General features: G+C 43.1%; 51 protein-coding genes and 1 tRNA gene. 28 read left to right on the forward strand and 24 right to left on the reverse strand.

Annotated features, from left to right (window positions below; genetic code table 11):
* Positions 1–503: 503 nt before the first annotated feature.
* Complete coding sequence (locus tag NBH01_RS13920) at positions 504–1,397, reverse strand: HEPN domain-containing protein (protein ID WP_250700157.1); 894 nt, start codon at positions 1,395–1,397, stop codon at positions 504–506.
* Positions 1,398–1,571: 174 nt separating this feature from the next.
* Entirely contained in the window at positions 1,572–2,798 is a 1,227-nt protein-coding gene (locus NBH01_RS13925; RefSeq protein ID WP_250700158.1) for a YecA family protein, read from the reverse strand.
* A gap of 150 nt (positions 2,799–2,948) precedes the next feature.
* On the opposite strand from NBH01_RS13925, the gene bla reads away from it, so the two are divergent.
* From bla to NBH01_RS13940, 3 genes are read left to right on the forward strand one after another with little or no spacing between them, the layout of a single operon-like run.
* Positions 2,949–3,830 carry a class A beta-lactamase, subclass A2 gene (gene bla / locus NBH01_RS13930; protein WP_250700159.1) on the forward strand — a complete coding sequence of 294 codons (882 nt, stop codon included), beginning with the start codon at positions 2,949–2,951 and terminating at the stop codon, positions 3,828–3,830.
* Between the two features lie 27 nt (positions 3,831–3,857).
* The gene (locus NBH01_RS13935; RefSeq protein ID WP_250700160.1) at positions 3,858–5,234 is read left to right on the forward strand and encodes a GNAT family N-acetyltransferase; all 1,377 of its coding nucleotides are present in this window, start codon (positions 3,858–3,860) and stop codon (positions 5,232–5,234) included.
* 21 nt (positions 5,235–5,255) lie between these two features.
* Complete coding sequence (locus NBH01_RS13940) at positions 5,256–5,798, forward strand: HEAT-like fold family protein (protein WP_055217094.1); 543 nt, start codon at positions 5,256–5,258, stop codon at positions 5,796–5,798.
* On the opposite strand, the gene NBH01_RS13945 is transcribed toward NBH01_RS13940, so the two are convergent.
* The 3 genes from NBH01_RS13945 to NBH01_RS13955 all read right to left on the reverse strand — a co-directional run bounded on the left by NBH01_RS13945 (position 5,793) and on the right by NBH01_RS13955 (position 7,784).
* Positions 5,793–6,467: a MarC family protein gene (locus NBH01_RS13945; RefSeq protein WP_008760156.1), complete on the reverse strand. Its 675-nt coding sequence runs from the start codon at positions 6,465–6,467 to the stop codon at positions 5,793–5,795. The genes NBH01_RS13940 and NBH01_RS13945 overlap by 6 nt on opposite strands.
* Before the next feature lie 215 nt (positions 6,468–6,682).
* The gene (locus tag NBH01_RS13950) at positions 6,683–7,147 is read right to left on the reverse strand and encodes a MaoC family dehydratase (protein ID WP_004308264.1); all 465 of its coding nucleotides are present in this window, start codon (positions 7,145–7,147) and stop codon (positions 6,683–6,685) included.
* Positions 7,148–7,253: 106 nt separating this feature from the next.
* The gene (locus NBH01_RS13955; protein WP_048694918.1) at positions 7,254–7,784 is read right to left on the reverse strand and encodes an SGNH/GDSL hydrolase family protein; all 531 of its coding nucleotides are present in this window, start codon (positions 7,782–7,784) and stop codon (positions 7,254–7,256) included.
* 110 nt (positions 7,785–7,894) lie between these two features.
* Between NBH01_RS13955 and NBH01_RS13960 the strand changes: the two genes are divergently transcribed.
* Entirely contained in the window at positions 7,895–9,541 is a 1,647-nt protein-coding gene (locus NBH01_RS13960) for a pseudouridine synthase (RefSeq protein WP_196044863.1), read from the forward strand.
* An 81-nt stretch (positions 9,542–9,622) separates the two neighbouring features.
* Complete coding sequence (locus NBH01_RS13965; RefSeq protein ID WP_196044864.1) at positions 9,623–10,600, forward strand: fimbrillin family protein; 978 nt, start codon at positions 9,623–9,625, stop codon at positions 10,598–10,600.
* Between the two features lie 73 nt (positions 10,601–10,673).
* Here the strand turns inward: NBH01_RS13965 and NBH01_RS13970 are convergent, their stop codons facing one another.
* Positions 10,674–12,032 (reverse strand): MATE family efflux transporter, encoded by a 1,359-nt coding sequence (locus tag NBH01_RS13970; RefSeq protein WP_062695515.1) that lies wholly within the window; start codon positions 12,030–12,032, stop codon positions 10,674–10,676.
* A 118-nt stretch (positions 12,033–12,150) separates the two neighbouring features.
* Positions 12,151–12,396 (reverse strand): hypothetical protein, encoded by a 246-nt coding sequence (locus tag NBH01_RS13975; RefSeq protein ID WP_008760151.1) that lies wholly within the window; start codon positions 12,394–12,396, stop codon positions 12,151–12,153.
* Between the two features lie 85 nt (positions 12,397–12,481).
* Between NBH01_RS13975 and NBH01_RS13980 the strand changes: the two genes are divergently transcribed.
* The 3 genes from NBH01_RS13980 (at position 12,482) to NBH01_RS13990 (ending at position 13,960) form a co-directional block, all read left to right on the forward strand.
* Complete coding sequence (locus NBH01_RS13980) at positions 12,482–12,787, forward strand: nitrous oxide-stimulated promoter family protein (RefSeq protein WP_196044865.1); 306 nt, start codon at positions 12,482–12,484, stop codon at positions 12,785–12,787.
* Between the two features lie 71 nt (positions 12,788–12,858).
* The gene (locus NBH01_RS13985; protein WP_196044866.1) at positions 12,859–13,590 is read left to right on the forward strand and encodes an SDR family NAD(P)-dependent oxidoreductase; all 732 of its coding nucleotides are present in this window, start codon (positions 12,859–12,861) and stop codon (positions 13,588–13,590) included.
* A 100-nt stretch (positions 13,591–13,690) separates the two neighbouring features.
* Complete coding sequence (locus NBH01_RS13990) at positions 13,691–13,960, forward strand: zinc ribbon domain-containing protein (RefSeq protein ID WP_008760147.1); 270 nt, start codon at positions 13,691–13,693, stop codon at positions 13,958–13,960.
* 131 nt (positions 13,961–14,091) lie between these two features.
* On the opposite strand, the gene NBH01_RS13995 is transcribed toward NBH01_RS13990, so the two are convergent.
* The gene (locus NBH01_RS13995) at positions 14,092–14,364 is read right to left on the reverse strand and encodes a GNAT family N-acetyltransferase (RefSeq protein ID WP_048697787.1); all 273 of its coding nucleotides are present in this window, start codon (positions 14,362–14,364) and stop codon (positions 14,092–14,094) included.
* Between the two features lie 10 nt (positions 14,365–14,374).
* The gene (locus NBH01_RS14000) at positions 14,375–15,688 is read right to left on the reverse strand and encodes a TIGR01777 family oxidoreductase (RefSeq protein WP_070750144.1); all 1,314 of its coding nucleotides are present in this window, start codon (positions 15,686–15,688) and stop codon (positions 14,375–14,377) included.
* 93 nt (positions 15,689–15,781) lie between these two features.
* On the opposite strand from NBH01_RS14000, the gene NBH01_RS14005 reads away from it, so the two are divergent.
* From NBH01_RS14005 to NBH01_RS14035, 7 genes are all read left to right on the forward strand, one after another.
* A complete protein-coding gene (locus NBH01_RS14005) occupies positions 15,782–17,518 on the forward strand; it encodes a hypothetical protein (RefSeq protein WP_117979864.1) in 1,737 nt (578 codons plus the stop codon).
* 129 nt (positions 17,519–17,647) lie between these two features.
* Positions 17,648–18,034, forward strand: coding sequence for a DUF3244 domain-containing protein (locus tag NBH01_RS14010; protein WP_011109285.1), 387 nt, complete (start codon positions 17,648–17,650; stop codon positions 18,032–18,034).
* 15 nt (positions 18,035–18,049) lie between these two features.
* On the forward strand, positions 18,050–18,622 hold the full coding sequence (locus NBH01_RS14015; RefSeq protein ID WP_117979862.1) for a DUF5025 domain-containing protein: 573 nt from the start codon (positions 18,050–18,052) through the stop codon (positions 18,620–18,622).
* A gap of 37 nt (positions 18,623–18,659) precedes the next feature.
* Complete coding sequence (locus tag NBH01_RS14020; RefSeq protein ID WP_117979861.1) at positions 18,660–20,258, forward strand: hypothetical protein; 1,599 nt, start codon at positions 18,660–18,662, stop codon at positions 20,256–20,258.
* A 385-nt stretch (positions 20,259–20,643) separates the two neighbouring features.
* On the forward strand, positions 20,644–21,483 hold the full coding sequence (locus tag NBH01_RS14025; protein WP_196045695.1) for a DNA-formamidopyrimidine glycosylase family protein: 840 nt from the start codon (positions 20,644–20,646) through the stop codon (positions 21,481–21,483).
* Positions 21,484–21,515: 32 nt separating this feature from the next.
* Complete coding sequence (locus NBH01_RS14030; RefSeq protein WP_055217507.1) at positions 21,516–22,496, forward strand: lytic transglycosylase domain-containing protein; 981 nt, start codon at positions 21,516–21,518, stop codon at positions 22,494–22,496.
* Positions 22,497–22,579: 83 nt separating this feature from the next.
* Complete coding sequence (locus NBH01_RS14035; RefSeq protein ID WP_008760142.1) at positions 22,580–23,458, forward strand: ion transporter; 879 nt, start codon at positions 22,580–22,582, stop codon at positions 23,456–23,458.
* Positions 23,459–23,491: 33 nt separating this feature from the next.
* Here the strand turns inward: NBH01_RS14035 and NBH01_RS14040 are convergent, their stop codons facing one another.
* Positions 23,492–23,857 (reverse strand): ribosomal maturation YjgA family protein, encoded by a 366-nt coding sequence (locus NBH01_RS14040; RefSeq protein WP_016268270.1) that lies wholly within the window; start codon positions 23,855–23,857, stop codon positions 23,492–23,494.
* Positions 23,858–24,044: 187 nt separating this feature from the next.
* Between NBH01_RS14040 and NBH01_RS14045 the strand changes: the two genes are divergently transcribed.
* Positions 24,045–24,713, forward strand: coding sequence for an MgtC/SapB family protein (locus NBH01_RS14045; RefSeq protein ID WP_055217087.1), 669 nt, complete (start codon positions 24,045–24,047; stop codon positions 24,711–24,713).
* 2 nt (positions 24,714–24,715) lie between these two features.
* Here NBH01_RS14045 and NBH01_RS14050 read toward each other — a convergent pair whose 3' ends face one another.
* The 6 genes from NBH01_RS14050 to NBH01_RS14075 all read right to left on the reverse strand — a co-directional run bounded on the left by NBH01_RS14050 (position 24,716) and on the right by NBH01_RS14075 (position 34,477).
* The gene (locus NBH01_RS14050; RefSeq protein WP_070750147.1) at positions 24,716–25,489 is read right to left on the reverse strand and encodes a TIGR03915 family putative DNA repair protein; all 774 of its coding nucleotides are present in this window, start codon (positions 25,487–25,489) and stop codon (positions 24,716–24,718) included.
* A 32-nt stretch (positions 25,490–25,521) separates the two neighbouring features.
* On the reverse strand, positions 25,522–26,790 hold the full coding sequence (locus tag NBH01_RS14055; protein ID WP_008764634.1) for a putative DNA modification/repair radical SAM protein: 1,269 nt from the start codon (positions 26,788–26,790) through the stop codon (positions 25,522–25,524).
* Between the two features lie 394 nt (positions 26,791–27,184).
* The gene (locus tag NBH01_RS14060) at positions 27,185–28,276 is read right to left on the reverse strand and encodes an OmpA family protein (RefSeq protein ID WP_234141633.1); all 1,092 of its coding nucleotides are present in this window, start codon (positions 28,274–28,276) and stop codon (positions 27,185–27,187) included.
* Positions 28,277–28,406: 130 nt separating this feature from the next.
* Positions 28,407–32,027 carry a cell surface protein gene (locus NBH01_RS14065; RefSeq protein ID WP_234141632.1) on the reverse strand — a complete coding sequence of 1,207 codons (3,621 nt, stop codon included), beginning with the start codon at positions 32,025–32,027 and terminating at the stop codon, positions 28,407–28,409.
* Positions 32,028–32,520: 493 nt separating this feature from the next.
* On the reverse strand, positions 32,521–33,459 hold the full coding sequence (locus NBH01_RS14070; RefSeq protein ID WP_016268274.1) for a tyrosine-type recombinase/integrase: 939 nt from the start codon (positions 33,457–33,459) through the stop codon (positions 32,521–32,523).
* An 841-nt stretch (positions 33,460–34,300) separates the two neighbouring features.
* A complete protein-coding gene (locus NBH01_RS14075; protein ID WP_008760134.1) occupies positions 34,301–34,477 on the reverse strand; it encodes a BF3379 family histone-like protein in 177 nt (58 codons plus the stop codon).
* 147 nt (positions 34,478–34,624) lie between these two features.
* On the opposite strand from NBH01_RS14075, the gene NBH01_RS14080 reads away from it, so the two are divergent.
* From NBH01_RS14080 to NBH01_RS14095, 4 genes are all read left to right on the forward strand, one after another.
* Positions 34,625–35,272 (forward strand): AlbA family DNA-binding domain-containing protein, encoded by a 648-nt coding sequence (locus NBH01_RS14080; RefSeq protein WP_008760133.1) that lies wholly within the window; start codon positions 34,625–34,627, stop codon positions 35,270–35,272.
* Positions 35,273–35,306: 34 nt separating this feature from the next.
* Positions 35,307–36,695 (forward strand): alanine/glycine:cation symporter family protein, encoded by a 1,389-nt coding sequence (locus NBH01_RS14085; RefSeq protein ID WP_225694062.1) that lies wholly within the window; start codon positions 35,307–35,309, stop codon positions 36,693–36,695.
* A gap of 88 nt (positions 36,696–36,783) precedes the next feature.
* Entirely contained in the window at positions 36,784–37,416 is a 633-nt protein-coding gene (locus NBH01_RS14090) for a DUF8491 family protein (RefSeq protein ID WP_008760131.1), read from the forward strand.
* Positions 37,417–37,750: 334 nt separating this feature from the next.
* Positions 37,751–39,907 (forward strand): KamA family radical SAM protein, encoded by a 2,157-nt coding sequence (locus NBH01_RS14095; RefSeq protein WP_070750166.1) that lies wholly within the window; start codon positions 37,751–37,753, stop codon positions 39,905–39,907.
* 76 nt (positions 39,908–39,983) lie between these two features.
* Here the strand turns inward: NBH01_RS14095 and NBH01_RS14100 are convergent, their stop codons facing one another.
* The 4 genes from NBH01_RS14100 to NBH01_RS14115 all read right to left on the reverse strand — a co-directional run bounded on the left by NBH01_RS14100 (position 39,984) and on the right by NBH01_RS14115 (position 46,853).
* Complete coding sequence (locus NBH01_RS14100; RefSeq protein WP_234141630.1) at positions 39,984–41,294, reverse strand: nucleobase:cation symporter-2 family protein; 1,311 nt, start codon at positions 41,292–41,294, stop codon at positions 39,984–39,986.
* Between the two features lie 58 nt (positions 41,295–41,352).
* Positions 41,353–42,060 carry a nucleoside-specific channel-forming Tsx family protein gene (locus NBH01_RS14105; protein WP_011109270.1) on the reverse strand — a complete coding sequence of 236 codons (708 nt, stop codon included), beginning with the start codon at positions 42,058–42,060 and terminating at the stop codon, positions 41,353–41,355.
* 72 nt (positions 42,061–42,132) lie between these two features.
* The gene (locus tag NBH01_RS14110; RefSeq protein ID WP_195380710.1) at positions 42,133–43,728 is read right to left on the reverse strand and encodes a SusD/RagB family nutrient-binding outer membrane lipoprotein; all 1,596 of its coding nucleotides are present in this window, start codon (positions 43,726–43,728) and stop codon (positions 42,133–42,135) included.
* A gap of 17 nt (positions 43,729–43,745) precedes the next feature.
* Entirely contained in the window at positions 43,746–46,853 is a 3,108-nt protein-coding gene (locus NBH01_RS14115; RefSeq protein WP_195380709.1) for a SusC/RagA family TonB-linked outer membrane protein, read from the reverse strand.
* A gap of 124 nt (positions 46,854–46,977) precedes the next feature.
* Here NBH01_RS14115 and NBH01_RS14120 point away from each other — a divergent pair, with 124 nt between their 5' ends.
* The 3 genes from NBH01_RS14120 to NBH01_RS14130 all read left to right on the forward strand — a co-directional run bounded on the left by NBH01_RS14120 (position 46,978) and on the right by NBH01_RS14130 (position 48,097).
* Positions 46,978–47,562, forward strand: a complete 585-nt coding sequence (locus tag NBH01_RS14120; protein WP_195380708.1) for a uracil-DNA glycosylase family protein — start codon at positions 46,978–46,980, stop codon at positions 47,560–47,562.
* 43 nt (positions 47,563–47,605) lie between these two features.
* Complete coding sequence (locus NBH01_RS14125) at positions 47,606–47,959, forward strand: arsenate reductase family protein (RefSeq protein ID WP_008760124.1); 354 nt, start codon at positions 47,606–47,608, stop codon at positions 47,957–47,959.
* Positions 47,960–48,024: 65 nt separating this feature from the next.
* Positions 48,025–48,097 (forward strand) — tRNA-Trp (locus NBH01_RS14130).
* Positions 48,098–48,199: 102 nt separating this feature from the next.
* Here the strand turns inward: NBH01_RS14130 and NBH01_RS14135 are convergent.
* Together NBH01_RS14135 and NBH01_RS14140 are read right to left on the reverse strand one after the other, a co-directional pair.
* The gene (locus tag NBH01_RS14135; RefSeq protein ID WP_008760122.1) at positions 48,200–48,634 is read right to left on the reverse strand and encodes a DUF5053 domain-containing protein; all 435 of its coding nucleotides are present in this window, start codon (positions 48,632–48,634) and stop codon (positions 48,200–48,202) included.
* Positions 48,635–49,016: 382 nt separating this feature from the next.
* Positions 49,017–50,882, reverse strand: a complete 1,866-nt coding sequence (locus NBH01_RS14140) for a vWA domain-containing protein (protein ID WP_250700161.1) — start codon at positions 50,880–50,882, stop codon at positions 49,017–49,019.
* Between the two features lie 191 nt (positions 50,883–51,073).
* On the opposite strand from NBH01_RS14140, the gene NBH01_RS14145 reads away from it, so the two are divergent.
* From NBH01_RS14145 to NBH01_RS14165, 5 genes are read left to right on the forward strand one after another with little or no spacing between them, the layout of a single operon-like run.
* Positions 51,074–51,727 carry a CDP-alcohol phosphatidyltransferase family protein gene (locus tag NBH01_RS14145; RefSeq protein WP_008760121.1) on the forward strand — a complete coding sequence of 218 codons (654 nt, stop codon included), beginning with the start codon at positions 51,074–51,076 and terminating at the stop codon, positions 51,725–51,727.
* Positions 51,724–52,680 carry a phosphatidate cytidylyltransferase gene (locus NBH01_RS14150; RefSeq protein WP_011109264.1) on the forward strand — a complete coding sequence of 319 codons (957 nt, stop codon included), beginning with the start codon at positions 51,724–51,726 and terminating at the stop codon, positions 52,678–52,680. The genes NBH01_RS14145 and NBH01_RS14150 overlap by 4 nt, the downstream gene beginning before the upstream one ends.
* Before the next feature lie 25 nt (positions 52,681–52,705).
* Entirely contained in the window at positions 52,706–53,359 is a 654-nt protein-coding gene (locus NBH01_RS14155) for a lysophospholipid acyltransferase family protein (protein ID WP_234120573.1), read from the forward strand.
* A 5-nt stretch (positions 53,360–53,364) separates the two neighbouring features.
* The gene (locus NBH01_RS14160) at positions 53,365–53,937 is read left to right on the forward strand and encodes an RNA polymerase sigma factor (RefSeq protein WP_234141628.1); all 573 of its coding nucleotides are present in this window, start codon (positions 53,365–53,367) and stop codon (positions 53,935–53,937) included.
* Positions 53,934–55,283, forward strand: coding sequence for an energy transducer TonB (locus NBH01_RS14165; RefSeq protein WP_250700162.1), 1,350 nt, complete (start codon positions 53,934–53,936; stop codon positions 55,281–55,283). The genes NBH01_RS14160 and NBH01_RS14165 overlap by 4 nt, the downstream gene beginning before the upstream one ends.
* A gap of 247 nt (positions 55,284–55,530) precedes the next feature.
* Here the strand turns inward: NBH01_RS14165 and NBH01_RS14170 are convergent, their stop codons facing one another.
* Both NBH01_RS14170 and NBH01_RS14175 read right to left on the reverse strand, forming a co-directional pair.
* Complete coding sequence (locus NBH01_RS14170) at positions 55,531–56,703, reverse strand: DUF418 domain-containing protein (protein ID WP_234141626.1); 1,173 nt, start codon at positions 56,701–56,703, stop codon at positions 55,531–55,533.
* A gap of 80 nt (positions 56,704–56,783) precedes the next feature.
* Positions 56,784–57,656, reverse strand: coding sequence for a pyridoxamine kinase (locus tag NBH01_RS14175; RefSeq protein ID WP_130041226.1), 873 nt, complete (start codon positions 57,654–57,656; stop codon positions 56,784–56,786).
* Positions 57,657–57,671: the final 15 nt, after the last annotated feature.

The raw sequence follows: 57,671 nt of genomic DNA on the forward strand, positions 1-57,671 counted from the left end.
AAGTAAACCGGAGGCAGGAATAATAAATAATAAAGTAAACAGCTGCCAGGGTTAGTAATATTTCTAGTCAACACATAGCAGCTATTAGAGATAAACAAGTCAACCATTATTAGGGAAGTACAAGAAACCATAGTTTCAAAGGCTTGAAACTTTAGTTCCAACAGCTTGGAATCATTAGTTTCAAGCGTTTGGAACTATGGTTTCAAGCATTTGGAACTTTAGTTTCAAACTGCAAAACAAACTGTTTCAAGGTTTAGAAAAGATAGTTACATACCGTGATGAAATCAAAGACTTCAAAACATATCCCGAATCACAAATACAAGGGTGACAGCATAATTGCCATCACAGTGCTGTCACCTACTGCTGTCACATCATTAACTATTTATAATCTGATAGTTAGAATGAAATCGGTGACAGATGACAGATATATTCTTCTTTTTAATTTATAGGGAGTGACAGCTAAACGGATGCAAAGTTATAAGACTTTAAAATATTTCGTGTGTTCAACCATTTTCCGCCATCGCATTATATTCTGCAATTTTCTCTTTGCAAAGACGTTCAGTCATTTCCTTTAGAATCTCTAAACGTGAAATTAAGTATTCCAGCTGTTCGCTTGTAATTTTGTAATCTTTGTTATAGCGGGCCTCGATATAGGCTCGGCATAATAGATTAAAACACTCTTTTTCGCCATCCGTATTTTGAGGAAAAACCGTTACCAATTCCATCGAAAAGCGCTTTACCATTCCACCAAGGTCCTGAAGTCTGTGACTTTTCGGACGGTAATTCGTAAAAACCATCAATATAGTATTATAAAGTTTCTCACATGCTTGATGAAGCAGAAAAGCAAAAATCTTATTCCGCTGATCATTATGCAATGATAGTTTCACTAAATCAAGAAAACCACAAGCATAAGGATAAAGCTCACTAAATTCATTTTGTGCAATATCCCGAATCTCCCTAAAGCTCAATTTCCGTGGTTTAGCCAATTGACATTTGCCACTATCGTAAAGCAAAACTCCTTCCTTCACAATATCTGTAAAGAAATACTGGCTAACCTCTAGATTATTGTTAACCGTATTTATATGTTCGACAATGAATTGCGGAAAAGCGTGACGACGGTATTCAAACAAATCATGATATTTGTTAGTGATACGCTCCAGCTTTCTTTCTGCCCGCTTGACTGCTCCGTTGGTGATGACAAGAATATCATAATCACTCTGATACGAGGTACGGACACCGAACTCTATTTTAGTATCCCATAAAACATAATTACCCCTGGCATAACTCCCGAACAGGATAATCATCTGACAGTTATCGACGCTTTTGCAGACTAAGTCCAGCAGAACTGTCAGTTCTTCCTGCGTTCGCTTGGGCAAATGTTTTATAGACTTCTTCATGAACACTTATTTTGATGACCTTACAAAGGTAAGAACTTTACCATATCAAGCCAACAAGGATACCAAAAATCTTATATGAATGATCCATTTCAGACTGTTCATTTATTCGATGACGGAAAGTATCAAAGAACAGTCCGCCTATACCGACATAGCATCTCTACGAACAGTCCCTTTTCAGTTATCCCTACCGCAACATTTCTTATATTTCTTTCCGCTCCCACAAGGGCAAGGATCATTCCGTCCGATTTTCGTTCCGGAGAATGTATCATAAAACATACCATCAACCATTTTTTGCATTTCAGGAGTGATATCCATGCCTGCTGCTTTCATCGTTGGTCCGGCAACGATACGAGGAGGAGTTTTCACCGATTCACCCCTACCAAGTAAAGCAGATGCTTCGGTGGACGAGTGACCTTTCAAGAACCAACGGGGACAATCATTACAATAGTTTACAGCTATTCCAACCACTTCCTGAAGTTCTTGCATAGAAAGAACCTTCGTGTCTATTGCCGAAACAATAGCAGACATCGGATTTTCGTTCATCTGTATCGCATACCACAGCCACTGTATCTTAGCCTCAGCCAGTTCTTCATTATAACCTAATTTCCTCATCATAAACCCTTTCAGTTCATCCGAATGCGGATTGGAAATATAGAACACAGGCATCGTTCCAGCCGACAAAACCTCTTCGACGGTAAACTTCTTCAAACTTTTTATAGCACGATGTGCATATAATCTTTCCTCCAAGTCCTCAACTTCCAATAATAAGGGAGATCGAACATACATAACAGAATTATATATATCTTCCATATCAAACGTCAGTTGTCTCATCAACATTGAGTTTGATAAACCTTCAGCAATTTCGTCCTTTGTCATTGAGCCCTTCAAGTATCCGGTCAGTTGCTTCAAAAATTCCGTATAAGGTAAGAGACCATAAAGATTTAAAATTCCTAAAGCATACTGCTCCAGCAAAAAACGGCTGTTCTCTTCCGTCGATGTCAAAAACTTATCAATATGGGGAGCAACCGCTTCACGCAACTCATCACAAATCATATAACGAATCTTGTCTCCGTTCAAACTACACTCGACCGCAACAAAAGAAAGCAATTCTAATGTACTCGTCATTATCATGTTAGGTTCTTCCACATAGGTATTGGCTCCTGCTTTCACCAGTTTTTGAAGGAGCAACCATTCATAATGTGTCAACTGCGAAATCCATATATCCGGACAAGTAAGAACAGCTTCTGCAAGACAGGATACATACTCTTCTTTTCGCAATTTTGAAGGAACAGAAAGAAGAAGCAACTGTGCTATATCTTTCAATTCTTCTTTTGTACTCAATCTTAAACCATCCGCCAACTTCACCGACGATTTAAACAACTCTGAATGACATTTTAACATATAGAAGGCTTATTATTTTGTTTACCGACAAAAATAGATAATTCTTATGTAGGATTACTATTTCCAGATAAGTATTTGCTGATAAAATTAGTATTTATATCTTTGTGACTCTTAAGACCCAAATACAAACCAATTAATGAAAAAATTAGTATGCGCTCATTCATCCTGCTTCTCTGTCTGATCCCCACTATTATCTGTGCACAGAATCTTTCTCTTGAGAATCAACTCAAGCAAGCCATCCAAGGAAAGAAAGCTGAAATAGGTATTGCCGTCATTATCGACGGAAAAGATACGGTAACTGTCAACAATGACATTCATTATCCATTGATGAGTGTATTCAAATTTCATCAGGCGCTGGCATTGGCAGATTATATGGGAAAGCAGCAACAGTCATTGAACTTTGAACTGACCATAAAGAAAGAGGATTTAAAGCCCGATACTTATAGTCCGCTGCGGGATAGTTTTCCACAGGGAGGATTCAATATAGACATTGCGGATTTATTAAAATACACCCTGCAACAAAGCGACAATAATGCTTGTGATATTTTGTTCCAATATCAGGGAGGGGTAGATACGGTGAACCAGTACATCCATTCCCTGGGCGTTACGGATTGTGCCATTATCTGCACGGAAAACGATATGCACCAAGACGAAAGTCTGTGTTATCAAAACTGGACTACTCCGCTGGCCACCGCGAGACTTCTGGAGATATTCCGCAAAGAAGCACTGTTCCCGCAGGAATACAAAGACTTCATCTATCAGACAATGACAGAGTGCCAGACCGGACAAGACCGACTGGTTGCCCCATTGCTCGGCAAAGATGTAACGATCGGGCACAAGACAGGGACGGGTGACCGCAATGCCAAAGGACAACAGGTAGCCTGCAACGATATCGGCTTCGTCCTCCTGCCCGACGGACGTGCTTACAGTATAGCCGTTTTCGTCAAAGATTCCGAAGAGAATAATCAGGAGAACAGTAAAATCATTGCGGACATCTCACGTATCGTTTACGAATATGTGACACATCAATAAAGTATAAAAACGTTAAGTACGATTTATATGAAACTACATCATATCGCCATCTGGACTTTTCGTCTGGAAGAATTAAAAGATTTCTATGTCCGCTTTCTGGGCGGGACAAGTAATGAGAAATATATCAATCCCAAGAAGGGATTCGAGTCATACTTTATCTCTTTTGATGAAGGCCCCACTCTGGAGTTGATGAGTCGGGTAGATGTGCAGAATACCCCGATAGAAGAAAACAGGCGGGGACTGACACACCTTGCGTTCACATTTCCCAGCAAGGAGGAGATTCTTCGCTTTACGGAAGAAATGCGTTCCGAGGGATATACCATAGCAGGTGAACCACGCACTTCGGGCGACGGATACTTTGAGAGCGTTGTACTCGACCCCGACGGAAATCGTTTGGAATGTGTTTACAAGAAAGAACCGGAAACAGAAAGAGCCGAAACAGCCTTATCCCCGAATATCGAAACGAGGCGTCTGCTGTTGCGCCCTTTTCAGGAGAATGATGCAGAAGCATTCTTTGCCTGTTGCCAGAACCCCAATTTGGGAAATAATGCCGGATGGGCTCCCCACAAGACGCTGAATGAATCCCGTGAAATCCTTCACAGCGCATTTATAGGACAGGAAGGTATATGGGCTGTCACATTGAAAGATACACAGCAATTGATAGCTTCCATCGGCATCGTACCCGATCCGAAACGGGAAAATCCTCAAGTACGTATGCTGGGGTATTGGCTGGACGAACCGTATTGGGGAAAAGGATACATGTCGGAAGCAGTGCAAGCCGTGCTCAACTATGGCTTCAACGAACTACAGCTCAGCCTCATCACTGCCAACTGTTATCCGCACAACAAACGTTCGCAACAAGTGCTGAAGCGAAACGGATTTATCTACGAAGGAATACTTCATCAGGCAGAACTTACCTATAACGGGAATATATATGATCATGAATGTTATTACATTCCCAATATAGCACGCCCCACCGAACAGGATTACGACGAACTGATACGGCTGTGGGAGAAATCTGTCCGCTCCACGCACCACTTCCTGACAGAAGAGAGTATCCAGTTCTATAAGCCACTGATACGCAACCACTATCTGCCGGCAGTAGCGCTCTTTATCATCCGCAACTCTCACGGAAAGATTGCCGCATTCATGGGATTGAGTGATGAACTGATCGAGATGCTGTTTGTACACCCCGACGAACAGAGAAAGGGATACGGAAAGCGATTGATAGAGTTTGCCATCCGCCAGAAACAGATCGACAAGGTGGATGTGAACGAAGACAACGACCAGGCTCTCCGGTTCTATCAGCATCTGGGATTCGAGATCATCGGACGGGATGAAACGGACAGTATGGGCAAGCCGTATCCAATCTTGCACTTACAACTGACCGACGATAAAAAATAAGATACTGAACCCAAAATAGAAATGGACTTACGCACACAGCTAGCTACACGCTTCCATATAGAAAATATACGGGAACTGCTTCATTATATAAAAGAAGACGAACGGCTCAGAGAAGAAATTTACCGGCTGATCTTTGATGAGGATGACGTTGTCTCTTATCAGGCGTTGTGGGTCTGTACCCACTTCTCAAAACCTGAAGTAGAATGGCTGACTCTGAAACAAGACGAACTGATAGACGCGGCACTTACCTGCCCGCATTCGGGAAAACGAAGGATGTTGCTGAACCTGCTATGCCAACAACAGCTAGCCGACCCTCCACGAGTAGACTTACTGGATTTCTGTATGGAACGAATGGTATCAAAGCAAGAACCGGCAGGAGTGCAGTCTCTTTGCATCAAACTTGCCTATCAACTGACCTGCTCCATCCCCGAACTACAACAAGAATTGCGTACCATGCTGGAAATTATGGAACCGGAACTACTGGTTCCCGCTATTCGTTCAGTGAGAAGAAATACATTGAAAGCTATCCAAGCAAAGAAAAAGAAAGAACATCCGAACTCATAATATATTCAGATGGAATATCTGGGAAATACCTGTGACGGAAATCTGTATACCGATGCAAAAGGTAAAAAAGGCAACGAGCTTATTAATGATCTGATTTCCTACAGGTCCCAGCTTCTGAATGATCCTCTGTCCCTGTGAAAGAAACACATAGAGTATCCCCGCCATACAAATAATGACCAGCGCAATGACCAGATAATTGATTCCGGTATGCAACAGTTTGCCTTTCACACTGGCAGATGCCATCAAAGTAAAGATCACGGATATACTGCCCGGACCGATACTGATAGGAAACGTGATAGGATAAAATATCTTCTGTTCGATGCTCTTCCACTTGAAGCTGTCCACATTCTGGCTGGTCCCTTCTTTATCGGAAGAATTGGAATCACCCAGCAATTCTATCGCTGTCTTGCAAATGAGTATTCCACCACCCAGTTGAATCACGGGAATCGCCAGACCGAAAATCAATAAGAATAAATGACCTATCAGCAAAGTGCCTACACCGATCATTATAAAGTTAATGGTTAGTTTCTGAATAGCCGTTTTTCGTTGTGAAGGATCAAGGTTTGCAAAGAATCCATTGACGACAAAACCGTTTCCTAAAGGATTGATTACCGGAAACAATGCCATAAAAGAAGATGAAAATATGATTAAAAGACTACTTAAAGACATAACGCTCACTTTTTAATTGCTTCATGATTATTTGAATACATATATAATACGTAAAACACTCAGCGGCGCTTATGGATGCCACAATGAGGACAAACCTCTTATTATTTTGATATTTTAACCGATTTCCGTGTATTTACATATTTTGCATCCAATAAATAAAACAAAAGGCCGCTTCCTTTGCAGGAAACAGCCTTATCTTATCTTTTCGTCGTTACTCAATTAAAATAATACAGGAACACAGCAATCCCTTCAAGGGCTTTCTTCGGTTGATCCTTAATCTCAATTGCAAACTTGATTTCAGCTTTTGCCACACCGCGCAGATTGGTCAGTGAGTGTAGAGTAGTTACCAGACGAATGCTCTGTCCGGACAAAACAGCCTGACCGAATTTCATCTTATCCATCCCGTAGTTGATCATCATTTTCAGATTGTTCACCTGAATAATCTGATTCCACAGGTAAGGAAGCATGGAAAGCGTCAGATAACCGTGAGCAATCGTGCTATGATACGGACTGTCTACTTTTGCCCGTTCTGTGTCTACGTGAATCCACTGATGGTCCAGTGTCGCGTCTGCAAAAAGGTTAATACGTTCCTGAGAGAGTTCCACATAATCGGAAACACCTATTTGTTGCCCTACCAGCTTTTCAAATTCTTCGTACGAGTTGATAATAACTTTTTCCATCGTCTCATCGTTTTATGGGGGTTATACATATTGATTAATGGGGCAAAAATAGGAAAAATAAATGATATGCCACCTATTTACATGACAAAAGCGTTAACATAAAATTTCATAGATGCTCCTGTCCGTTGAATGCCTGCTTCAGCGCCGTACTTAATATCCGATACCCTTTTCCATTCAAATGCAGATCGTCAATAGTCAGCTCCGGATTTAATCTGCCGTTCATCAGTAATTGATCAAAAACATCCAGATAAATGACGCCTGTCCCTGTCAGTTTTGCAACTATCTTCTCATTCAGCATACGGATGAACTTGTTCACAGCCGTACTATAATCATCGTAATCATTACGGGGAAAAATACAAAAGAGATAAGTTTTAACCTTTGGAACCGCAAGAACAGCTTTCACATACCGCTCTACATAATCGTCCGTATTTTCTTCATTCAACTGATAAATGTCATTGCTCCCGAACTGAATCACTACCTGGCAGTCGGATGTATCTTCATGGAAAGACTCGACATACGCCAGCCCTTCTCCGGGAGCGCCGTAGTTCAGACATTCCCATTGAGGGAAATATACATTCAGTGCCCAGAATGCCATGTGGCTGTTACCTACAAAAGCGAATTTTGGTTTGTCTTCCATTTTATTCCTCTTATTGTTCTATATTCATTCCAACTACAGAACAAATATAGAACAAAATTCGCGGATTTGCCTTACTTTTGCAATCAATAACGATATTCAGATAAGAGTCAATGATACATTTTTTCGACCAGCCGGTTTCACATATTGCACTACCGGAAAGGTTTACATATCCTTTCAACTATACTCCTCATCCGCTATGTGTATTAGCGGCCGAAGAAGTCAAAGCCTATATTTCGACAAAGAAGGAGTGGCTAGAGGAACTGACTCTCGGAAAAATGTTCGGAGTACTGATTGTACAAACCCAAGAAGAATCTTCCCCTATCGGTTATCTTGCTGCTTTTTCCGGCAATCTGGCAGGAAAGAATCTGCATCCGTATTTTGTCCCACCTGTTTACGATTTGCTGCAACCACAGGGATTCTTTAAAATAGAAGAAGAACAAATTTCGGCTATCAATATCCGTATCAGTGAATTGGAAGTTAATCCTCATTATCTGCACTTAAAAGAAAAACTGGACAGGGAAACGGAACAAACAAGGCTGGCTCTTATTCAAGCCAAAGAGGAACTAAAGACAGCAAAGAAAGAGAGGGAACTTCGCCGCAAGTCATCCCCTGCCCTGTCCGAAGAAGAACAGGACGCACTTATTCGTGAAAGCCAATATCAGAAAGCGGAATTCAAGCGATTGGAACGGGGATGGAAAGAACGAATCAAAACGCTGGAAGAAGAGGTTATCACCTTTGAGACGGAAATAGAAAAACTAAAAAACGAACGGAAGCAACGTTCGGCAGCCTTGCAGCAAAAGTTATTCGAACAGTTCCGTATGCTGAATGCGAAAGGAGAAATAAAAGACTTATGTACTATCTTTGAGCAAACCGTACACAAAATTCCCCCTGCCGGAGCAGGCGAATGTGCCTTGCCCAAATTGCTGCAATATGCCTACCTTCACCAACTGAAACCATTGGCTATGGCCGAGTTCTGGTGGGGAGACTCTCCGAAGACGGAGGTACGGCATCACGGTTATTATTACCCCTCGTGCAAAGGAAAATGCGAACCGATTCTGCAACATATGCTGCAAGGACTGGAAGTAGACGAGAATCCACTTTCGCCCCATGCACACAGAAAGGAAGAATTGGAAATTGTTTTTGAGGACGAATGGCTGGTGGTAGTCAATAAACCATCCGGTATGTTATCCGTTCCCGGAAAGGAAGAGGAGACGGATTCCGTTTACCATCGTGTAAAAGCTAAATATCCGGAAGCTACCGGTCCGATGATTGTACACCGGCTGGATATGGCTACTTCGGGGTTGTTACTTGTCGCCAAAACTAAGGAAGTTCATCAACACTTACAGGAACAGTTCATCAACCGTAGCATCAAGAAGCGGTATGTAGCCTTGCTGGACGGAAATAAGCAAAATGTGCAACTCGAAGAAACAGGAACCATCAATCTTCCTCTTTGCCTCAATCCGCTAGACCGCCCCCGGCAAATGGTCAGTGAAGAATACGGCAAGCCGGCAGTTACCGAATACCGGATTCTGAACGATTCCGATAAGTACATACGCATCGCCCTTTATCCATTGACAGGACGTACCCACCAACTACGGGTACATGCCGCCCATCATCAAGGATTGAACTGCCCCATTCTGGGCGATGAACTCTATGGAAAAAAGGCGGACAGACTCTATCTCCACGCTGAATATATTGAGTTCCGCCATCCCGTTTACGGTGATATCATCTGTATACAGAAGGAGGCGGAGTTCTAAAAATAGTTTCTTCCGATATGAACTAAATTCTTTTTGAAATGTATATAGGAGTAATTACTAACTTTCAAAAAGAACCTGACTATGAATTTTAAGTTTCGAATTACAAAGTATCTGGCTGTATCCGCACTGGCGGTACTGCTGCTAGGAGCCTGCTCCAAAAACAACATTTATATGGATGTTGCCTATCCCAACGGAGAAGAAAATAATGGCGGAGAAGAGGGCAACAATGACAATCCTGACAAAAAGGATGCACTCATTACTTTCAGTGCTTCCGTAGAAGGAAGAAATATAACGCGTGCCATGTCTCCGATGGGAAAAGGATTGCAGAGCTGGTTATGTGCCTACCCTTCCAATACCACCAATACGATAGAGGGCGAGCCTGTCGGTGAAGGCAACTATATCACTTCTTCTCCCGGAGTGTTGACGGGACTACAAAGTTATAAAATGTATCTCAGTAATGATATCTATAGTTTTTATGCTGTTTCCTGTAATTCCAGCAACCCCGCTCCTACCTTTACCAACGGCAAGTCCGAAGCATTATCCAATGGGGTGGATTATCTGTGGTGGCACGCCCTGCATCAGGATGTGACCAGTTCACAAGTCAACATTCCCATCACTTACCAGCACGTAGCCACTCAGGTTGTGATAACCATAACGGGAGGTGAGAATATTACGCTCAACAAAGTACTCTCCGCCACTATTACTCCCACGAAACCGGGAGCTTTCATGGATCTGTCAACAGGGATCATTTCTTCAGAAGTCAGTTATGACAAGCCAGCCAACATGGGAATCAATGATTTCACGGTTCAATATATCATGCTTCCGTTGAAAAGTTCCGACCCGATGGCTTTAACAATGGAATTGATGGTCAACGGAGAAAGTTTCTCACGTACTTACAATACGACCATTACCCCGCCGGACAATATTCTGGCTGCCGGAAATTCATATCTTTTCCGTGCAGTGATCAACGAAAACTCTGTATCATTCGGTAACGTAAGCGTAAAAGACTGGACGGATGTAGATGAAAGCGGTAACCCGCTGTATCCGATACAAGACTAAAATATGATTAAAGTGTGTGTCAAAAGTAACTAAACTCCCCTACGGGTATATTGACTTTTGACACACACTTTAATTATGCAACGGCACTTGTCAGCACCTGACGTTTCAACCTGCGATAAACATAAATAAATGCAGGTATCAAAAACAAATCAGCCGCTATCCATGCCATCGGATCACCGTAACAAACAGCGATAAATCCGAAAGCTGGCACGGCATAAATACTGACGAGAATGCGTGCAATCATCTCCGACACTCCCGAAAACATGGCAAGATTAGTATATCCCACTCCCTGAATGGTATAGCGCAGGATACAAAGTAACCCAAGCATCGGGAAGAAAGAGACTGATATATGCAGGAAAAGTTCTGTTTTCTCCAGAATCTCAATTTCCGACGGATCGACAAAGATCAAGGCAAAAGATTTGGCTCCCACCATCAGAATCAAGAAAGTGACGGCTGTATAGATAACCATCATCAGCGTGCTGGCTTTAATCCCCGACCAAATACGTTCAGGCTTTCCGGCACCGTAATTCTGACCGCTAAAGGTAGCCATAGCCATCCCCAGGCTCTCCAACGGACAAAGGAAAAACATCTTGATACGCATCGCAGAAGTAAAAGCTGCCACACACGCCGTACCCAACGCATTATTCGCACTCTGAAGCATGATACTGCCAATGGCCGTAATGGAGAACTGCAATCCCATAGGAACGCCAATCGAAAGCAACGTCTTCGCCAGCTTCGACTGATACTTCCGTTCTTTTGGCGTGCCCCGCAGAATATCAAACTTCCGATACATATAAACGTAACAAAGAAAAGCGGAAACTCCCTGCGAAAAGACCGTAGCAATGGCAGCTCCCATCACTCCCCAACCCAGTACCAATATACAGAATAAATCGAGAATAATATTGAGCACCGTAGCCAGCACCAAGAAATAAAAAGGTGTCTTGCTATCTCCCAAAGCACGGATAATGCTCGACAACAGATTATAAAAGAAAGTACAAGGTATCCCGATGAAAGTAACAAGCAGATAAGCATACGCTCCTTCAAAGATATTCTCCGGTGTGCGCATCATCTTCAGGATATCCGCGCAATAAATACTGGTAAAGATAGCTATGACCACAGACATCACAACAGCAAGTTGCAGACTGACGGAAATGTAACTGCGCATCGTACTATAATCCCTCGCCCCAAACTTCTGTGCCACGGGGATACCGAATCCTCCACAACATCCGTTACAGAAACCCAGAATAAGAAACACAACGGATGTACTAGCCCCGACAGAGGCTAATGCATTAATACCCAAAAACTTTCCTACGATTGCAGCATCAACAAGCGAATACGTTTGCTGCAACAGATTGCCGAACAAAAGCGGCAGAGTGAAATTAAAAATCAGAGGTAATGCCGGCCCTGCCGTCATCTCTTTAGAAGTTGCCATACGTCTATGTCCTAAAAATTGGCTGCAAAGATACAGAAAAATCCGGTTGAAAGATTCTAATCCCGCACCCTCTTTTTATTGACATAAATCAAAAAAAAGACGAAGTGCCGGAAACTGTCTATCTCTTCACCAGCCTTTTCGGCGAACCATGCCAGGAACAACCCAGACAATAAACTTCCGTCAAATCAAATCCATCGGTAGAAGCAGCCGGATCTTTAGGCACAACTTCTCCATTTTCGAGTACATAGACCAAAAGGCGCTCTTTACGGTCATTCACCACATATAGGGCAGCAATCTTGCATTGCGGACATAATAACTTTCTCATGCCGCAAAGATACGCATAGTTTCCAGCAACGGCAATCATTCCAGTGGAAGTTCTTTGCAGAATATGCGATCAGTTTATTATCTTTGCCGAAGTGAAGCCAGCCTCCAAAGCCAAAAGAAAACAAATGGAAACAGATAAAAAAACGCGTATCACTCAGGAAAAGAGAACCGTAGAGATCATGATCCGTCTCTATTGCCGGAAGAAAGAGAAGAATGCAACTCTTTGTCCGGAGTGCGAAGAGTTGCTCCGCTACGCACATGCCCGTCTTGACCACTGTCCGTTCGGAGAGAAAAAAAGCTCGTGCAAGAAGTGTCCCGTACATTGTTATAAGCCTGCCATGCGCGAACGGATGCGGGAGGTTATGCGGTTCTCCGGTCCCAGAATGTTATTCTATGCCCCTTTAGAGGCGATACGCCATTTATTCTCCTGAACGATAAAGCTATCCTAATGAATTCTAAATAGAAGAGTAATGAAAAAATTGACTATCTTTGTTCCAAAAAGATGAAACGAGCCATTATCATAGGCGCCACCTCCGGTATCGGAAAGGAAGTTGCCCAACGCCTCCTGTCCGAAGGATGGCAGATCGGCATAGCAGGAAGACGCCAGTCAGTTCTCGAAGATTTCCGGCAAATCGCACCAGAACAGATAAAAATTCAGTCACTGGACGTCACTCAGGAAGACAGTGCCGGAAAGCTGAATGCGCTTATCCATCAATTAGGCGGTATGGATTTATTTTTGCTCAGTTCCGGCATCGGTTTCCAGAATATGGAATTGAATATGGAAATCGAGCTGAATACCGCACGTACCAATGTCGAAGGTTTCACACGAATGGTGGATACCGCTTTTTCCTATTTCAGGAACAATGGAGGCGGACATCTTGCGGTCATCAGTTCGATTGCCGGAACCAAAGGTCTGGGAGTTGCCCCTGCCTATTCTGCAACGAAGCGTTTTCAGAACACATACATCGATGCGCTTGAACAACTCGCCCATCTGCAAAAGTTAGACATTCACTTTACCGATATTCGTCCGGGATTTGTAGCCACCGACTTGCTGAATGACGGAAAGCATTATCCTATACTGATGAAAACCGACCAGGTAGGCCGCGACATTGTACGTGCACTTCATCGGAAACAGCGGGTAGCTATCATTGACGGACGTTATCGTATTCTCGTATTCTTCTGGCGAATGATTCCCCGATGGATATGGAAACGTTTGCCGGTGAAAACAAAATAGCAAGATCGGATAACTGAGAACTTATTGAAAGTAACTATATTTGTAAACAGATAAAAGAGAATTATTTATCATGCTTTTACTCACTTAAAATCAATAAAAGATGGAACAGAAAATTTGTCAGTGTTGTGCTATGCCGATCGATGAAACGACATTCGGAACAGAAGCAGACGGCAGCAAGAATGAAGAGTATTGCCAGTATTGCTATGCAGACGGGCATTTCACCAAAGAATGCACAATGGATGAAATGATTGAACTCAACCTGAACTACCTTGAGGAGTTTAACAAGGATTCGGAAGTAAAGTACACTATAGAAGAGGCGCGGGCAACGATGAAAGAGTTCTTCCCTCAACTAAAGAGATGGAAACAATAAGCTAAAAAGGGACTGACCCGAAAGTTCTTCTTCCAAACGTTTCTTTGTCACAAAAATATGGACAGTGTCCAAATATCCATTGCAACAAAGAGAAAATGACTTTTCGTACTTTTAGGTCAGCCCCTGTTTATTCAACTACTCGCATTCATTTCCGGATGGCGTTCAAGCCATCTCACTGCATAGGAGCAGGTAGCTTTCGGCTTCATCCCGTTGGCGAGTGCAAAGTCATAAGCAGCTTTCACCAGTGCAGCAGCAATCCCCCGTCCTTCTATAGGTTTGGGGACAATGGTGTGAATAATATCGAGATAATCACCTAACAGGCGATATTCTACAAAAGCGGTGCGACCGTCGACTTCCGTCTTGAACAGTTTCTGTTCGGGCTGATGAGTAATTTTGTAATCCATAATGTTTATTTTAAAGTTGTTCAATCCATTGTAGCCGATTCGTATCATAGCCACGACGTTCGGCGGCAGTTACTAATTTCTTTTTTATATCCTCCGGCAGTTGGGGCGTCCGACTCAATATCCAGAGATATTTATCGGTACTGCTGCCAATAAGAGCATAATTGTAATTCTCCTGGTCCAATTCCATCACATAATAATCGGAATAGAAATTCAAGAAAAAAGAGACTTTCAGTTTACCGGGCTGTGCAGGGTCGGGAATCTTGGCGTGTCCGGTGGCTGTTCTACAAATATCGTAAGGGGAATTGCGTTTATATCCCCGATTCTCAACACGAATTGTTCCATCGGAACGGAGGGTATAAGTAGCGGTCACTTCCATAAGCCCACGTTCGAAACGATGATCATAACGGGCTATCTCGTACCAAAGCCCCATATAGCGTTTCAGATCAAGCCGATCTACCGTACTGTGATCTGTCTCCTCAAACAACTTCTCTATGGTAGGAACGGAAAAATGGAATCCGGCTTCCAGCAAGCGTGTAGGACGCACTCTCTGTCCGGCTGTCAGAAAAGAGGCGGCTTCACCGTAGAGCAAACGAAAGACCGCTTGCGGAACAATCAAAGTTGTCCACGCATGATACGCCTTTCCCATCGCACGTGTAAACGTGGACTGTGAAACTGCTTGCGGAGCAACTAGATTGAAAACACCTCTCAACTCTTCATTTTCAATAAAGAAGGCCATGGCACGACAAAGGTCACGAATATCTATCCACGGAAAAGGTTGCGTACCCGGTCCTATAACGGCGGCAACCTTTGTTGCGCGTAGCGGGCGAAGCATCTGTTGCATCGCTCCCCCATCGGAAGAAAGCACTACACCGAAACGGGTAATGACAAGCCTGGTCGGTTGCGGACAACGCTTCGCTTCCTTCTCCCACGCATAACAAAGATCGGACAGGAAACCATCACCACGAGTCTGTGTATACTCGTCCGATTCCACCAAAGAGGGGTAATACCCTACAGCAGAGGCCGAAATCATGAGTTTCGGTTTGGTTTTGACTGCATTCAAGGCACGGATAATGCGGTGTGTTACCGTTATCCGGCTATTGAAAAGCTCTTGTTTATGTTCAGGCGTCCAGCGCTGATTGATAGGAGCGCCTGCCAAATTTATAATGACATCACAATGCGTCAGCGTCTGAACCAAAAGTCCGGACATACCTTCCCGAAACATCGCTCTTCCCAAAGGAATGATCCGGTGTCCCCCCTTTTCGGTCAGATAGTTAGAAAGATGTTTGCCTATATATCCGGTGGCTCCGGTCATTGCTATATTCATCTTGATTCTCCGTTTTTAACTATACTAGAGAAACGTATTAAAAGCAGAAAAAGTTCTTTTATTTATATAGAATAAAATCATTCTAATAAATAAATGTTATCTTTGTGCCACATGCAAACAAATAAAAAGACAAAACTTGTGGTCAAAATATGCTCTATTCTATTTCTAGGGACATTTTTGTTCTGCGCCTGCTCTTCAAGAGAACGGACCGAAACATCATTTTTACAAGCTGAATCACTGCTAGAAGAACACCCCGACAGCGCATTGCAATTACTTCAAACATTGCCTGCATTACAAGAGCTTTCTCACAAAGAATCCGCCCGCTATGCCCTACTTTTAGCGCGGGCAACAGATAAATGTGAAAAATCACTGCTACCCTGTGATTCATTACTGAACCTAGCTTTGAATTATTACGATAACGACGAGAAAGAGCGAGCTGTAGCTTTACTTTACAAAGGACGATTGGAAATAGAAATAAATAGTACAAAGGAGGCTATTGCCCATTTGCAAGAAGCGCTGACTATATTGAAAGACTATCCAAAAGAAATAGAGATCAAACGGCATACGCTCAGTTCGTTAGGAAACCTTTATTTCGACGTTAATTACTATGACGAGGCGTTTAAAGCATATCGGGAATTATACAAATGTTGCATCACAGATAAAGATAAATCTGTAGCACTAAACAGTTTTAGTTTATATTATTGCACACAAGACCAAAAAGATTCGGCAATAATAATCCAACGTAAAGCACTTGATTATGCGTTAGATTCAGGTGACTCTTCTATGATAGGCATATCCGAATTCAATCTAAGCATTAATTACGATGAATTTGAAGAACCTGATTCGGCATTGTATCATGCACGCAATGCCATTAAATGGTTTCCAAAAGGAAAGATTCCAGGAAGTTATTATGGTCATCTTGGAAGCTTGTTGTACGAAAGAGGAGAAAATAAAGACTCTGCCATCTATTATCTCAATAAGAACTTAGAAGATACTAAAAATATAGCAGGCAGAGGCGCTACTTTATTAAGTTTGTATGATATTGAAAAAGATCTAGGAAACTACAAAGCTGCATCTGCCTATTTAGAAGAACATGTAGAAATTTTAGATTCTATGTATAGTACAGAACAATACAGCGAGCTACAACAACTCATTAATAAATATAATATCAAAATCCATATTAGGGAAGAGCAAATAAAAGAGCAACATCGACTCCAGCTCATTATCGCACTCTTCATTTTTTGTTGCTTACTTATTATATTATTCTATCAATACCATATTAACAAAAGAAAAAGAATACAACTTATATATCAACAGAATTTAAAGCAAACCCAATATAAACTATCTTCAATGCAGACTATTATTGAAGATAATCAATCAATAATCAGTTTGCTGCAAGAAGAACAGCGCAATCTGAAACAAGACCAAGCGAATAAGATAGATGAAATACAGGAAAGAGAATCTACAATAGAAAGACTTAGACAAGAAAAGCATGAACTGAGAAATTGGTTATTTACCCAAAGTGATATATACAAGAAAATTATCGCCCTTTCGAAACAAGAAGTATCTGACAAAAAAGCAATGAAGGTATTAACAAATGCAGAACTAAAGAAACTCCAAAAGATTATTTTCGAAATTTATGCCGATTATATATCATACTTACAAAAAAAGTATCCCAAGTTGACTGAAGAAGATATTTTATATCTCTGTCTAAATGAAGCAAAATTGCAACCTCTAACTATTGCACTTTGTTTCGGTTATAACAATACGCACCCCATTAATCAACGCAAATTAAGGATAAAAGAGAGAATGAAAGACGAAGAAATGTAAAGTGTGACCAGCTTTTTACTATCTCATTAGTTATCAAGATATTACAAAACAGCAATGTGACTGCAAATATTATCCATCTATACTAATACTCCATACCTTTGCCTCCATAAATCAATAAAAGAATTGAATATGAAAGCAAAGTTTTTATTTATCTTATTATCGGTATTATTTATTATACCAACAAGTGCAGCAATACTAAATAAGCATAAGCACAAAATTCGACTTACCTCATTTACTCTAAGGAATAAGGCAACAACTCGTTCCCCTATTGAATTTAATATAGATGTACAAGAAACCAACAGTTGCTTGCAAATTATCTTTCTGTCACCTCTGCCGGATGCAGAAATTACTATTACAGATAAAAACGGGAAAACCGTAGTTCATGAACCACCCACTTTCATAAACAAAGGTAAAACATTGTATATAGAAACTCCAAATGGTTATCCTTATACAGTAAAGATTATCTCTCCCATAATGGATATAACAGGAGATATTATAGAAGAAGAAAGCGAATAAAACAATAAAAATAAGATGAAACTAAACATTTATTTAATCGGAGCATTTTTCGGAATGTTTATTCTAGCATCATGCGACAACGATGATGATGAAACTCCCGTTCCTAAAGATGATTCATGGTATTGGGGATACTTTAAAGGGGAGATAAACGGAAAGGAAATATCTCTGGAAAATGAAGCTCATACTGATTGGTCTGTTCATTCAGTAAAAACAAGTGCATCTCCTCCTAATAACGATACCGATTCTATAAGGGGAATGATGACAAGCATAAAGTACGGTGAGGATGAATTACTTAGCATAACCATCTATCATTTACATAAAGGAATACGTTATATAACAAAATCAACAAAAACAGATTGGATATATGATGGAATTCAAATAACACGTGATACACATAGTGATAAATATGAGGACAAATATATTTACTATATCCCCCAAAAAGAGAAACCATTCCAAGTAGAAATTACTAAATCTGCCTATGCAGACCAATGGCATCCTATTATTGAAGGAAATCTTAACGGAGTGCTTTATCGTTCAGATAACCCTAAAGATTCTATTATAATCAATGGTTCATACGGAACCAGATAATTTTTATCTATTACTAACTTTTATAAAAACATGTATTATGAAAAAGATTTTATTAATACTCGCAAGTGCTTTTTTCATGTTTTCGTGTTCTCAAGAGGAAGGAACTTCTCCTATCAACGAGAATACAAGTAATTTACCAGTATCGGCAACAGCCGATGCGCAACTCAAATTTGCCAAATTGTTATCACAAGCCGCCTCCGGTAGTATCGAAGTACGCAACTTCTTGAAAAAAGAAGCTTTAGTACAGTTTGACAATGACTACGACATTTTCTATCCATTAATTAAAGATAAAAAAGTATCTGGCAACCAAAGTTTTAGAGATATATTATTATCATACTGCAAAGAAGAAAACGAATTGAGTCAAATTGAGCAATCTCTTCCCTTGTTAAACATAATGGTTCCAGATCTCACTCTATTTTGGGACTTCAATGCCACAACATGGGATACAAGTGATAAAGAAATATCAGTATTGTGTAGAGATGACAAAAACAACACACTATATGAAAATGGCGAAAACATTGGTAATATGACAAACGGAGATATTCCTGGTTTCCCTTGCCTTGTTGTGAAAAACAATGAACGCATGAAAATTACTAGTGTTAATACAAGATCAGGAGAGGCTACTTATGAATTTATAAGTGATGCTTTTGATGGGAGCAAAAAGGTGCAAACCCGGCATTATGATGCTGATAATGATTTAGAAGCAACCGAAGATTTGAATAAATATGTTAGTAAAGATGTAGTAGCCACAGCTATTAACGCTTGGCGAGAATTCAAAAACGTCCCTAATGCCTGCCAAAGAGATTATATTTATTATGGTATCAATAAAACAAATACTCCTGGAAGCTTAAATAGAAATATCAGAGAAAAATTATACCGATTTAGAATTAGTGCTACTGCATTTGGAAGAATCGCAGATGCCGACGGTGATCAAAGATTACAAGACTTGACCCAAACTAAACGTTACCTTTCAAATGAAGAAATTCTTCAGAATATATGGACAGATGGAAATTTCGAATTCCGATTCAAGTCCTATATTGCAGGAGAAACAAATAAAGATGCGATGGAACATTTGCTCACATTTTCCGTAAAAGCAAAAGATGTGTTCTCCATAGAAAAGATACATCTTCATCATAAAAACGGTACCGCATTTAGACAATCAAAGAATTTCTATTCAGTAGATATCAACAATTTAAGATCAAAATGGATTTATCCGGAAAAACTTGAACCCAATAAGGATAACCAAGTTTTCACATTACCATGGGATTTATACAACAAAGCTCTTTCCATTCATATGTATGTAGAAGAATTCGATGTTGATCAGACAATAGAAAAAACAATAACTGTAGTAAATGAATTTACAAACAAAGCAGACTTTTCTATCGAAGGAGGCGGAAGCATAGATAGCGTCAAATTATCTGCCAAATTAGGATATGGTTTTTCACACACCAATACCACAACTAGTAGTACTAAAGTTACAACTACAGTCGGTTCTGACGAATTAGGAACTCTTTCCTTCTTCTTCTATGACCCTATTATCAGAGCAGAATCTAACAATACCTATAAACTATATGACGTATCTAGCGGTGATGTGACAGCAACTATCTTACCGATTAATCTTATTATTACCAGATAAAAGATATAAATACAACATCTATAGTTTATAAAATTACGCTGATAAGATACTTACTGACTATCTATAAGCCATCTATATCAAATAAAATAACTAGACTTTAACTTGATATTCAGAACATCGTGGAGGAAATTAAACTTTAGAACAAGTTTGAATCCTTCACTTTGTTTTGAATATTTATATATACGCTTTGCAAAACTCATATACTTTTCCTCCAACCACATATAGTCATTATCCTACACAAGAAATCGAGATTTCATTTCTTAACAGTGATAATAAAGGCCAGATATTGCAGCAACCTGATTTTGTTCCACCGGATTTGTTTAGTTCTGACTAATAAATATTATATTTGCATGAGAACATTTATAAAATCAGAAATAGAGACTATATGATAGAAGCACCCGAAGCCCGTTATCTCTGCGAACAACTCACTGAGACAGTTGTAGGAAAAAGAATATCAGATGTATTTATTCAATTCAGCCCTCACAAATTCGCTTGGTTTAACGGCAATTCCGATGAGTTTGCCGAATGGTTAGTCGATAAGAGGATAAACAGTGCGCAGTCTCAGGGAGGTATGGTAGAGATTACAATAGAAGATAAAGTGCTCGTACTCACGGACGGAGTAAATCTGCGCTATCTGACTCCAGGGACCAAGCTGCCGGCCAAACATCAGTTACTTATTGCATTCGAAGATGAAAGCTGCCTTATAGCTTCCGTGAGAATGTATGGCGGACTCATGTGCTATGACAAGAATGCTGCTACGGGCGTACTATCCGAATATTACCGGACAGCGAAAAGCAAGCCACAGGTCATGTCGGACGCTTTCAGCAAAGAATATTTCCTCGGACTGATTAATGATGAAAGTGCGCAGAAGAAATCCGCCAAAGCTTTCCTGGCTACCGAACAGACTGTTCCGGGACTGGGAAACGGTGTCTTACAGGACATTCTGTATCATGCCCACATCCATCCAAAGAAAAAAATAGCAGCATTAACAGACAAAGAGAAAGAAAATTTGTTCTATCAAGTAAAGGAAACCATGAACGATATCTACCGACAGGGTGGACGAAACACGGAATCGGACCTGTTCGGAGAAAACGGCAAGTATACAGCTTGCCTCTCTAAAGACACGGCAGGCAAAGCCTGTCCCCGTTGTGGAGAAACCATTGTCAAGGAGAATTATCTTGGCGGTAGCATCTATTACTGCCGTGGTTGCCAGATATTGGAATAAGAACCAATCAAATGACTAAAAGAAAACAGAAAATGAAGAAATTTACCAAGATCAACTACATTCTAACCTTTATATTAGTGTTCTGCATCGGAGCTACCCTGCCTATTCTGATCGGTAGCAGTCATGTAGACGAACAGCATTCCGCCAAATCGGAAGTGCCTTATTGCGTCACCTCACCTACAGTTCCCGAGCAGGTGACTTTTGACGGAGAGACAATCGACCTCCGCCGTTACGACCGCCGCGAGCGGATGGACCGGGAGATGATGGCGTTCACCTATATGCACTCCACCACCATGCTGCTAATTAAGCGTGCGAACCGTTACTTCCCGATTATAGAACCGATTCTGAAAGCGAACGGTATCCCCGACGATTTCAAATATCTGATGGTCATCGAAAGTAACCTCAACAACATAGCCCGCTCTCCGGCCGGTGCAGCCGGATTATGGCAATTCATGCCTGCTACCGGACGCGAATTCGGACTCGAAGTAAATGAGAACGTAGACGAACGTTATCATATCGAAAAAGCAACGGTAGCCGCCTGCAAATATTTCAAGCAGGCTTATGCCAAATACGGAGACTGGATGGCTGTATCTGCCGCCTATAATGCCGGACAAGGACGAATTTCCTCTCAACTGGACCAGCAACTTGCCAGCCACGCAATGGACTTATGGCTGGTAGAAGAGACTTCCCGCTATATGTTCCGCCTGCTGGCAGTCAAAGAAATATTCAAGAATCCTCAGCGATATGGATTCCTGCTGAAAAAGGAACACTTGTACCCGCCTATCCCCTACAAAGAGATAACGGTCACCACCCCCATTGCCAACTTAAGCGATTTTGCCAAACAGCAGGGAATCACATACGCCCAACTTCGAGATGCGAACCCTTGGCTACGCGAACAAACCCTAAAGAACAGGACCGGAAAAACATACGTTCTCCAGATACCTACACAAGAGGGAATGTACTATGATCCAAAGAAGACGGTTGCATATAACAAGCATTGGGTAATAGATTAATGTAATAGGTAATAAGTAGCAGGTAATAAGTAATAGGTAAAATACAGGTTATTGGGATATTGGCCTGTTAACTGATTATTCTCATGAAACTAAAAGAAAGAATCCATTATTTTATGAATGACCAAAAGCTGAAACATAAGCTGTACGTCATCATCTTCGAATCTGACACTCCTTCGGGAAAGCTGTTTGATGTGGTTCTTATCGGCTGTATCCTTGCCAGTGTATTATTAGTCATTATAGAAAGCCTGAAAGGGCTCCCTTCTTATCTGACTACCCCATTTGTCGTAATGGAGTACCTTTTCACTGCTTTCTTTACTTTTGAGTATCTGACACGAATATATTGCTCTCCCCGCCCGAAGAAATACATATTCAGTTTCTTCGGCATTGTTGACCTGTTGGCTACCTTGCCGCTTTACATCGGTTTGATCTTTCCGGGAGCACGCTATCTGCTTATCATCCGTGCATTTCGATTGATACGGGTATTCCGTGTCTTTAAGCTATTCAATTTCTTGAATGAAGGCGAACGACTGCTCACCGCACTTCGGGAAAGTAGTAAAAAGATTGCGGTCTTCTTTCTGTTTGTTGTGATTTTGGTTACTTCCATCGGAACGTTAATGTATATGATCGAAGGAACTTTGCCCAATTCTCAGTTCAACAACATTCCGAACAGTATCTACTGGGCTATTGTCACAATGACCACCGTAGGATACGGAGATATAACTCCTGTCACCGGACTGGGAAAATTTCTTTCGGCTTGCGTCATGCTGATCGGTTACACTATCATTGCGGTACCTACCGGTATTGTGTCCGCCTCCATGATGAAGGAATATAAACGGAGAAGAGACAAAGAATGTCCGAACTGCCATCGGTCAGGGCATGAAGACAATGCGCAGTTCTGCAAGTATTGCGGACACGATCTGAATCCGACTTCAGAAAACGAAAATAAAGAGAGCGTACAATAAGCAATCGCCAAACAAGAGAATCAGTTATTCCAATTAACGTCGTCTGAATATTTGCTCAAACAGAAAGATAAAGATACATCCTGCTCCATAGCAGACAATATCTTTCCAATCGAACGTGGAGCCCAGAATGATTCTTAATGCACGGTTGGTGATTCCCAAAGTTTCCACTAACTGAAAATATTGCAGTACTTCGACAAAACAAGCGAACAGGAAAACGTAAAACGACAGACGGGGAACCCCTGTCGGGATAAATATACGTACGAAACTATATACCAGCACCACGACCAAAGCATCTCCCATATAAGGACGTATGAAACTATCACGTATATACAACGCTATGAATACCTCTATACAAAATATTACCAAAAAACTAATGATGTAAAATATCCTTTTCTTCATTTCTTATTCAGTCTTTGGCGCAATGCATGGTTTTGTTTGCGAATATACGATAAAATGCAGATGCTACATTCAAATATTACTAAATTAATAGCACAAAAAGAGAAAAGAATTGTATATTTATAGAACTAACCGTTTTTAAAGAAAAAAACAGAAGAAACAAACAAAGAAAAGAAAGGAGACCGAACCTATGATGTTGAACGTTGATTTTATGTTAAGATTACTGGTGGCAGGAATACTGGGAGCCATCATCGGACTGGACCGTGAATATCGCGCCAAAGAAGCCGGATACCGCACTCACTTCCTCGTATCATTGGGGAGTGCCCTGATCATGATCGTTTCGCAATACGGATTTCAAGAAATCATCAAAGAAAACAGTGTGACGCTCGACCCTAGCCGTGTAGCGGCACAAGTAGTCAGCGGCATCGGATTCATCGGTGCAGGAACCATTATCCTACAGAAACAAATCGTCCGTGGACTGACCACAGCCGCCGGCATATGGGCTACAGCCGGCATCGGTCTGGCAGTCGGCGCGGGAATGTACACCATCGGCATAGCCACTACCGTACTGACTCTGATCGGACTGGAACTGCTCAGCTACATCTTCAAGAGTGTAGGCATGAAAAGTTCGATGATCTCCTTCTCTACTAACAACAAAGACAGCTTGAAACAGATAGCGGACAGATTTAATTCAAAAGATTATATGATTGTCTCTTACGAAATGGAAACACAGCATTCGGGTGAAATGGAATCTTATCAAGTCACAATGGTCATCAAATCAAAACGGAACAATGATGAAGGACATTTACTTTCGTTGATGCAGAAATTTCCGGATGTGACGGTGCAGCGGATAGAATAAGCCTACTTCTGCTTCTCCGTCAGATACTTCCAGTAGCGGACAGGCATATCCTTTTTATGCTTCCTCGGATTCATGCGTTCTTTAATGCAGATAGCCTTGAAATACGTTTTCCAGAGCTTCTGAAAGATCTTCTCATTTTCATCCATCAAGCTCTCGTCCAGCATCCCCGTAATCAGATGAGCTTCCCGGCTGTCGTCATCAAAAGAAATCGTAGTCACTTCCTGCAAATCATAGTAAAAGCCATAACGCCGCTTCATATCATAGATAATCCACTTCTGATCGGCAAAACGATCTTTGAAATGCTGGATGGTAAGCGGTAAGGCATTATACTGCGGTTCGAAGGCAGCAAAGAACGTACCGTCCGCCGCTTTCTGAAAACGCACGAACTGCATCAGATGCATCCGTTCGCCATCCACCTTCTTCCATATCTGGGCAAGCAGAAGCACATCCGGATCGCCGAAGTTAGTCTCGATAGAACGGGGAGCGTCGATCGCCTTACGAATATAACGAAAGATAACCATCCCTATATCCGGCAATTCCGACAACCAACACTGGGTGAGGCAGCCAAGCGCGGAAGAAGAGACTTTCTTCTGCAAGCCACGCCACACACGGGCGGCTTTCTCTTCATCGGTGACCACCGTATGCAATTCATCATAAAACAAAGGCAAAGCATCCCCTTCCGATAACAGGAAATCGGGAAAGGTCTTACGAAAATAAGCGTCGAAGACAGCAGTCAGCAGACCATCAAAAGTTTTATCGTAGATATAGACGTTCATTATCTTCCGGTTTACAACATCTGAAACTCCATTTATTCCCCAAAATCCAGTATCAACTGGCGGTCGTCCACCTTCTTCTTAGGCTTCGGAAGCAGCAGACTGCGTACCCGCTGCGGAGAAAGCTCATTCACCGTCTGCATCTGCAAAGGCAGTTCCCTGCACGTAATGAAGTACTGCGCTTTTTTCATCACCACGCCTATCTTCTTCAACTCATAAAAGCCCAGACGGGAAAAACGACGGGATGCCACAATCAACTTAGCTGACTTCACCCCGATGCCCGGGACACGGAGCAACATCTCATAATCCGCCTTATTGATATCGACAGGAAACTGTTCCGGATGACGCAAAGCCCACGAGAGCTTCGGGTCTATCTCCAGATCTAGATCAGGATATGCGTCATCTACGATTTCATCCACTTTAAACTGATAGAAACGTAGCAGCCAGTCCGCCTGATAAAGACGGTTCTCACGTACCAGAGGCGGTTGTTTCAGTGCAGGCAGGCGTGTATCGTACGTATTCACGGAGACATATCCGGAGTAATAAACACGCTTCATCGTCGGTCGCCCATAAAGTGCCGACGAAAGGTAAAGGATATCTTTATCCGACTCGGAGGTAGCCCCTACAATCATCTGCGTGCTCTGTCCCGCAGGCGCAAAACGGGGAGCATGACGGAACTTCTGCCGTTCTTCCTTGCTTTCCAACACGCCTTGCTGGATATACTTCATCGGAGCGAAAACACTCTTATGATCCTTTTCGGGAGCTAACAGTTTGAGGTTCTCTTCTTTCGGGATTTCTACGTTGACACTAAGGCGGTCGGCATACAGCCCGGCTTCATTCACCAGTTCCCGGCTTGCTCCGGGGATGCTTTTCAGATGAATATATCCGTTAAAGCGATGCACCTGACGCAAGTCTTTCGCCACACGCACAAGCCGCTCCATTGTATAATCCGGACTACGGACCACACCGGAACTAAGAAACAAGCCTTCGATATAATTGCGCCGGTAGAATTCAATCGTCAGCTCTACTAGTTCGGAGACGGATAACGTGGCGCGAGGCAGATCATTACTGCGCCGGTTGATACAGTAGGCACAGTCGTAAATACAATAATTGGTCAGCATGACTTTGAGCAAGGAGATGCACCGTCCGTCTTCGGCAAAGCTGTGACAGATTCCCCAACCACCTACGGTATTGCCCAGCATGCCCGGTTTGTTGGAGCGCACTGTACCGCTGGATGCACAGGATACATCGTACTTGGCCGATTCTGCAAGTATCTTTAGTTTAGTGAGGACATTTTCGTTCATGGACCCAATCTGATTACAGACGCAAATATACGATTTAAATCGGAATGCCGGTTGATAACGAACCAAATCACTCGTATTTTGTTCTCTATAAACAAAACAATCAGACTTTATAATAAAATCAGTCTATATATAAAAAAAGAGGATGCCCGTGGGAAAAATGTGAGGGGCATCCTCTGTAAGGAACAGATATCGGGAAAGAAGACTTTCACAAGCATTGCTTTCCATCTGTTCCCTGTGGGGTTATCTTCACTAACAAGTGAAGAAAGGGTTCATTGCAGAAGTCCGGGCTTTCACAAGCACGGGCTTCCTCTTTTACCTCCCATGCAGGTCCCTCATACTTTTATTAATAGAATAGAGGAATGGGGTATATACCCGCATGAGAAGTGGGAAAATATTATTCTGCAATACAGACACTTACCCGGTTTTCTTCAGGCACCCGGAAAGGCTGTACTGTATCTCCTTTAAAATCCGCAACGATTCTGTCCGGCGCTATTCCTTTGTCTTTCAAGGCATCGGCAACAATCTTCGCACGTTTTTCTGATAAAGTCATATTGATTCTCGGATTACCGGTTTCTTTGTCGGCATATCCGGTTATGGCAACTTTGCTTGCCGGATACTTTTCCATGTATGCCACCATTGCATCGATCTTCGATTGCTGGTCTTTCTGGAGAAGTGCGGAGTTCAGAGCAAAGAATATATTCTGTTTCATAGGTTCCACTACCACTGCCACAGGTTCCGGTTCGGGCTGTTTCACGACAGGTTGTGGTTTAGGTTGTTCTACTATTGGTTCCGGTTCATAATATACCGGAGCTGTTTTCTTATAGCTTTTTCCTAATTTGATGTTCAGGCCCACTAATACGTTAAATTGCCAGTCACAGTTGCCTGCCTTTTTCGAGTTGAATTTGTCGGACAGTGCATTTGCGTTTCCTTCAATATTAATAGCCAGCCGGTCATTGAGGCGCAGATCACATCCCAATCCCATACGTCCGGCTATAAGATTTTGTTTGTCCTGCCATAAATACTCTAATTCATGAGATCTTGTGTCCAGTGCGTTTGCTTCGTCGTTGTCGAAAGCATGATTCAATCCTACGCCGCCAAAAATATATCCATTGAATACACGTTTCGGATTAAAACCACAAAATAAAGTACTGAGGTCTGCCATAAGGTCCAGATTGCCTTGCAGATATTTGTACTGATAGGTTTGAGAAGGAGTGACCCATCCTGCCTTTGCCTGCCAACCGCTTACGCCTAAACGGGCTCCAAATGCAGGTGCAAACTTATACCCTACATTGACAGCTGCTGCCGGAGAGATCAGATCTGTAAAATCGGCTTCGCCTACTGTGTGAGCAGCTCCTGCCTGTACTTGCATAAACCAATGAGGTTTGAACACAGTCTTGCCTTCTTCCTTGATTTGTCGCTGTTCCTGAGCGAATGCTACTGTGCTGCCGACAGTAAGTATGGCTATTAATAAATTTCTTATTCTCATAATTTTATATATTTTATGTCTTATCACAGAGTATGCAGAATGTACTTGTTATGGTGAAAAGGGTGCCCTTTTCTGATTAGAGCACCCTTTTGTTGTTGAATGTCTAAGAATTCATTGACATTTGCGATTCTTAGTTATTCGGATTAACTGTAATAGTCAATGTAGAAGAAGTAGTTCCCCAGCCGTAATTTACTGTAGCAGGAATGAATATCTGATAAGTATATCCAACTGGTGAGCTAACATTCACATACTTCACAGTGTTACCAGTCTGAACCAAAGTAGCGCCATCAGGCAACTTGTTACCGTTGTATTCCAAGCTTGTAGTTACTTTGTTCAAATCCAGTGTTACATCGCCGAACGGACCATAGAAGAACCAGTATTGTCCAGGATTCCAATCCGGTCTGCCCCACTCTTTCTTCGTCCATTCCCAACATCCTGAGATCTGTCCGTAAGATGTTCCTTCGAATGCAGGCTTTTCAGTGTGTCTGTGAGGAACCATTGTCCAGTTACCTTCAACCCACTTGTAAGTTGCCGGTACATAGTTGATACTCTTCACATAGTCGTACTCAATAGTAGTGCTTGCAGGTTTAGAAACTTCCGTATATATAATATCGCCATCTAATTCAACATGTGGATATATCAACGGCCATCCAGCTAATTTCTGTGCTTCAAGAGAAGCGTCAACTTCTGCCTGAGTCAAGAACTCTTCAGTTGTGTAAGTCTTCTTAGTAGATCCACCCAATCTGTTATAGTATCTATAAGTAGCCTTACCTGTATACATAGTAGTCACAGTAGTGGTAGTAAACTTAATCGTACCATATTCTACATCCAACTGAGCCGGTGTAACCATTTCTTCGTGACCTTGAACATATTCGAATTCAGGAGTACAAACTCTCTTCCAGTAAGAATGAACATTTTCAACCCATGACCAGCTATCTTTTACAATTGCTTCGTTTCTCCAGTCAGTCAACAGACCATTCCATTGGAAGTCAGCAACATCACCGCCAGTCTTAGCGTCTATTACTGCAATACCGCTCGGCATGTTCAAGTTAACAGGACGGATAAAGTCAACCATAAATTCGTTAACAGTCACTTCGTCGCCATTGCTCATCGTGTAGATGTGTGCAACGACAGCTTGCAGACCGTTTGCGCTGTTCAACGCAGCCTTCACAGCAGCATTGCTCTTATCCAGGGTGATATAGTTACCGTCGATCTGAACACCAGACATTACAGGAGAAGTCAAGTTACCGTTAGAGTAAGTCTTGATTACTTTGTAACGAGCAGATTCGCAACCCGGAAGTCCTTTCACAGTGTAAGCAGAGTAAGCTTCTGTCAATGCTCTTCTGAACTGACAATCACTTGCAGGAGAAGCAACTGAGTTAGGTACACTCACATTTACATTGAAGTACTTGTACTCATCACCATCTTTCGTCCAGTAAATATCATTTTCAGTAGCATCCAAAGTAAGTTCAGGCAACTTCACGTTTACAGTGAACTTGAATGTGATGCTTGCAGGATATTCAGAAGAAGTCAGCTTGTTCTTCACTGTTACAGTTGCAACAAATTGAGAACCACCGGCACCGATCTTACCCAGTTCACCATGATTAAATGACCATACGATCTTCTTCGTAGCAGTACCTACTGAAGTATCACCGTCAACGATTCTCGGCAGAGTCATAGTGTGTGACAGGTTGTTCTTCTTCACTACAGCAACAGCACCGGAAGCATCATACAAGTTCCAGAATTCTTCGTGGCTCATGCTTGTTTCCTTACCGTTAGTAATAACGCGGTAAACATTTTCACGGATGAATTGCTCTGTGATAGTGTATTCAGCAGCTGTTTCAGTACATTTAGCTACCAAGTCATAAGCCTTGTCACCTACTACGAGGTCATCTTGCTTCGTCACACCAAATTCGATCTTCACGAATCCGCGACGTACTACATTGCCTGCTTCGTCTACCAATTCCACTTTCAGGATAGGAGTACGACCGATCGCTTCTTTATTGAAGCCTTCTGCCTGGTACAAACCTGCCTCAGCGTCGTTACATACCACCCATTTCTGCTGGTTGGTTGAAGTTTCACCTTCAGTGATGTTGTAATCAGAAGAAGCTACAGAGAACTTATATGACAACTTATAGTCTTCGATCGGGAATTCTTTGTGATTACCGTTACCGAAGCAAGTAGCCACCAGGTCTTTCAGGTTGAATACTTGATCGTAAGGAGTTGTATAGCGAACAGCTTCTGACTTACAAGCAGTGAAAGTAGTTGCATAATGAGCACCGTCAGCACCTGAAACTAAAGTAGCTTTGTCAGAGATGCGAACGTCCGGTGCAGCCAGTACGTCATCATAGATAGATACATACGGAGAAGTAACCACTACGTTAGTCTCGTCTTTGTCTACAGCATCACCCTTCAGAGTAGCCTGCAAAGCAACCATGTTTACTTTATCTTCTGCCGGCTGAGTAGAATGGACGTTAAGACGAAGCAGTTTGAAGTCCACTGTTCCCGTTGCAGCGTTAGCAACCGGAGTACCGCTGATCTGAACCCACTGGCTGGCAGCCGCGCGAGTGTTGATCACTGTAGCGCTACGATCCAAGTAGCTATAGTCAGCATTGCCCAACTTGAAGCTAGCCGGGTTGAAGTGGTAGCTTGCAGTTGCCAAAGCAGCTGTAGAAATACTATAATTCGTAGGAATAGCAGCATTTTCACCGCTTCCCATCGGAGCATATTTCAATGAGTTGAACTTGATCGCTTCCACACCGTCTACGATATAGTCGGGAGCAAACGTGATGCTTGTCAGACGGCAAGTCATCAAAGTGTGCAGGCTCACCAAGTCAGCGTTGATAGTAATAATCTGGCTGTTGATGGTTCTGATGTCACCCTGAATACCTGAGATATCCGATTTGATAGCATCCAGCTCATCGTTGATCTTATCTTCGAGGTCAGCAATATCCTGAGCTGTAGAGTTCTTCAGCGCTTCAATGGCAGATTTATTCTCACCGATCAAAGCTTTCAGACCGCCTTCACCGTTGATTTCATCCCAAAGTTTCTTAATCTCATCCTGTGCAGCTTCAATAGCTTCCTGCGCTGCCGCGATATCTTCCTTGTTAGCGTCAGCTATATCTTTTACACCTTCTGCATAAAGTTTCAAAGCGTCGAGCTGAGTCTGCAAGTCTTTATCTGCTGTAATCAACGTTTCGATAGCATCCTGAGCATTTTTGATCGCTTCGGTATTTTCTTTCACTGCTCCGTTGGCAAGATTGCTCAAACCTGTTTCAATACCTTCAATCTGAGCACCGAGTGCTTTTACAGCAGCTTCGTGTACTGTCACATCCAGTTTGTTGTCAATAGCAGCCTGCATTGAATTTCTCAATGCTTCAACCTGTGTTGCGGCTTCCGCTATCGCATCTGCTTTTGCTTGCGCAGCGGCAGCTTTCGCTTCTTCTGCCAGCGCTTTCGCTGTAGCAGCATCGGCAGCAGCCTGGTCGCCGGCAGTTTTTGCAGCTTCTGCGGCAGTCTTAGCTTCTGCAGCAGCTGTCTTTGCAGCATCAGCAGCAGCCTGTGCAGCTTCTGCAGCACTCTTCAGCGTTGTCAGCTGAGTCTGAAGATCGCCAACGGTGCTTCCGCTTTTGTCAATTTGTTCCTGCAGACTCTTGATGTCGTCATCGTAGTCTTTACAAGAAGTAAATGTACCTGCCGAGGACGCTATCAGCGCTCCAAACAGGACAGCATTTAAAAACTTTTTGTTCATAATAAAAAACTTTTAATTTATAAATTAAAAAAATAATAAAAATATAATTTCTCACTTTTGATTTTAAATCCCATGTGTTGTTCCGTTCATTTCTCGTGCGACCTCCTTTTCTTAATTCATTCAACCTTTATTTCCCTTATATAATACACTATGAAGCATACAGGCCAAACAGCCTTTACCCGTTACTTTCTAGGTAACGGGTAAACCTTTGTCCTGACTCCTGTGGAGCTATCTATATGAAAAACCAGACTATTTTACAGTGAAACATATTTACCCCTGCTTCAGACATGCGGCAGAGGGGAGGAAATTCTTTGTATCTTGATCAGAGGTTAACAGGTCCCTAATAGAAAGAAATCCGTTGTTTTATCGTATTATTTCTCTTTTTTTAGTAGTTTATCAGAAAAAATATCTTTTTTGTTTGCATGTTTTCCAAAATATATCCATCTTTGCAACGCTATTTAGCTCCGTTACCTAGAAAGTAACAGATTCATTTTCAAGCTACTACTCCAGCTATTGAATGTTTTACAAAATCAATAATCTGATTATTAGCCTCATCAATTTTCTTATTACGGAAAGGTTTTAGATAAGTCTCGGTCACCTTGATGGACGAGTGCCCCATAGCTTCGGAGATAATACCTGGATGAATTTCGCAATAATAGGCTGTTGTAGCCCATGTATGGCGGGCGGTGTATGAACTCAGTCTATCGTTCAGTCCCAATACCTCCCCCAAGAGCGTGAGCTGCTGGTTGAAGCTGCGCAATGCCAACTGATATTCCCGGTAAGCCTCCTTTGTTCCCTCTCCGCTTTTCAGCAGTGAGAAGAGATAGGGCGAATGGCTGTCGCGGTTCATATACTTCTTTAATAGTTCGAGCGCTTCCGGAGTAAGCGTCACCGACAAGGGCCGGCCTGTCTTCCGCCTGCGGTAAGTGATCACATTATCTCTCAAATCACTTTTACGCAGATAAGCGAGATCGACAAACGGCAGACCACGAAGCAAGAACATCAGCACGAACATGTCCTGCGCACGCCTCACGGCAAGAGGTATGGCGGAAGATGAAGGCAGTCTGGTGAATACCTTCTTCATATCTTCATCACACAATGCCCTCTTATGGTCCGCACGCGTGCCCGTATAAACAGAGCGGAACAGATGGGGCGTATAAACGACCATCCTACTGTTGACGGCACGATTGTACACCGCACGAAATGTTCTTAGATAAGTGGAAACGGTGTTCCAGCTACATCCCTTCCCACGAAGGTGTATCTCGAAACCTTTCAACCACTCCGGGGTGACCTCGTCAAAAGAAAAATCCCCTTCCCCACAATAAGCAATGATGGCATTGGTGCTGCTGCGATATACGTGCGCCGTACCAAAGTTTCCCCCCATCCGTAGCTCTTCGGCTACTTGCTTCATAAATGCTACTACTTTTAACATTGTACTCAGTATTAAATATTACACAATAAATATACACATATTTCAGCAACTATAATTGCCTAATACGCATATACACGACCAATTTTCAGAATAAGACACTCCGAAAATCAGTATCACCGAAAAACGAAACAACAAATAGGGAAAGATTGAGTTCATTTATTCAAATTACCATGAATAACTTTTCACATATAGCGACATCTATTGATCACTAAAAAAGGACCTTTCTTAAAAAAGGAATATTTAAACAGTGAAAGAAGGGCATAATTGTATCCCACTTTAAAGAAAGGCATAAAAATGTCATCATTCACAAATACAGGATTCCTCTTTTTTACTATTCAAAGAGTTTATCGGTCAAATCAGAAGTATAATTCTTTTTCACTGATCATTCTGATCGCTTACTGAAGAAAAACAGTTCCGAATGACACTTTTATTTTCCCGGTATTTATGGATCAATTAGAAGAAAATTAAGCAAAAACAGCTTTTTCAGGTCTTCCTTACCGACGGAAAACAGGTTGGTCGGTGAGGAAGGAGGCGTTGGTTTTAAAGAAACACCCCCTTGGTTTAAAACCAAAAGATACTTTTTTGTTTTGAAAAGGTGTATATTTCATGTAGTTTCATGCAAAGAATGTTTTTTTTTCGTATATTATTGCATTTATTTATGCAGATTTTTCTCTAGTTCGTTATTTTTAGAGTGACCGTTTTTCAATGTAATCTTAAAAATAGCACATTCGTCCGATATTTCGGGTTTCAGAAAAGAGAAGGAGGTATAAATAGAAGAAGAGGATGCATCTCACGACACATCCTCTTCTTTTTTCCTGATATCTTAGTAGACTTCTATTTCTTAGTTTTTAGAAGCTTCCAAAGATGCTTTACGGAATTCTTTCATTGCTTTTTCGATTTCCAAAGAAGCCTTACGAGCACGAGTTCCTGCTGCTTTGTTACCGTTTTCAATCTGAGCGTTAGCATCTTTTGAGAAGTCAGCATACAGAGCTGCTACTTTTTCTACCAATTCTTTCATAATCCTTTTATTTTTTTCGTTAATAATGTGTCGCAAAAATACACTGTTTCCCGAAATAAACGCATAAAAACAATATTTTTTTTGAATTTATCTGCGAAAATAAGCTAAAAAAAGGGCTTTTCACCATTTTTCCCTACCTTTGTAGCCATGAAAACGCTTACTGATACGGATTACATACATACTTTGATAGCTGAAGGAGAGCATCAGCAACAGGACTTCAAATTCGAAATTTCCGACGCACGCAAGATTGCCAAAACGCTGTCGGCTTTTGCCAATACCGACGGAGGACGGCTATTGATCGGCGTGAAAGACAATGGACGAATAGCCGGCGTACGATCTGAAGAGGAAAAATATATGATTGAAGCAGCCGCACAACTTTATTGCATCCCGGAGATAGATTATACTTTACAAACATATATCGTGGAAGGCAAACAGGTATTAGTAGCCACCATCGAAGAGAATCCGCACAAGCCTGTCTATGCGAAAGACGAAAACGGAAAGCCTCTCGCCTATCTCCGCATCAAGGATGAGAATATACTGGCTACCCCTATCCACCTGCGTGTATGGCAACAAAGTGGCAGCCCGCGGGGAGAACTGATCCGTTATACGGAACGCGAACAACTCCTGCTCGACCTGCTGGAACAGGGAACACTGCTTTCACTCAACCGGTATTGTCGGCAGACCGGTATTTCCCGACGTGCCGCCGAACATCTGCTTGCCAAATTTGTTCGGTATGATATAGTAGAGCCCGTATTCGAAAATCATAAATTTTATTTCCGAATGAAAAACGAGTGATATACTACGATTTATTCTTTTCAAAAACCTAACTATGAACTTTATCAATGAAATAAATGATATACTCTGGACATACATCCTGATTATCATGTTACTGGGCTGTGCCGTTTGGTTCAGCATCCGAACGCGGTTCGTACAGTTCCGTATGCTTCGCGAAATGATTGTATTACTCAGCGAGTCCGCCGGAAAAGGAAAACAGGGCGAGAAACATGTTTCATCTTTTCAGGCATTCGCTATTACGATTGCCAGCCGTGTGGGTACGGGCAACTTGGCAGGGGTGGCCACCGCCATCGCCATCGGCGGACCGGGAGCTGTTTTCTGGATGTGGGCGATCGCCCTGCTGGGAGCTTCGAGCGCTTTTATCGAATCTACCCTGGCACAGTTATATAAGATACGCGGGAAGGACTCTTTTGTCGGAGGCCCGGCTTATTATATGAAGAAGGGATTGAAACAGCCGTGGATGGGGATGCTTTTCGCTGTGCTCATCAGCATTACTTTCGGTTTTGCTTTCAATTCGGTACAGAGCAATACGATTTGTGCTGCTGCCGAACATGCGTTCGGATTCAATCATACGGTGTTGGGAGGAGTGCTTACCGCTCTGACTCTTGTCATCATCTTCGGTGGTATCCGCCGGATAGCGCATGTAAGCAGCATTATCGTCCCGGTTATGGCATTAGGATATGTAGGACTGGCACTGGTCATCGTATTACTTAATATCACGCATCTGCCGGAAGTGATATCTCTCATCATCAGTCATGCCTTCGGCTGGGAACAGGCATTGGGTGGAGGTGTCGGTATGGCGCTGATGCAGGGTATCAAGCGCGGATTATTCAGCAATGAGGCCGGTATGGGTTCGGCTCCGAATGCAGCAGCGACGGCCAACGTCACTCATCCTGTCAAACAGGGGTTGATACAGACGCTGGCAGTATTTACCGATACTTTATTAATTTGCACCTGTACGGCATTTATCATTCTTTTCAGCGGTGCTCCTTTGGACGGTTCCTCCAATGGGGTGCAACTAACCCAACAGGCGCTCACGAATGAGATCGGTGCTTCCGGAAGCATCTTTGTTGCCGTAGCGTTGTTCTTCTTCGCATTCAGCAGTATCTTGGGAAATTATTATTACGGTGAAGCGAATATCCGTTTCATCACCGCAAAGAAATGGGTGCTCCACACCTACCGGATATTGGTCAGCGGCATGGTACTTTTCGGGTCTGTCGCCACACTCGATTTGGTATGGAGTCTGGCGGACATCACGATGGCTCTGATGGCTGTCTGCAACCTGATCGCCATTATCTTTCTCGGAAAGTATGCCATCCGCCTGCTCTCGGACTATCGTGCCCAGAAGAAAGCGGGCATCCAAAGTCCTGTTTTCAGGAAAGAGACCATGCCGGACATCGAAAAGGACTTGGAATGTTGGTGAAAACCAACACTTTTTCGTACCTTTGCGGCTCATTAAAATCTCCACACACGATTTGTAAATTGTAAATTATAAAATAGTAAATATAACGATGGGCTTATTTGGTTTATTCAAAAAGAAATCCGATGAAACAAAAGTCGGCAATGTAGAAGATTTCATATCACTGACCCGGGTTTATTTCCAGTCAGTCATCGCTACTAACTTAGGTATTACCAACATCCGCTTTTTACCGGATGTGGCTAACTTCAAACGTTTGTTCAAGATTCCTACGCAGGGAGGTAAGCTGGGACTGGCAGAAAAGTCAGCTTCACGCAAAATGCTGATGCAGGACTACGGACTGAATGAAAGTTTCTTTAAGGAGATCGACAGCTCCGTGAAGCGTAATTGCCGTACGCAGAATGATATCCAGTCGTATCTGTTTATGTATCAAGGTTTTTCCAACGACTTGATGATGCTGATGGGAAATCTGATGCAATGGAAGTTCCGTATGCCGTCTATATTCAAGAAGGCGCTTTACGGGATGACGCAGAAGACGGTACACGATGTTTGTACGAAGACGGTGTGGAAGGCTGATGATGTGCACAAGACTGCGGCGACTGTCCGCCAATACAAGGAACGCCTGGGGTATTCGGAACAGTGGATGACGGACTATGTATATAATATAGTGCTCCTTGCCAAAAAGGAACCGAAAAGGAAGAACGACGACACGGAAACGAAAAAATAAGGTCGCGTAAATGTTAGAAAATCGTAAAGAATAGCATAGCAGGAAAAGCGGGAGTGGCATACTTCCGCTTTTTTTATTATCTTTATGTACTTTTTCTTTTGCCTTGATGCAAAAGAAAAAGTACCAAAAAGAAAAAATCAAGGCTGCGCCTGCCCGGCTACTCCGGTCTCATTTCCGGCTAAAGGGCAGAAACTCGCTTCGCTCAAACAGTCTGCCTTTTTTAACGCCGTAAATAAGACCTGTGCTTGACGCCGGGCAGTCGAGGCCGGGGGAACCTTGCGGAGGGATAGGTCGTTACTAATCAATAAATAATATAATAATATAGAGGATGCTTATGAAACAAAAGAAAATGCTTGTACTTACTTTTTCGCAGTTGAAACAAATATACACGCAGGAGATGCCGGAGTTGGTAGAGATGGCGGCGGTGAGTCCGACAGTGGAGGACTTTAAGGCTGGTCTGCTAAAACATCTGGATAGTTGCGGGATGGTTAATGAGGTTGCGGAGGAGGCAAGGGAGCAAATTCGACTCTTACTCCAGTATGATGGACAGGATGTTCATGAACTGTCTACGGGACAGGATATTTCGGTACAGACGATACGGTTGCTTTATCAGTTTCTGACGGAGAAGTTGGAGAATATAGAGATGCCGACGGATTTGTTTGTAGAATTGTTCCAGTTGTTCAAACGTTTGCAGGGGGAAAATGTTCCTTCGCCGTCTCCGCAGCGCATCAAGAGCCGGAATGACCGGTGGGATACCGGATTGGATGAGGAAGTGCGGGAGATGCGGGATGAGAATAAGGAACGGATGCTGCATCTGTTGATTCAGAAGATTGAGAACCGGAAGTCGAAGCCTTCGGTACGGTTCCATTTTGAGGAAGGGATGAGTTATGAGGAGAAGTATCAGTTGGTAAGCAAATGGTGGGGAGATTTCCGCTTTCATTTGTCGATGGCTGTGAAAAGTCCGGCTGAGTTGAATCGCTTTTTAGGAAATTCACTTTCGTCGGAGACGATGTATTTGCTGAATCGGGCACGTAAAAAGGGAATGCCGTTCTTTGCTACGCCTTATTATTTGTCGTTGCTGAATGTGACGGGGTATGGGTATAATGATGAAGCGATTCGGAGTTATATACTTTATTCGCCACGATTAGTGGAGACGTATGGCAATATTCGTGCATGGGAGAAGGAAGATATTGTGGAGGCAGGAAAGCCGAATGCTGCCGGATGGCTCTTGCCGGACGGACATAATATTCACCGACGGTATCCGGAGGTGGCTATCCTTATTCCTGATACGATGGGACGGGCTTGTGGAGGGCTTTGTGCATCTTGCCAGCGTATGTATGACTTTCAGAGTGAACGGCTGAATTTTGAATTTGAGACGTTACGACCGAAGGAGTCGTGGGACAGTAAGTTGCGACGGTTGATGACCTATTTTGAACAGGATACGCAGTTACGCGATATTCTGATTACGGGAGGCGATGCGCTGATGAGTCAGAATAAGACGTTGAAGAATATATTAGAAGCGGTGTATCGTATGGCGGTACGCAAACAAAGGGCGAATCTTGAACGTCCGGAAGGTGAGAAATATGCGGAATTGCAACGGGTGAGACTGGGTTCTCGTTTATTGGCTTATTTGCCGATGCGTATTAATGACGAGTTGGTTGACATTTTGCGGGAGTTTAAGGAAAAGGCTTCGGCTGTTGGCGTCAAGCAGTTTATCATTCAGACTCATTTTCAGACACCGCTGGAGGTTACCCCCGAGGCTAAAGAAGCAATTCGGAAGATTCTTTCTGCCGGATGGATTATTACGAACCAGTTGGTATATACGGTGGCTGCCTCACGCAGAGGACATACTACGCGGCTTCGCCAGGTACTCAATTCACTGGGAGTGGTATGTTATTATACGTTCTCGGTGAAGGGATTTAATGAGAATTATGCGGTGTTTGCCCCCAACAGTCGCTCAATGCAGGAACAGCAGGAAGAGAAAATTTACGGACAGATGACTCCGGAACAGGCGGAAGAATTGTATAAGATACTGGAGACCAAAGTCAGTGCAGGTATAAATGAAGAAAAAACGAAAGAAGATGCTGACACCGCCAAACAAATAAGACGGTTCATGAGAAAGCATCATCTGCCTTTCCTTGCTACCGACCGCAGTGTACTGAATCTGCCTGCTATCGGCAAGAGTATGACTTTCCAATTGGTAGGATTGACTGAGGAAGGCAAACGAATTCTTCGCTTCGAACATGACGGTACCCGTCACCATAGCCCTATTATCGATCAGATGGGACAAATCTATATCGTAGAGAATAAATCACTGGCAGCTTATCTACGCCAACTCAGCAAGATGGGGGAAGACCCGGAAGACTACGCTTCTATCTGGAGCTATACAAAAGGGGAAACCGAACCTCGTTTCAGCCTCTACGAGTATCCAGATTTCCCCTTTCGGATTACAGATAAAATGAGTAATTTAGAAATAAATAATAGGTATTAGGTAATAGGTAATAATCGTAGCTGCCGGTAGCTTTACCCGCATGGCATATTACTTATTACCTATTATTTATTACCTATTACTTCACTCTAATTACCATATTAGCAACAATTGCAGTTAAACCTCCGGTGGTGATTCCTGAAGAGAAAATACTTCGAATTGCCTCTGGAGCTTGTTTTAATACGTCCGGCATTAGTTCCACACCCAAACCTAAAGATAGGCTGACTGCTAAGACTAAGGTTTCTTTGCGGCCTATTTCCTGTGAGGAAACGATGCGGATACCTGCTGCCGCTACTGTACCGAACATTAATAAGGTGGCGCCTCCCAGTACCGGATCGGGCATCAGAGAGAATATAGCTCCTACAATGGGGAATAATCCCAGCAGAACGAGCATAGCGGCAATATAATAGCCTACATAGCGGCTGGCAACTCCTGTTAATTGGATGATACCGTTATTCTGTGCGAAGATGGAGTTCGGGAAGGAGTTGAATATACCTGCTAAAAGAGAGTTGAAGCCATCTGCCATCACACCGCCGGAAACACGTTTCAGATAAGAATCACCTTCAATCGGAAGTCCGGAAATCATGGAGTTGGCTGTCACATCACCTGTGGCTTCAATGGCAGTGATCAGATAGACCAGGCCAATGGCGATAAATGAAGAGATATTAAAATCAATACCGTATTTAAAAGGTTGCGGGATGTTGAAACTCATCAGCATCTCGACATTTAGTGCGCTCATATTTACTTTTCCCAGGGCGAAAGCCAGTCCATAACCCAGACAAAGGCCGAACACGATGGAACTCATGCGCAGGTATTTGTTTTTGCAGCGATTGAAAAACAAGACGCTCAACAATACGAGTGCAGCAATGGACAGATTTTCCCACGAACCGAAGGAGCCGTCGTCCATCGCGCCATATCCGCCGCCACAGGAAACGATACCGACTTTGATCAGACTCAATCCGATCAGTAGTACGACAATGCCGGACACTAGCGAGGTGATGATATTGCGAAGATACTTGAAGGTACGGCTGACGACCATTTCAATAGGTGCGGCAGCTATACAGGAGCCGAATATCAGCGGAAGTCCGCCTACTAATCCGGTCGCTATGATAGGACCGATAAAGGAGAAGCTGGTACCTTGGATGCAGAGCAGCTTCGCTCCTATCGGACCGATACGACGGCATTGTATAAACGTAGATACCCCCGAAGCAAAAAGGGACATAGATACCAGAAAGCTTGTTTTTTCAACATCCAGCTTCAGTGCGCTCGCAATGATAAGAGGAGGTGTAATGATGGCTACAAAGATAGCCAGCAGATGTTGCAAGGCAGCAAACAGGGCATCTTTAAATGGGGGGCGGTCTTCTACGCCATAGATCAAATCTGTTTTCATTCGATATTTTTATTCAATAATTGATGTATATCCGTTGGGGAATTTTGTACTTCGAAGTTTAGTTCAGCGTCCACTTCAAAGCCAGTGTCGGAATTACATAGAAGCCGTCACGACCACCGAAATTATTGCTCAGTTCCACTTCGGAACCGACACTCAGGTTAAAGTTTTTATTCACTCCCTTGATGCGGTTCAGGTTTACCCAAAATTGCGGTTCGGAGAGGAAGATGGTTTTTCCATACTTGGTTTCTTCACGCCACCAGTCGGCAAAACCGGAGAAGGTGAGCAAATCCTTGCAAAAGTTCATGTACCATGTTCCTGTCAACTGGAAGTTATTCGGGGATGGGTGCTTTTGTATATACTTATACATCGCTGTCAATGTGAAGCCTCTGGAGAAAGAAGCGTTATTATAGGTATAGGTGGCTCCCGCCAGGTAAGCGTTGTTGTAGGAGAATCCTTTTGCCAATCCACCATTGTATTCGAGATGGGCGGAGAAAGGACCTTTCCAGAATTTCAGTTCACGGGCTATCTCCCAGTAAGCGGAAGCGACCCCTTCGGACGTATAGTCCATATCGATAAAGAAGTAGGTACTTCCCCAGTTGTCGGGATGGAACTTCTCGACAGTGGAGGTCAACAGCGGGCGTCCTTTCAAGTCTTTATCATACAGGGAACGTCCGAAATCATAATGTAACTGAATGTTTTGTGCCTGCAATTCCGGTACGGCAGAAAGTAGCATACATAGGAAAAGAGCAGAAATGATCTTTTTCATGACAAATGTGTTTAAATGAAGGTGCAAAAATAGTTAAACCTATACATATATTCACATTCCGACACTAAAATTTTAATCCAGACTATTATTTCCTGTATCCCACCACAATCGGGTACCTCCATGATCGGGTCCGCCCAGAGCCTCCACAAGAGCCAGATATTGCTCTCTGTCTTCGGTTTGCAGCGTGCCGGGGAAGTTGAGGCGACGTACCATTGTCTCCGTGTCGATACATCCGTTCCTGCTATGGTTAAAGCGTACCGGAAACAGGCGGGGATATCCCGTGCGACGCTGTTCCGCCCATGCCTCGCAACCTTCCGGGAATAAGGCTATCCATTTCTGCGTAATGATCTTTTCCAGCTTTATTTCCTTGTCGTCTGCGGGATTCCATTTAGGAGAAACCAGGCAACGGGCAGGAATGTTATTTTCGGGGTCTTGTGTGTCGATGAAATCGGCAGCTGTCCGCTCACTGTTCAGATAGTCGTCCATCTGATAAATGCCGCGTTGATGAAGAGACGCCTTTATTCCGTTCTGATAACATTCTTCTTCATCCTCCGGTATCCATCCGCGCAAAGCAGCTTCGGCACGGAGAAACCAGATTTCAGCGGAACTCATCAATGGGGCATCCGTACTCTGATCGACGGACAATTTGGATAAGCCTGCATAATGATTGTGCGCAAAGCAGGTTCCCTGACGGATGCCGCGATACTCTCCTGCATACGCTTTGTCGGTACAGGTTTCAAAGTAAACTTTCAGTCGGGGATCATCGTAGCCTGTCAGAATAGATTCCATTGCAGCGCTCATATAAGTTTCATTCCATACCCGGTTGAGTTCTCCCAACGGATTCGTGAATCCGGATTTCGTTGAGACCGCTACCCGTTCATCTTCCGCTTCAAAAACACCAAATTCATTTTCCAGTCCTTTCAGGAACTCGGTGCGTGCCTTATCCGGATCAACCGCAGAAATACGCATTGCCAGACGCATACGCAACGAATTGGCAAACTTGATCCAAGAGGAATATTGACCGTCCAGCAAAATATCAAAGCGGGTGAATCCATTGGAGTCGGGCTTCTTGTCTATATAATCGGCAAGAGAGACAACAGCCGAATCGAGTTCATTAAAGAACTCGTAGTAGACTTCTTTCTGCGTATCAGGGCGATATTGATTCTGGGCATTCGCGAAATTCTTATAAATAACAGGGCCGTAATAATCTGTCACACGGTGCATGACTTCCACTTTCAGCACCTTGGTAATGCCGAACAAGGCAGGTTCCGTATCACGGGTGGCATTCTCCGACTGGTAGATTTGTGGAAAGATATACGAATACATATGTGTCCACATGGCGCTGTTCCAGCCATCCTGCATATTATAATCCGAGTTATGCGTACCTCCGTTCAGGGGTTTTCCGTCGTGCATATAACCGGAGAACATATCCGCGTTCAGATTCTGTATCAACTGGAAAGGCCAGTTCTTGCCTTTACCGAAATCGTAGTTAAAGTAGATGCCTTGCTGGATAATCCCCAGACGAATACCGTAACCATTGTCGTCAATCAGCAAATCATCGTCCGTAACTCCCGACTGGTCGGTATTAAATTCACGAAATTTCCCTGTACAGCCAACAGAAAGCAGCAGCATCCCCAGCAAGTATATATAAATATGTTTTTTCTTCATCGTCTTCTCTCCTGCTCTTAAAATTCACATGTCAAAGTAAAGCCCAGACTGCGGGTGGTAGGCATACCGAACACTTCAATTCCCTGATTGTCATTGCCTGTAGAAAGTACCAGATCGGGATCGAAAGGCGCTTTCTTGTACAGGAAACAAAGGTTGCGGGCTACAAAAGAAAGTTGCAGGTCTTTCAGGCAATTCGTTTTCTGTATCCATTTTCGGGGGAAGCTGTAACTCAGCGAAACTTCCCGCAGACGGAGGTTGGTAGCGTCATACATATAGTATTCCGTCACGCCGGCGCGTCCGCCCACTACATTTTTATAGAATCCTTTGACATCGCTTATCTGCCGGCCTTCCAGCGAAACATATCCTTTATCACGGGCTTGTGCCGTCGCTTTCGATACTCCATAGAGGTCCATCTCCGCCTGGGTCTGCGAAAGGATTTCACCTCCATAGCGCCAGTCAAGCAGGAAGTAAAGGCTGAAACCTTTGTAGGAGAAGGAATGATTCCATCCCAGCATAAAATCCGGATTGGCATTGCCCAACTTTACGGTATTTCCGTCGCCTTCGACCAACGGAAGTCCTTTATAGTCTCCGTCCGTTCCATAAACGATGTTGCCTGCTTCATCACGTATAAAGGCTTTACCGTAAATATCGCCGATAGAGCCGCCTTTCACCAGTTTCATCGCATAACTGGACGAGAAGCTGGTAGGTCCGTAAACAAATTCTTTCAGTTCTTCATGGAGTTCTACAATCTTGTTCTTATTGGCAGAGAAGTTGAGAGAGGTCTTCCACGTGAAGTCGGGGATCAGTACCGGAGTGGCATCCAGCGTTATCTCCCATCCCTGATTCCGGATATCTCCGGCGTTGACGTATCGATAGGCATACTTATCCCCCGCAAGCGCAGGCAGTTTGAAGAACTGCTCATACGTGTCGGTACGGTAATAGGTCAAATTTAATCCGAGGCGGTGCTGCAAGAACTTCCATTCCATACCCAATTCGACGGAATGCGTCATTTCCGGTTTCATCTCGGCGAAAGGGGCCGCATCGCTTGCCAGTATCTCTCCACCGGCAGTCACATACGAAACAGGGTAAGTGATAAAGGGAGGCACCCCGTTGCCTACGATACTATAAGCACCGCGCAACTTCGAGAACGAAACCCATTCGGGCATCTTTACCCACTTATTCGGAAGGAAAGAGACACCGGCGGAAGGATAAAAGAATCCTTTCTTCTCGTACTTCGTGTAAGCCAGCGTAGACGACCAGTCGTTACGTGCGGTCAGGTCAAGGAAGACTCCTTCTTTATAGCCAATCTGTGCCGTCGCAAAGAGCGATTGCAGTTGGTAATGGGCATCTATTTTCTGATCGATACTGGCAGAACTGCTCATCACGATATTGGCAAGATTAAACACATTGGCATATTTCAACGAAGCATTCTTCGAATCAATGCGAGTAGAGTTAGTTATTCTGTCATTGATACTGCCACCAATGGCTACATCCAATGTGAAGTCATTCAGTTGCTTCTTGACCATCGCCATCACATCTCCGTACATCTGCGTTTCCTGATAATCCATTTCAATATAGCGCCCGTTCATCCCACAGAGTGCCGTAGCGGTGGAGGCATAAAATTTCTGACGCAGTTTATCGGCTGAGTAATCCAGATTGCCACGAGCCTGAAGTGTCAGCCAATCAGTGACTTTCAAATTGGCAGAAAGGGAAAGGAGCAGGCGGATACGTGCATCCTTACTCTGTATGCGGTTTTGTATCCAATACGGATTCTGTTCAAAGTCTTCGGTAAAAGTATGCCAGTTTTGTGTATTCAGCTTTCTGTCCTCGTCATAACGTTCATAGTTCTCCTTATAATAAGACAAGTCCTCGCCACGAGGAAAGCGGTAGAGACCTACCAGAGGATTCATATAAAAGCCTCCCGATACGGGTTTATTCTTCACCGTCTGCTTCATGACATTCACGTTACCGTCCAGTTTCAGCCTGCTGTTGAAGAGGACGGCGGTCTCTCTCAGATTGATATTGTGTTTGGAGAGTTTATTTTCATTCAGAATACCGCGACCGGTGGTGTTGGCATAGGAGAAATATGTTTGTAGCTTGTCATTTCCGGAGTTGACGGATACAGAAGTAATCGACGTCAGTCCGGTACGGAAAAAGTCACCCAAATTATCGTAAACCGTCAGATTTTCTTTTTCTCCCCAACTGTCTGTTACATCACTTACTCCGTAGCTGTTCTGCATTTCGGGCAGAGAGAAAGCCTTTTCAAAAGTCAGTCCGGTAGAGAAATGAATATCCCTCCGTCCTACGGTATTTCCTTTCTTTGTAGTAATAAGAATGACTCCGTTGGCCGCCTGGCTACCATACAAGGCTGCGGCAGGAGCTCCTTTCAGGATGCTGATACTTTCCACATCCTCCGGATTCAGATTCGAGATTCCGTCTCCCCCATCCCGGTTACCGGCATTTGCCGTACCGCCGATAGCCGAATAAGCCTGTTCCGAAGTAGAATTTAGCATGGGAACACCATCTATCACGTACAGAGGCTGATTATCACCGGCCACCGATCGTACCCCACGGATACTGACTTTCGCCGATCCGCCCATGCCGGAAGAGTTCTTGCTGACCTGCACACCGGCTGCCTTTCCTGCCAAAGCCGTGATCATATTCACTTCTTTCACACGATTCAGTTCTTCTCCCCTCACCTTTTGCACGGCATAAGCCAAAGAGGATTCTTTCTTTTCAAGTCCCAAAGCAGTTACAATCACGTGGTCAAGCAGCAGAATATTTTCTTTCAGACATATTTCAAGCATTGACCTACCCTTTACACTGACTTCCTGAGACTCGTAACCTACGAAAGAAATTTGCAGAACAGCACTATCCGGAACGGATAAAAAGAAATTCCCCTCCACATCTGTCACTGTTCCATTCGCTCCGCCTTTCTCTCTGATTGTCGCTCCGATAAGTGGTTCACCATAGGTATCGATGACCCGCCCCCTTACCGTAAAACTGGCAGAGGAAACTTTCACACATTCTTTCGACCCCGGCCGTGAAGCATAACAATCTTCTTCAAAGAAAGATAACAAGCTTATAAAACAGCAACTTATAATTATTCTTGTTTTCAACAGCATTTCAATAAGTTGTTTTTCACCATCTCCGTGCAAAAATAGCCAAATATTTTTAAATTTGTTTTTTTCCGCAACTATTTTGAAGGAAAAGAATAGATTCGTTATTTTTGTAGGAAATTACATCAATATGGAGATTGAAATCGAAAAACATCCTTTAAAACCTTTTCTCCCACCAAAAGCAAAGCTGCTGATGCTGGGAAGTTTTCCGCCACAAAGAAAACGGTGGTCGATGGATTTTTATTATCCGAACCTGAACAATGATATGTGGCGCATTGTCGGACTCTTGTTTTTCGGAGACAAAGATCACTTTCTGAACGATACGCGGAAAGCATTCTGCCGGGAAGAGATTATTGACTTCCTGAATGAAAAAGGAATCGCCCTGTTCGATACAGCCTCATCTATCCGGCGTTTGCAGGATAATGCTTCGGACAAATTTCTGGAAGTGGTGCAGCCGACGGACATTGCTGCATTACTCCGCCAACTGCCCGAATGCAGAGCAATCGTCACCACCGGACAGAAGGCAACGGATACGCTCCGTGCACAACTGGAAGTGGAAGAACCGAAAGTAGGAGACTATGCCGAATTTGTGTTTGAAGGACGGGCGATGAGACTCTACCGGATGCCTTCTTCCTCACGGGCGTACCCGCTTGCATTAGATAAAAAAGCCGCCGCCTATCGGATTATGTATCAGGATTTGCAGATGGTAATTTAGGTAATAGGTATTAAGTAATAATAATCGATAAATAGTATATAGTATGACACCTTTATTTTTGCAATATCCGGCGTGCAGTACATGCCAGAAAGCTAAGAAATGGCTAATCGAAAATAACATTGAGTACACTAACCGGCTCATTGTGGAAGATAACCCTACGGTGGAAGAGTTGAAAGCATGGATTCCACGAAGTGGATTGCCAATAAAGAAATTCTTCAACACAAGCGGTTTGGTATATAAAGAACTGAAACTGAGCGAGAAGCTGCCTTCCATGACTGAGGAAGAACAAATCGCATTGCTGGCAACAAACGGTAAGCTGGTGAAACGCCCGTTAGTAGTGACAGACAGCTTCGTTCTGGTAGGTTTTAAGCCCGATGAATGGGAAAAATTAAAATAATTGGAAATTTATTTACCCTAATATTTGCTGGTTCGGAAGTTTATACTACCTTTGCAGCCGCAAACACGGGAGTAGCTCAGTTGGTAGAGCACCGGTCTCCAAAACCGGGTGTCGGGAGTTCGAGCCTCTCCTCCCGTGCAAGGTCAAATAGCTGTAAGTATAATGCTTACAGCTATTTTTATATATAAAAAGCGGCTTCCAATTTAATATGGAAGCCGCTTTCATTCGAAAGTTGTGTTTTTAAAGGCGATGTTTCCTCAAGAGGAAAGCACTTTTCTTTATTCGTTCACTCAAATCGAGTAAACTATCTGATAATAAATCAATTTCATCGTCAGTAAAGGTAGCAACCTTGTTATTAACATGATAACCATTCATACGCTGACTGAACCAAGAACGCGACTTATTAAAATATTCTTCAGCAATATAAGACCAAGTAATAGCCGGAACAATATCTTTCAATGCTTGCTTGAAATCATATTCATCAATCAACGCTTGTGACTGGTCTATTGTTTGCTGAGCTTTATTGGAAAGAATCTCAGCAAATTCACGTTTTTCCTCTTCCGTTTTCCCTGATAAGGTATGAGCTATTTTACCCTGGAACTGTCTCCGTTGTTCATCTGTCTCCAGCTGGAGAAATTCATTCAACAAATTATTTATCTCTCTATCTGTTCCCATAACAAACATTTTTATATGATTGAGTTTTTAAAGCACCCCCTCAATACATGAGGAGGTTAATGTTAGTCTTTCAGTTGTTTGAGGAGTTCGATCAGCTTATCCAGTTGAATATCGATCAACCTCTCTAACTCTCTTTGTGGGTATCCTTGCTTCAACAATTCCTCCACACTTTGAGCATAGAACTGCAAGCATCGCTTAACATGCTCTATGTGAGCCTTTAGCTCTTCCTGATTGTCAAACATCGCTTTAAAAACACAGTACAAACATAATAAACATTTGTTTATCAGCAAAACTATTGCAGATAAATCCGTCCTTTAAATTGATTCTTTAACACTTAGATACCTTCTTATAGCGTCTATACACTCTTTCCTAATTGTAATCGTTAATCACTTATGGTTTTCTCCTGCTTCATCCCTTTGGCAGTTTCTACCAAACGGATAAATTCTCTTCTGTATCCTTTTTCATCATTATCCAATCCCTGTTTGGCAAGGCCGATCACTTTATCATAGTTTGCCTCTCCTTTAAAGTCAGAGTCCCGAAGCAGCTGACCGAACATAGCCACGGCAGAAGCGAAGCGGAAATCGGAAGAAACATTATTTCCTTTATTATCCACAAAGGGAACTTCCATCTTTTTGCTGACGTCCTTGTCCGGAGCTTTATAGCGCAGTTTCACGGTCAGCAATTCATTAGAGCCGGTCGGCTGCACCGTCTCTTTTTGTTTCTTCTGATATTTCAGATCATCTATCTTTCCTACGTAGTCATTCTTTACGCCTACGGGAATCACTTCATAGAAAGCTGTCACCGTATGTCCGGCTCCCAATTCTCCGGCATCTTTGGCGTCATTATTAAAGTCTTCGTCTTTCAGCAAACGGCTCTCATAACCAACCAAACGATATGCCTGCACCTGAGCCGGATTAAATTCCACTTGCAGTTTTACGTCCTTCGCCACCGTATGAAGCGTAGCGCCAAACTCACCCACCAGGACACGATTGGCTTCCTGCAAATTATCGATATAAGCATGATTTCCATTCCCTTTTTCTGCTAAAGCCTGACCTTTATTGTCTTTATAGTTACCCATTCCATAACCTAGCACACTCAGGAATACTCCGCTCTTACGTTCCTTTTCTATCAACTGTTCCAAACCTTCCACAGAAGAAACACCTACATTGAAATCTCCATCGGAACAAAGAATGATCCGATTGTTTCCTTTAGGAAGGAAGTTCTGTTTAGCCACTTTATAAGCCAGTTGGATACCTGCGCCGCCGGCCGTAGAGCCACCGGATGTCAGTTCGTCTATCGCATCACGTATTTTCTGTTTGTCACTGCCCGGAGTAGATTCCAGTTTTACGCTGGCGTTGCCTGCATACACAACGATGGCAACTTTATCTTTTTCACGCAGGTTATTAACTAATAGCTTCAGAGATGACTTCACCAAATCCAGACGGGTAGGTCCCCACATAGAACCGGATACATCAATCAAGAATACCAGATTAGATTCCGGAAGTTTGTCAGTCGGAATCTCCCTTGCTTTCAGTCCGATACGTACCAGACGATGATCAGCATTCCAGGGACAAACACCAGCCTCCATTGTAATCTTCACCGGATCGCTTCCGGTCGGCTTCGCATAATCGTAGGAGAAATAATTCACTAACTCTTCCGTACGGATAGCATCGGCCACCGGCAAGGTACCGCTGTTGATCATACGACGCATATTACTGTAAGAAGCGGCATCCACATCAATAGAGAAAGTAGAAAGCGGAGATTCTCCTACCTGCTTAAAACCATTTTCACTGATCGATTTATATTCTTCCGTATTTACTGCATCCATACGTACGGACGGGTGTCTGAGACTTGCCAGATTGACGGTTGATATGGCGCCGGTAACAGCTACCTTTCGCTGGCTGCCGTATCCGACGACAACACATTCTTCCAAAACATCAGAACTAGCCATAAGGCTTACGTCCATCTTTGCAGAGAATATGATTTTTTCCACTTTCTCAAAACCAATATAGCTGAAGATAAGAGTTTCCCCCTTGTTTGCTTCAATCCTGTACTGCCCTTGTAGGTTCGTAACAGCTCCACGGGATGTTCCCTTGACCGTCACCGCACATCCTACCAACGGCGAACCGTCTGATCCGTCCGTCACCGTTCCCTTTACGATCAAAGGCTGTGCCCATACCGTACCACCCAATGTAGTAATCACTAACATCACCGTGAGCATCATTGCTCTGAGTTGATTTGTCTTCATAACTTTATCTTTTTAAAATGTTACAATTAATCCGCTTTTACTATAGAGATGCAGATTCCACACGGATTCCATAAACCAACAGAAGTTTTTTTTATTTTCATTGAAAATAGCACGCTTTTCAAAATAATCCTTCATTCTTTTGCTGCTTCTAAGATGATGTGTATATTTGCGAACAATAAACATTCATAAACATGAAACATGAAGTCGACGGAAGGCGGGAAATAGCCTCACGAAACACCGCTTGGGCTAACATTATCGCCCGTAAACTAACCGGTTGGGGCATCACTCCCAACCAGATTTCAATGATGAGTGTATTCTTCGCTTTGGCTGGTTGCCTTCTGCTGACGGGCACTGTTATCTATCCCGATTTCAATAAATACGTCGCTTATATTCTGTTCATCGTCTGTATGCAGTCGCGGTTACTATGCAATCTGTTTGACGGAATGGTGGCTATAGAAGGAGGAAAGAAAAGTGCCAACGGAGATTTATACAATGATATGCCCGACCGATTCGCCGATGCCTTGTTTATCATTCCTGTAGGCTATGTAGCCGGAGGATTCGGGATAGAACTGGGATGGCTTGCCGCCCTGCTTGCCGTAATGACCGCTTATTTCCGCTGGATAGGAGCTTACAAGACACAACAGCATTTCTTTAACGGCCCGATGGCGAAGCAACATCGCATGGCTTTATTGACACTGTGCTTTGTGATTGCCACCTGCACCATTCACTGGGGATATGAACAGATCGTGTGCCTCATTACTCTTATACTAATGAATATCGGTCTGATCGCCACTCTTATACACCGTTTATATCTTATGTCTCACACAAACAACGAAGCGAAATGAAACAACTGTTGGACAAATTATTCCCTACGCTAAGCGATGAGTTGATTATTGTAATCACCCTTATTATCTGTTTGCTGGTGACGGCAAGCATCGCCCTCTTTCTGGTAAAAAAGCTGTCGCCGAAAACCAATATCAGCGAACTGGTTGCCCGTACCCGCTCATGGTGGATTATGGCAGCAATGTTTATCGGTGCCGTTTTCATCAGCTACGACATTTCTTATTTTTTTCTTGCATTTCTCTCTTTTATAGCATTCAGAGAACTTTATTCGGTATTAGGATTCAGAGAGGCAGACCGCCGTGCACTGTTCTGGGGCATATTGGCTATTCCTATCCAATACTATCTTGCTTATATCGCATGGTATGGAGCATACATCATATTCATCCCCGTAGTTATGTTCCTGTTATTGCCATTACGACTGGTATTGAAAGGCGATACACACGGAATCACTAAATCCATCGCTTTGCTGCAATGGATTCTGATGCTTTCTGTATTTGGTATCAGCCACCTCGCTTATCTTCTCTCGTTACCCGAATTGCCGGGCTTCAATGCGGGAGGACGCGGACTGCTGATGTTCCTCGTGTTCCTTACAGAAATCAACGATATCATGCAGTTCGTCTGGGGAAAACTCTTCGGACGTCACAAAATTCTGCCCAAAGTGAGTCCCAACAAAACATGGGAAGGCTTTTTGGGAGGTGTCGTCAGCACTACGGTTATAGGATACTTTCTGGGATTCCTCACTCCGCTCTCCACGCCCAACGTAATTCTGGTCAGCGCCCTCATTGCCATTGCCGGATTTGCGGGAGATGTAGTCATCTCGGCCATCAAACGTGATAAAGGCATCAAAGACATGGGAGATAGCATCCCCGGTCATGGTGGAGTATTCGACCGCATAGACTCTCTGTCCTATACAGCTCCGGTGTTCTTCCACCTCGTTTATTATATAGCTTATTAGCCGGCATACTATGAAAAAAAGATTCATGCAGTCTGCCATGATGCAGATACTATATAAAGGTATATTCCGGTGGTTTCTGAAACTGATCGTAGGAGTCCAGTTCCCCGATACCCGATTCCTCCAAAAGGAAGGACAATTCATCATCCTTGCCAATCACAACAGCCATCTGGATACACTCAGCCTGCTTTCTTCCCTACCCGGCAACCTTTTGTGGAAAGTAAAACCCGTAGCCGCGGAAGATTACTTCGGAAGAACCCGGTTTCAGGCCGCTTTCAGCAATTACTTCATCAACACCCTTCTCATCAGAAGAAAAGGAGAAAAGGACTCGGAGCACGACCCACTCCGGAAAATGCTCGATGCCATCGATGAAGGATACTCGCTGATTCTTTTTCCCGAAGGTACAAGAGGGAAACCCGAACAAATGGGAAAAATAAAGTCCGGCATAGCCCGTATCTTGTCTCTGCGACCGGAACTGAAATATATACCGGTTTTCATGACCGGCATGGGACGTTCACTCCCCAAGGGAGAATTAATCTTATTGCCTTACAAGGCATCCATCTTTTACGGAACGCCTGCCGTAGCCGGAAGCACAGACGTTCATGAGATTCTAAAACAGATAACGGATGATTTTGAGATGATGAAAGATAAATATCAGGTAGTAACAGAAGACGACGAATAGAGAAAGTGCTGTTCAATGTACGAAACATATCGAAGCTATCGGACGAGGAACTACTGACCCATTATATAAAGTCCGGGGATACGGAATATTTCGGTGAACTATACAACCGTTATATCCCGCTGACGTACGGACTTTGCCTGAAATATCTGCAAGATGAAGACCAAGCGCAGGAAGCGGTGATGCAGATGTTTGAAGACCTGTTACCTAAAATCATCAATTATGAAATAAAAGCATTCAAGCCGTGGCTCTATCGGGTGGCGAAGAACCATTGCCTGCAACTGTTACGAAAGGAAAACAAAGAAATTCCGCTGGATTATACCATTAATATTATGGAATCCGACGAATTTCTGCATCTATTAAGTGAAGAGGAAAGTTCGGAAGAGCAGCTGAAAGCATTGCATCACTGTCTGGAAAAGCTGCCCGAAGAACAAAGGACGAGCATTACACGTTTCTTCCTGGAAGAAATGTCGTATGCAGATATTGTCGAACAAACCGGATTTACTCTGAATAACGTGAAAAGCTATATCCAGAACGGAAAGCGAAACTTAAAAAATTGTATTAAGAAACAAGCCCTATGAAACTATTGGACTACATACGAGGACTCCGCAAAGGGAAAGAGGCACATCGACTGGAAAAAGAGTCGATGAAAGACCCTTTTCTGGCTGACGCGATGGATGGGTACCACCAAGTAGAAGGGGACCACGAAGAACAGATTAATAAATTGCGGATGAAGGTAAACGCCCATTCGGCAAAGAAAAGAAATACGTATGCCGTCACCTGGAGCATTGCCGCCTGCCTGATTATAGGAATCGGAATCAGCAGTTACTTCCTGTTTCTGAAACAGAACGTTGGAGAGGATGTGTTTATAGCTAAAGAGCAGCCCTCTGCCACTGCAACTGTTCCTGCTCACAAAGAAGACACTTCCCTATCCGCTCCAAAGATGGAACCGGATTCCGGTCGCCCTTCTGCCACAAAGGAAACGGTCGAAAAAGATATAATCGCCAAGACAAGGCAGGATTCTCCATCCCAAAGTACACCTTCGGGGGCTCCTTCCGCAACGGTTCCTAAAGCAGTGGCTTCTAAAGCAGCGACTCCCCAAGCAACGCCTGCCGGAACTCCGATAATGGAAGAAATGGTTGCTCCGGCAGAAGAGCTGGAAGAAGCGGCTATCACAACGGTTACAGATACTTCTTTCCTGGATACCAACAGGAAAAAGATGAAAGCAGCTCAATTGACCACCCAAATGAACAACATGATCAAAGGGAAAGTGACGGACGACAAAGGAGAACCACTCATCGGAGCTAACGTCACTTATAAAGGAGCAACTTATGGAGCGATAACGGATATCAACGGAGAATTCTCCTTGCCCAAAAAGGAAGGTAATGAAATATTAACTGCACATTATATTGGCTATAATCCGGTTAGTATACCGGCAGACACCAGTAAGAATATGCTTATAGCCATGAGTGAAAATAAAACAACACTGGATGAAGTCGTAGTAACAGGATATGGCGCACAGAAAAAGGTAGCTGTGACGGGAGCCATTTCTACCGTATCCATCAAAGATTTGAAAAAAGCTTCGGGTACATTACAGAAATCAGATACATTAAAAGACGCTGTTATCTCCCAAAAGGCCGATAGTTTACAGGGTCCTGTCGTTCCGGAACCCGTGACAGGAATGAAGCAATATAAAAAGTATCTGAAAAAGAATCTGGCATACCCTGCGGACGACGCTTGCGCAGAAGTCAAAGGCAAAGTTACCTTGACTTTCTTTGTTAACAAAGAAGGGCGTCCCTTCGACATTAAAGTCAAGGAAAGTCTTTGCAAGTCTCTGGATAAGGAGGCCATACGCCTGATTCAAGAAGGTCCGGACTGGACTTACGGAAACCAATCGGCAGAAATCACAGTGAAATTCCACAAGTAATGTGGCCGGCAGAGTTCTTATGAGAGCTGACTTTTTATGAATTAGCTTTCTTATGAATGATGAATACAACAAGAATTATACTCACTTTAATAAGAAAAAGTTCTCAAGCCCATGAGAAAAGATTCTCATAGGCTTGAGAATTATTTCTCATCGCAATGAGTATTTTTTCTCATAGCCTTGAGAATTTTTTCTCATTGCGATGAGAATGGTTTGAGAATAATAAGCGCCTGTCAGTCGTTATAAGATTCTAAATCCAAGTTCCTTTACGCCACAGGAATTCCAACGGTCCTTGTTTATGACGGGCAAGCCACCAGCGGCTGAATATCAACTGAATAGTGAAGATAAGCAATGCAATCAGCAGGCTTCCCGTTACTCCTGCATACTTGTACATTGACAGTCCGAATCCGTAATAGATGGTTACTCCCATGATTGACTGAGAAATATAGTTTGTCAGACTCATGCGGCCGTAAGGAATCAGCAGACTTTGCCAGCTATATCCTGTATCCTTCTTAAACCAAAGCAAGGTAAAGACAGAAACAAGAATGACCATAAAAGCAAAGTTGGCATAAGACGGAACAGCAATCTTATACGGAACCATTATAGATGGGTTTGTAATCAAAGCGGGTATAAAAGTTTTCAAGCAATAGAGAGGAATAAATGCAAGGATAGCACCTGTCAGCATCTTCTTCCAGAAACGCAGGGACTCTTCGCTTTTCATAAAATACTTCCGGCGTCCTAAAAGCATTCCGAACATGAATAAAGCTGCCGTCTGGAACAGGCGACCGTTTTCTACTTGCCAGATATTGCTATACATCTGTCCGTCAGTGATATTGGAACGGAGTACTTCAAAGAAACTGCCATTGGATGTCACTTCCTGAGCAAGTTTATAATAAGGAATAAAATGCCCTGTTGACGGTACATACTCCGGATTGATCATTGCATAGATGGCACGCCCCCATTCATAAGGTTGCAAAAGTAAGATGGCAGCAATCCAAAAGACCGTCTTATCTTTGAGCTTGCAAACAGGAATCAAGGCAAAGCCGACTACTGCATAAAGCAAAAGAATATCCCCGTTGTAGAACAAGGCATGTAACTGTGCAAACAGGAAAAGCAGGCACATCCGCCACGCAAATCGTCCACGGAAATCTGTTCCGCGCTTTTCCGCATTATGAAACTGGATATAGAAACTAAATCCGAACAACAAAGAGAACGTAGCGTATGCCTTCCCTGCAAACAGGAAGAACATGGTATCCCACGCATACTTATCTATGGTCTGCAACCATGCCGGCAACGTATAATCCAGCGGTAAAAACAGATTATAGTGTTCAAGGTTGTGCAACAATACAATAGCCAGCAGGGCAAATCCGCGCAGAGCATCTACTACTCCAAGCCGTTCAGTCGTTTTAAGTGTTTGAGTCATCAGATATGTTTATTCATGATTACTAATTAGGCAGTAAAAATAGTAGAAATATCTGAAGTACAAAAGTTTATAAATATTAATTATATCAACTCATAGCTTGCCATTTGTATCGGCATATCCAGATTATGAAGCACTTTTTCCAGCAAAATACCTTCCCGGTTGTCATACTCATAGCCAAAGGTTGCCCGAATCCCTTGCAGAATAAACTGGGTAGCACGATCCAACGCCATCGGAAGACTGTCTCCCTGCATCAAGGAGCCGGTGATCACACTTGTGAATGTATCCCCTGTACCCGGATAGTGGGCAGGCAGATAAGGGCAAGTCACTTTCCAGTAGCGATTTCCCTGACGATTGTAGGCATATACGGAAGTCTTATGAGGCTCATCGTGCACCGGAACACTGGTGATAATAACCACCTGCGGACCTTTGTCGGACAGGAGACGGAGATATTCTTTCAGTTCCTCATCCGTACTATCCGCTTTATACGGTTCGTCCAGCAAATAAAACAGTTCTGTCAGATTCGGTGTGATCACATCCGCTTTGGTTATCAGATGACGCATTTCTTTCACCATCTCCATATCAAAGTTGGTATAAAGCCGGCCGTTATCACCCAGCACCGGATCGGCTACTATCAGACTATCCGGCTGACGGAAATCCTTGATGAAATCGGAAACAATCTGAATCTGCCTCGGGGAACCCAGATAACCGGTATAAATAGCGTCAAACTGAACTTCCAGCTTCTTCCATTCGGCTATGATCTTCGGCATTTCATCCGTCAGGTCCAGAAAGGAGAAGTCGGGATACTGCGTATGGTTGGACAATACCGCCGTAGGAAGCGGACAAACCTGAAAACCCATAGAAGATAAGATAGGAATAACGACTGTCAGAGAAACACGTCCCATCCCCGAAAGGTCATGAACGGCAGCTATCTTCTTTACTTTATTTGCATACATACTGTTTTTATTATT

The sequence above is a fragment of the Bacteroides sp. B1-V-101 genome (genome assembly GCF_023656585.1).
GTDB lineage: Bacteria > Bacteroidota > Bacteroidia > Bacteroidales > Bacteroidaceae > Bacteroides > Bacteroides thetaiotaomicron.

What these genes read in the sequence shown, in the direction of transcription:
- NBH01_RS13920 (WP_250700157.1), bottom strand. Translation starts at nt 1,397, where the DNA reads ATGAAGAAGTCTATAAAACATTTGCCCAAGCGAACGCAGGAAGAACTG.
- NBH01_RS13925 (WP_250700158.1), bottom strand. Translation starts at nt 2,798, where the DNA reads ATGTTAAAATGTCATTCAGAGTTGTTTAAATCGTCGGTGAAGTTGGCG.
- bla (WP_250700159.1), top strand. Translation starts at nt 2,949, where the DNA reads ATGCGCTCATTCATCCTGCTTCTCTGTCTGATCCCCACTATTATCTGT.
- NBH01_RS13935 (WP_250700160.1), top strand. Translation starts at nt 3,858, where the DNA reads ATGAAACTACATCATATCGCCATCTGGACTTTTCGTCTGGAAGAATTA.
- NBH01_RS13940 (WP_055217094.1), top strand. Translation starts at nt 5,256, where the DNA reads ATGGACTTACGCACACAGCTAGCTACACGCTTCCATATAGAAAATATA.
- NBH01_RS13945 (WP_008760156.1), bottom strand. Translation starts at nt 6,467, where the DNA reads ATGTCTTTAAGTAGTCTTTTAATCATATTTTCATCTTCTTTTATGGCA.
- NBH01_RS13950 (WP_004308264.1), bottom strand. Translation starts at nt 7,147, where the DNA reads ATGGAAAAAGTTATTATCAACTCGTACGAAGAATTTGAAAAGCTGGTA.
- NBH01_RS13955 (WP_048694918.1), bottom strand. Translation starts at nt 7,784, where the DNA reads ATGGAAGACAAACCAAAATTCGCTTTTGTAGGTAACAGCCACATGGCA.
- NBH01_RS13960 (WP_196044863.1), top strand. Translation starts at nt 7,895, where the DNA reads ATGATACATTTTTTCGACCAGCCGGTTTCACATATTGCACTACCGGAA.
- NBH01_RS13965 (WP_196044864.1), top strand. Translation starts at nt 9,623, where the DNA reads ATGAATTTTAAGTTTCGAATTACAAAGTATCTGGCTGTATCCGCACTG.
- NBH01_RS13970 (WP_062695515.1), bottom strand. Translation starts at nt 12,032, where the DNA reads ATGGCAACTTCTAAAGAGATGACGGCAGGGCCGGCATTACCTCTGATT.
- NBH01_RS13975 (WP_008760151.1), bottom strand. Translation starts at nt 12,396, where the DNA reads ATGATTGCCGTTGCTGGAAACTATGCGTATCTTTGCGGCATGAGAAAG.
- NBH01_RS13980 (WP_196044865.1), top strand. Translation starts at nt 12,482, where the DNA reads ATGGAAACAGATAAAAAAACGCGTATCACTCAGGAAAAGAGAACCGTA.
- NBH01_RS13985 (WP_196044866.1), top strand. Translation starts at nt 12,859, where the DNA reads ATGAAACGAGCCATTATCATAGGCGCCACCTCCGGTATCGGAAAGGAA.
- NBH01_RS13990 (WP_008760147.1), top strand. Translation starts at nt 13,691, where the DNA reads ATGGAACAGAAAATTTGTCAGTGTTGTGCTATGCCGATCGATGAAACG.
- NBH01_RS13995 (WP_048697787.1), bottom strand. Translation starts at nt 14,364, where the DNA reads ATGGATTACAAAATTACTCATCAGCCCGAACAGAAACTGTTCAAGACG.
- NBH01_RS14000 (WP_070750144.1), bottom strand. Translation starts at nt 15,688, where the DNA reads ATGAATATAGCAATGACCGGAGCCACCGGATATATAGGCAAACATCTT.
- NBH01_RS14005 (WP_117979864.1), top strand. Translation starts at nt 15,782, where the DNA reads ATGTTATCTTTGTGCCACATGCAAACAAATAAAAAGACAAAACTTGTG.
- NBH01_RS14010 (WP_011109285.1), top strand. Translation starts at nt 17,648, where the DNA reads ATGAAAGCAAAGTTTTTATTTATCTTATTATCGGTATTATTTATTATA.
- NBH01_RS14015 (WP_117979862.1), top strand. Translation starts at nt 18,050, where the DNA reads ATGAAACTAAACATTTATTTAATCGGAGCATTTTTCGGAATGTTTATT.
- NBH01_RS14020 (WP_117979861.1), top strand. Translation starts at nt 18,660, where the DNA reads ATGAAAAAGATTTTATTAATACTCGCAAGTGCTTTTTTCATGTTTTCG.
- NBH01_RS14025 (WP_196045695.1), top strand. Translation starts at nt 20,644, where the DNA reads ATGATAGAAGCACCCGAAGCCCGTTATCTCTGCGAACAACTCACTGAG.
- NBH01_RS14030 (WP_055217507.1), top strand. Translation starts at nt 21,516, where the DNA reads ATGAAGAAATTTACCAAGATCAACTACATTCTAACCTTTATATTAGTG.
- NBH01_RS14035 (WP_008760142.1), top strand. Translation starts at nt 22,580, where the DNA reads ATGAAACTAAAAGAAAGAATCCATTATTTTATGAATGACCAAAAGCTG.
- NBH01_RS14040 (WP_016268270.1), bottom strand. Translation starts at nt 23,857, where the DNA reads ATGAAGAAAAGGATATTTTACATCATTAGTTTTTTGGTAATATTTTGT.
- NBH01_RS14045 (WP_055217087.1), top strand. Translation starts at nt 24,045, where the DNA reads ATGATGTTGAACGTTGATTTTATGTTAAGATTACTGGTGGCAGGAATA.
- NBH01_RS14050 (WP_070750147.1), bottom strand. Translation starts at nt 25,489, where the DNA reads ATGAACGTCTATATCTACGATAAAACTTTTGATGGTCTGCTGACTGCT.
- NBH01_RS14055 (WP_008764634.1), bottom strand. Translation starts at nt 26,790, where the DNA reads ATGAACGAAAATGTCCTCACTAAACTAAAGATACTTGCAGAATCGGCC.
- NBH01_RS14060 (WP_234141633.1), bottom strand. Translation starts at nt 28,276, where the DNA reads ATGAGAATAAGAAATTTATTAATAGCCATACTTACTGTCGGCAGCACA.
- NBH01_RS14065 (WP_234141632.1), bottom strand. Translation starts at nt 32,027, where the DNA reads ATGAACAAAAAGTTTTTAAATGCTGTCCTGTTTGGAGCGCTGATAGCG.
- NBH01_RS14070 (WP_016268274.1), bottom strand. Translation starts at nt 33,459, where the DNA reads ATGTTAAAAGTAGTAGCATTTATGAAGCAAGTAGCCGAAGAGCTACGG.
- NBH01_RS14075 (WP_008760134.1), bottom strand. Translation starts at nt 34,477, where the DNA reads ATGAAAGAATTGGTAGAAAAAGTAGCAGCTCTGTATGCTGACTTCTCA.
- NBH01_RS14080 (WP_008760133.1), top strand. Translation starts at nt 34,625, where the DNA reads ATGAAAACGCTTACTGATACGGATTACATACATACTTTGATAGCTGAA.
- NBH01_RS14085 (WP_225694062.1), top strand. Translation starts at nt 35,307, where the DNA reads ATGAACTTTATCAATGAAATAAATGATATACTCTGGACATACATCCTG.
- NBH01_RS14090 (WP_008760131.1), top strand. Translation starts at nt 36,784, where the DNA reads ATGGGCTTATTTGGTTTATTCAAAAAGAAATCCGATGAAACAAAAGTC.
- NBH01_RS14095 (WP_070750166.1), top strand. Translation starts at nt 37,751, where the DNA reads ATGAAACAAAAGAAAATGCTTGTACTTACTTTTTCGCAGTTGAAACAA.
- NBH01_RS14100 (WP_234141630.1), bottom strand. Translation starts at nt 41,294, where the DNA reads ATGAAAACAGATTTGATCTATGGCGTAGAAGACCGCCCCCCATTTAAA.
- NBH01_RS14105 (WP_011109270.1), bottom strand. Translation starts at nt 42,060, where the DNA reads ATGAAAAAGATCATTTCTGCTCTTTTCCTATGTATGCTACTTTCTGCC.
- NBH01_RS14110 (WP_195380710.1), bottom strand. Translation starts at nt 43,728, where the DNA reads ATGAAGAAAAAACATATTTATATATACTTGCTGGGGATGCTGCTGCTT.
- NBH01_RS14115 (WP_195380709.1), bottom strand. Translation starts at nt 46,853, where the DNA reads ATGCTGTTGAAAACAAGAATAATTATAAGTTGCTGTTTTATAAGCTTG.
- NBH01_RS14120 (WP_195380708.1), top strand. Translation starts at nt 46,978, where the DNA reads ATGGAGATTGAAATCGAAAAACATCCTTTAAAACCTTTTCTCCCACCA.
- NBH01_RS14125 (WP_008760124.1), top strand. Translation starts at nt 47,606, where the DNA reads ATGACACCTTTATTTTTGCAATATCCGGCGTGCAGTACATGCCAGAAA.
- NBH01_RS14135 (WP_008760122.1), bottom strand. Translation starts at nt 48,634, where the DNA reads ATGGGAACAGATAGAGAGATAAATAATTTGTTGAATGAATTTCTCCAG.
- NBH01_RS14140 (WP_250700161.1), bottom strand. Translation starts at nt 50,882, where the DNA reads ATGAAGACAAATCAACTCAGAGCAATGATGCTCACGGTGATGTTAGTG.
- NBH01_RS14145 (WP_008760121.1), top strand. Translation starts at nt 51,074, where the DNA reads ATGAAACATGAAGTCGACGGAAGGCGGGAAATAGCCTCACGAAACACC.
- NBH01_RS14150 (WP_011109264.1), top strand. Translation starts at nt 51,724, where the DNA reads ATGAAACAACTGTTGGACAAATTATTCCCTACGCTAAGCGATGAGTTG.
- NBH01_RS14155 (WP_234120573.1), top strand. Translation starts at nt 52,706, where the DNA reads ATGCAGTCTGCCATGATGCAGATACTATATAAAGGTATATTCCGGTGG.
- NBH01_RS14165 (WP_250700162.1), top strand. Translation starts at nt 53,934, where the DNA reads ATGAAACTATTGGACTACATACGAGGACTCCGCAAAGGGAAAGAGGCA.
- NBH01_RS14170 (WP_234141626.1), bottom strand. Translation starts at nt 56,703, where the DNA reads ATGACTCAAACACTTAAAACGACTGAACGGCTTGGAGTAGTAGATGCT.
- NBH01_RS14175 (WP_130041226.1), bottom strand. Translation starts at nt 57,656, where the DNA reads ATGTATGCAAATAAAGTAAAGAAGATAGCTGCCGTTCATGACCTTTCG.